This is a genomic window from Bacillus sp. C-3-6 (genome assembly GCF_054509685.1).
In genome coordinates this window covers 2,091,446-2,149,116 of record NZ_CM137247.1, presented here as the reverse complement: position 1 = coordinate 2,149,116, position 57,671 = coordinate 2,091,446, and the positions used below count along the sequence as shown (strand labels likewise).

The 57,671-nt window shown below is 33.8% G+C and carries 62 protein-coding genes and 1 pseudogene (2 of these 63 running past the window's edge); 11 read left to right on the top strand and 52 right to left on the bottom strand.

Translation table 11 applies throughout. From position 1 onward, the window contains the following. The 6 genes from ACW0JX_RS11130 to ACW0JX_RS11105 all read right to left on the bottom strand — a co-directional run. Nucleotides 1-391 carry the beginning of an acyl-CoA dehydrogenase family protein gene (locus ACW0JX_RS11130; RefSeq protein ID WP_098126134.1) on the bottom strand. The gene continues 1,319 nt to the left of window position 1, outside the view, so the window shows 391 of its 1,710 coding nt (coding positions 1-391); its start codon is at nt 389-391; its stop codon lies off the left edge, out of view. Nucleotides 392-543: 152 nt separating this feature from the next. Continuing rightward, entirely contained in the window at nt 544-1,452 is a 909-nt protein-coding gene (prpB, locus tag ACW0JX_RS11125; RefSeq protein WP_000312640.1) for a methylisocitrate lyase, read from the bottom strand. Nucleotides 1,453-1,470: 18 nt separating this feature from the next. After that, nucleotides 1,471-2,907, bottom strand: coding sequence for a 2-methylcitrate dehydratase (gene prpD / locus ACW0JX_RS11120; RefSeq protein ID WP_000598139.1), 1,437 nt, complete (start codon nt 2,905-2,907; stop codon nt 1,471-1,473). A gap of 98 nt (nt 2,908-3,005) precedes the next feature. Further along, nucleotides 3,006-4,127 (bottom strand): citrate synthase, encoded by a 1,122-nt coding sequence (gene mmgD / locus ACW0JX_RS11115; RefSeq protein ID WP_144465465.1) that lies wholly within the window; start codon nt 4,125-4,127, stop codon nt 3,006-3,008. A 396-nt stretch (nt 4,128-4,523) separates the two neighbouring features. Beyond that, on the bottom strand, nt 4,524-4,814 hold the full coding sequence (locus ACW0JX_RS11110; protein ID WP_089170939.1) for a HesB/YadR/YfhF family protein: 291 nt from the start codon (nt 4,812-4,814) through the stop codon (nt 4,524-4,526). Between the two features lie 15 nt (nt 4,815-4,829). Then, on the bottom strand, nt 4,830-5,975 hold the full coding sequence (locus ACW0JX_RS11105) for an MFS transporter (protein ID WP_144465464.1): 1,146 nt from the start codon (nt 5,973-5,975) through the stop codon (nt 4,830-4,832). A 235-nt stretch (nt 5,976-6,210) separates the two neighbouring features. Between ACW0JX_RS11105 and ACW0JX_RS11100 the strand changes: the two genes are divergently transcribed. After that, nucleotides 6,211-6,495 (top strand): hypothetical protein, encoded by a 285-nt coding sequence (locus ACW0JX_RS11100; RefSeq protein WP_063547175.1) that lies wholly within the window; start codon nt 6,211-6,213, stop codon nt 6,493-6,495. Nucleotides 6,496-6,875: 380 nt separating this feature from the next. Here the strand turns inward: ACW0JX_RS11100 and ACW0JX_RS11095 are convergent, their stop codons facing one another. After that, nucleotides 6,876-9,374 carry a transglycosylase domain-containing protein gene (locus ACW0JX_RS11095; protein ID WP_089170938.1) on the bottom strand — a complete coding sequence of 833 codons (2,499 nt, stop codon included), beginning with the start codon at nt 9,372-9,374 and terminating at the stop codon, nt 6,876-6,878. Nucleotides 9,375-9,840: 466 nt separating this feature from the next. Here ACW0JX_RS11095 and ACW0JX_RS11090 point away from each other — a divergent pair, with 466 nt between their 5' ends. Beyond that, nucleotides 9,841-10,050 carry a KTSC domain-containing protein gene (locus ACW0JX_RS11090; RefSeq protein ID WP_000977079.1) on the top strand — a complete coding sequence of 70 codons (210 nt, stop codon included), beginning with the start codon at nt 9,841-9,843 and terminating at the stop codon, nt 10,048-10,050. Nucleotides 10,051-10,114: 64 nt separating this feature from the next. Here the strand turns inward: ACW0JX_RS11090 and ACW0JX_RS11085 are convergent, their stop codons facing one another. The 5 genes from ACW0JX_RS11085 to ACW0JX_RS11065 all read right to left on the bottom strand — a co-directional run bounded on the left by ACW0JX_RS11085 (nt 10,115) and on the right by ACW0JX_RS11065 (nt 12,873). Then, entirely contained in the window at nt 10,115-10,327 is a 213-nt protein-coding gene (locus tag ACW0JX_RS11085; protein WP_000990219.1) for a YqaE/Pmp3 family membrane protein, read from the bottom strand. Between the two features lie 198 nt (nt 10,328-10,525). Beyond that, nucleotides 10,526-11,200: a DUF6944 family repetitive protein gene (locus ACW0JX_RS11080; protein WP_069355549.1), complete on the bottom strand. Its 675-nt coding sequence runs from the start codon at nt 11,198-11,200 to the stop codon at nt 10,526-10,528. Between the two features lie 243 nt (nt 11,201-11,443). Next, nucleotides 11,444-12,151, bottom strand: coding sequence for an SDR family oxidoreductase (locus ACW0JX_RS11075; RefSeq protein WP_095690964.1), 708 nt, complete (start codon nt 12,149-12,151; stop codon nt 11,444-11,446). Nucleotides 12,152-12,292: 141 nt separating this feature from the next. Then, entirely contained in the window at nt 12,293-12,493 is a 201-nt protein-coding gene (locus ACW0JX_RS11070) for a hypothetical protein (RefSeq protein ID WP_459245665.1), read from the bottom strand. Between the two features lie 44 nt (nt 12,494-12,537). Further along, nucleotides 12,538-12,873, bottom strand: coding sequence for a hypothetical protein (locus ACW0JX_RS11065; RefSeq protein ID WP_000651909.1), 336 nt, complete (start codon nt 12,871-12,873; stop codon nt 12,538-12,540). 207 nt (nt 12,874-13,080) lie between these two features. On the opposite strand from ACW0JX_RS11065, the gene gerPF reads away from it, so the two are divergent. Next, nucleotides 13,081-13,296 carry a spore germination protein GerPF gene (gene gerPF, locus ACW0JX_RS11060; RefSeq protein WP_001141569.1) on the top strand — a complete coding sequence of 72 codons (216 nt, stop codon included), beginning with the start codon at nt 13,081-13,083 and terminating at the stop codon, nt 13,294-13,296. Nucleotides 13,297-13,504: 208 nt separating this feature from the next. On the opposite strand, the gene ACW0JX_RS11055 is transcribed toward gerPF, so the two are convergent. From ACW0JX_RS11055 to ACW0JX_RS11030, 6 genes are all read right to left on the bottom strand, one after another. Next, nucleotides 13,505-13,840 (bottom strand): YolD-like family protein, encoded by a 336-nt coding sequence (locus tag ACW0JX_RS11055; protein WP_069355547.1) that lies wholly within the window; start codon nt 13,838-13,840, stop codon nt 13,505-13,507. Nucleotides 13,841-14,161: 321 nt separating this feature from the next. Continuing rightward, nucleotides 14,162-14,569: a hypothetical protein gene (locus ACW0JX_RS11050; protein ID WP_095690966.1), complete on the bottom strand. Its 408-nt coding sequence runs from the start codon at nt 14,567-14,569 to the stop codon at nt 14,162-14,164. Between the two features lie 248 nt (nt 14,570-14,817). Then, nucleotides 14,818-15,036 carry a hypothetical protein gene (locus ACW0JX_RS11045; RefSeq protein WP_098126138.1) on the bottom strand — a complete coding sequence of 73 codons (219 nt, stop codon included), beginning with the start codon at nt 15,034-15,036 and terminating at the stop codon, nt 14,818-14,820. A gap of 417 nt (nt 15,037-15,453) precedes the next feature. After that, nucleotides 15,454-16,305 (bottom strand): peptidylprolyl isomerase PrsA, encoded by an 852-nt coding sequence (locus tag ACW0JX_RS11040; protein ID WP_459245664.1) that lies wholly within the window; start codon nt 16,303-16,305, stop codon nt 15,454-15,456. Nucleotides 16,306-16,507: 202 nt separating this feature from the next. Further along, the gene (locus tag ACW0JX_RS11035) at nt 16,508-17,506 is read right to left on the bottom strand and encodes a glycoside hydrolase family 25 protein (RefSeq protein ID WP_095690968.1); all 999 of its coding nucleotides are present in this window, start codon (nt 17,504-17,506) and stop codon (nt 16,508-16,510) included. A gap of 500 nt (nt 17,507-18,006) precedes the next feature. Continuing rightward, nucleotides 18,007-18,597: a hypothetical protein gene (locus tag ACW0JX_RS11030; RefSeq protein WP_000392281.1), complete on the bottom strand. Its 591-nt coding sequence runs from the start codon at nt 18,595-18,597 to the stop codon at nt 18,007-18,009. 265 nt (nt 18,598-18,862) lie between these two features. Between ACW0JX_RS11030 and ACW0JX_RS11025 the strand changes: the two genes are divergently transcribed. Further along, nucleotides 18,863-19,057, top strand: coding sequence for a hypothetical protein (locus tag ACW0JX_RS11025; RefSeq protein WP_089170935.1), 195 nt, complete (start codon nt 18,863-18,865; stop codon nt 19,055-19,057). 692 nt (nt 19,058-19,749) lie between these two features. On the opposite strand, the gene ACW0JX_RS11020 is transcribed toward ACW0JX_RS11025, so the two are convergent. From ACW0JX_RS11020 to ACW0JX_RS11005, 4 genes are all read right to left on the bottom strand, one after another. Next, a complete protein-coding gene (locus ACW0JX_RS11020) occupies nt 19,750-20,325 on the bottom strand; it encodes a complement C1q domain-containing protein (protein WP_053564576.1) in 576 nt (191 codons plus the stop codon). A 153-nt stretch (nt 20,326-20,478) separates the two neighbouring features. Then, nucleotides 20,479-21,015, bottom strand: coding sequence for a C1q-like domain-containing protein (locus ACW0JX_RS11015; RefSeq protein ID WP_095690969.1), 537 nt, complete (start codon nt 21,013-21,015; stop codon nt 20,479-20,481). A 137-nt stretch (nt 21,016-21,152) separates the two neighbouring features. Beyond that, nucleotides 21,153-21,404 carry a DUF3947 family protein gene (locus ACW0JX_RS11010; protein WP_000500098.1) on the bottom strand — a complete coding sequence of 84 codons (252 nt, stop codon included), beginning with the start codon at nt 21,402-21,404 and terminating at the stop codon, nt 21,153-21,155. Between the two features lie 143 nt (nt 21,405-21,547). Next, on the bottom strand, nt 21,548-21,823 hold the full coding sequence (locus tag ACW0JX_RS11005; protein WP_000355695.1) for a hypothetical protein: 276 nt from the start codon (nt 21,821-21,823) through the stop codon (nt 21,548-21,550). 367 nt (nt 21,824-22,190) lie between these two features. Here ACW0JX_RS11005 and ACW0JX_RS11000 point away from each other — a divergent pair. From ACW0JX_RS11000 to ACW0JX_RS10990, 3 genes and pseudogenes are all read left to right on the top strand, one after another. Continuing rightward, nucleotides 22,191-22,403: pseudogene (locus ACW0JX_RS11000) on the top strand (GNAT family N-acetyltransferase); the annotation flags it as partial. A 265-nt stretch (nt 22,404-22,668) separates the two neighbouring features. After that, nucleotides 22,669-22,983, top strand: a complete 315-nt coding sequence (locus ACW0JX_RS10995) for a thioredoxin family protein (RefSeq protein ID WP_000658787.1) — start codon at nt 22,669-22,671, stop codon at nt 22,981-22,983. Between the two features lie 352 nt (nt 22,984-23,335). Further along, nucleotides 23,336-24,217, top strand: coding sequence for a cation diffusion facilitator family transporter (locus ACW0JX_RS10990; RefSeq protein ID WP_000380385.1), 882 nt, complete (start codon nt 23,336-23,338; stop codon nt 24,215-24,217). Here the strand turns inward: ACW0JX_RS10990 and ACW0JX_RS10985 are convergent. The 5 genes from ACW0JX_RS10985 to ACW0JX_RS10965 form a co-directional block, all read right to left on the bottom strand. After that, complete coding sequence (locus ACW0JX_RS10985; protein ID WP_000833369.1) at nt 24,207-24,842, bottom strand: phosphatase PAP2 family protein; 636 nt, start codon at nt 24,840-24,842, stop codon at nt 24,207-24,209. The two genes, ACW0JX_RS10990 and ACW0JX_RS10985, sit on opposite strands and share 11 nt — an antisense overlap. A 77-nt stretch (nt 24,843-24,919) precedes the next feature. Beyond that, a complete protein-coding gene (locus ACW0JX_RS10980; protein WP_000486630.1) occupies nt 24,920-25,675 on the bottom strand; it encodes a sporulation protein in 756 nt (251 codons plus the stop codon). Further along, nucleotides 25,657-26,478 carry a serine/threonine protein kinase gene (locus ACW0JX_RS10975; RefSeq protein ID WP_095690970.1) on the bottom strand — a complete coding sequence of 274 codons (822 nt, stop codon included), beginning with the start codon at nt 26,476-26,478 and terminating at the stop codon, nt 25,657-25,659. Before ACW0JX_RS10975 ends, ACW0JX_RS10980 begins: the two co-directional genes overlap by 19 nt. After that, complete coding sequence (locus tag ACW0JX_RS10970) at nt 26,478-26,660, bottom strand: hypothetical protein (RefSeq protein WP_000473371.1); 183 nt, start codon at nt 26,658-26,660, stop codon at nt 26,478-26,480. Before ACW0JX_RS10970 ends, ACW0JX_RS10975 begins: the two co-directional genes overlap by 1 nt. A gap of 110 nt (nt 26,661-26,770) precedes the next feature. Then, nucleotides 26,771-26,950: a YozD family protein gene (locus tag ACW0JX_RS10965; protein ID WP_000658451.1), complete on the bottom strand. Its 180-nt coding sequence runs from the start codon at nt 26,948-26,950 to the stop codon at nt 26,771-26,773. Nucleotides 26,951-27,099: 149 nt separating this feature from the next. Between ACW0JX_RS10965 and ACW0JX_RS10960 the strand changes: the two genes are divergently transcribed. Then, nucleotides 27,100-27,255, top strand: a complete 156-nt coding sequence (locus ACW0JX_RS10960; RefSeq protein WP_000431486.1) for a DUF3930 family protein — start codon at nt 27,100-27,102, stop codon at nt 27,253-27,255. Between the two features lie 4 nt (nt 27,256-27,259). Here ACW0JX_RS10960 and ACW0JX_RS10955 read toward each other — a convergent pair whose 3' ends face one another. The 10 genes from ACW0JX_RS10955 to ACW0JX_RS10910 all read right to left on the bottom strand — a co-directional run bounded on the left by ACW0JX_RS10955 (nt 27,260) and on the right by ACW0JX_RS10910 (nt 36,742). Continuing rightward, nucleotides 27,260-27,922 carry a hypothetical protein gene (locus ACW0JX_RS10955; protein ID WP_000101498.1) on the bottom strand — a complete coding sequence of 221 codons (663 nt, stop codon included), beginning with the start codon at nt 27,920-27,922 and terminating at the stop codon, nt 27,260-27,262. A gap of 249 nt (nt 27,923-28,171) precedes the next feature. Continuing rightward, nucleotides 28,172-28,387, bottom strand: a complete 216-nt coding sequence (locus ACW0JX_RS10950; protein WP_000750717.1) for a YozE family protein — start codon at nt 28,385-28,387, stop codon at nt 28,172-28,174. Nucleotides 28,388-28,459: 72 nt separating this feature from the next. Then, entirely contained in the window at nt 28,460-28,732 is a 273-nt protein-coding gene (locus tag ACW0JX_RS10945; protein WP_000995766.1) for a YokU family protein, read from the bottom strand. After that, a complete protein-coding gene (gene kamA, locus ACW0JX_RS10940; protein WP_000902145.1) occupies nt 28,729-30,150 on the bottom strand; it encodes a lysine 2,3-aminomutase in 1,422 nt (473 codons plus the stop codon). Before kamA ends, ACW0JX_RS10945 begins: the two co-directional genes overlap by 4 nt. 210 nt (nt 30,151-30,360) lie before the next feature. Then, on the bottom strand, nt 30,361-31,746 hold the full coding sequence (gene rocR, locus ACW0JX_RS10935; protein ID WP_459245663.1) for an arginine utilization transcriptional regulator RocR: 1,386 nt from the start codon (nt 31,744-31,746) through the stop codon (nt 30,361-30,363). Nucleotides 31,747-31,909: 163 nt separating this feature from the next. Next, nucleotides 31,910-32,809, bottom strand: a complete 900-nt coding sequence (gene ablB / locus ACW0JX_RS10930; protein WP_000878589.1) for a putative beta-lysine N-acetyltransferase — start codon at nt 32,807-32,809, stop codon at nt 31,910-31,912. Continuing rightward, entirely contained in the window at nt 32,806-34,074 is a 1,269-nt protein-coding gene (locus ACW0JX_RS10925) for a peptidase (protein WP_000436691.1), read from the bottom strand. The genes ablB and ACW0JX_RS10925 overlap by 4 nt, the downstream gene beginning before the upstream one ends. A 15-nt stretch (nt 34,075-34,089) precedes the next feature. Continuing rightward, on the bottom strand, nt 34,090-34,752 hold the full coding sequence (locus tag ACW0JX_RS10920) for a CoA transferase subunit B (RefSeq protein ID WP_053564592.1): 663 nt from the start codon (nt 34,750-34,752) through the stop codon (nt 34,090-34,092). Beyond that, on the bottom strand, nt 34,737-35,435 hold the full coding sequence (gene atoD / locus ACW0JX_RS10915; protein WP_144465462.1) for an acetate CoA-transferase subunit alpha: 699 nt from the start codon (nt 35,433-35,435) through the stop codon (nt 34,737-34,739). Before atoD ends, ACW0JX_RS10920 begins: the two co-directional genes overlap by 16 nt. Next, a complete protein-coding gene (locus tag ACW0JX_RS10910; protein WP_001205877.1) occupies nt 35,432-36,742 on the bottom strand; it encodes an aspartate aminotransferase family protein in 1,311 nt (436 codons plus the stop codon). Before ACW0JX_RS10910 ends, atoD begins: the two co-directional genes overlap by 4 nt. A gap of 946 nt (nt 36,743-37,688) precedes the next feature. Between ACW0JX_RS10910 and ACW0JX_RS10905 the strand changes: the two genes are divergently transcribed. Continuing rightward, complete coding sequence (locus ACW0JX_RS10905) at nt 37,689-38,438, top strand: DUF4397 domain-containing protein (protein ID WP_095690971.1); 750 nt, start codon at nt 37,689-37,691, stop codon at nt 38,436-38,438. A 33-nt stretch (nt 38,439-38,471) separates the two neighbouring features. Here the strand turns inward: ACW0JX_RS10905 and ACW0JX_RS10900 are convergent, their stop codons facing one another. After that, a complete protein-coding gene (locus tag ACW0JX_RS10900) occupies nt 38,472-39,605 on the bottom strand; it encodes a BA2291 family sporulation histidine kinase (protein WP_089170929.1) in 1,134 nt (377 codons plus the stop codon). A 236-nt stretch (nt 39,606-39,841) separates the two neighbouring features. On the opposite strand from ACW0JX_RS10900, the gene ACW0JX_RS10895 reads away from it, so the two are divergent. Further along, nucleotides 39,842-40,234, top strand: coding sequence for a YueI family protein (locus ACW0JX_RS10895; protein WP_000247562.1), 393 nt, complete (start codon nt 39,842-39,844; stop codon nt 40,232-40,234). 102 nt (nt 40,235-40,336) lie between these two features. Here the strand turns inward: ACW0JX_RS10895 and ACW0JX_RS10890 are convergent, their stop codons facing one another. Together ACW0JX_RS10890 and ACW0JX_RS10885 are read right to left on the bottom strand one after the other, a co-directional pair. Continuing rightward, entirely contained in the window at nt 40,337-41,761 is a 1,425-nt protein-coding gene (locus ACW0JX_RS10890) for an aldehyde dehydrogenase family protein (protein ID WP_095690972.1), read from the bottom strand. A 132-nt stretch (nt 41,762-41,893) separates the two neighbouring features. Then, a complete protein-coding gene (locus tag ACW0JX_RS10885; RefSeq protein ID WP_095690973.1) occupies nt 41,894-43,249 on the bottom strand; it encodes a hemolysin family protein in 1,356 nt (451 codons plus the stop codon). Between the two features lie 354 nt (nt 43,250-43,603). On the opposite strand from ACW0JX_RS10885, the gene racA reads away from it, so the two are divergent. Beyond that, on the top strand, nt 43,604-44,146 hold the full coding sequence (racA, locus tag ACW0JX_RS10880; RefSeq protein ID WP_000456013.1) for a chromosome-anchoring protein RacA: 543 nt from the start codon (nt 43,604-43,606) through the stop codon (nt 44,144-44,146). 96 nt (nt 44,147-44,242) lie between these two features. Here racA and ACW0JX_RS10875 read toward each other — a convergent pair whose 3' ends face one another. The 12 genes from ACW0JX_RS10875 to ACW0JX_RS10820 form a co-directional block, all read right to left on the bottom strand. Next, the gene (locus ACW0JX_RS10875) at nt 44,243-44,839 is read right to left on the bottom strand and encodes a hypothetical protein (protein WP_000487795.1); all 597 of its coding nucleotides are present in this window, start codon (nt 44,837-44,839) and stop codon (nt 44,243-44,245) included. A 277-nt stretch (nt 44,840-45,116) separates the two neighbouring features. Next, complete coding sequence (locus ACW0JX_RS10870) at nt 45,117-46,967, bottom strand: hypothetical protein (RefSeq protein ID WP_001178725.1); 1,851 nt, start codon at nt 46,965-46,967, stop codon at nt 45,117-45,119. Then, nucleotides 46,957-48,774, bottom strand: coding sequence for an AAA family ATPase (locus ACW0JX_RS10865; protein ID WP_000766193.1), 1,818 nt, complete (start codon nt 48,772-48,774; stop codon nt 46,957-46,959). The genes ACW0JX_RS10870 and ACW0JX_RS10865 overlap by 11 nt, the downstream gene beginning before the upstream one ends. A 105-nt stretch (nt 48,775-48,879) precedes the next feature. Continuing rightward, nucleotides 48,880-49,140 carry a hypothetical protein gene (locus ACW0JX_RS10860; RefSeq protein WP_000391447.1) on the bottom strand — a complete coding sequence of 87 codons (261 nt, stop codon included), beginning with the start codon at nt 49,138-49,140 and terminating at the stop codon, nt 48,880-48,882. 77 nt (nt 49,141-49,217) lie between these two features. Further along, nucleotides 49,218-50,645, bottom strand: a complete 1,428-nt coding sequence (locus ACW0JX_RS10855; protein ID WP_144465461.1) for a basic amino acid/polyamine antiporter — start codon at nt 50,643-50,645, stop codon at nt 49,218-49,220. Between the two features lie 213 nt (nt 50,646-50,858). Then, the gene (locus tag ACW0JX_RS10850) at nt 50,859-52,370 is read right to left on the bottom strand and encodes an ABC transporter permease/substrate-binding protein (protein ID WP_459245662.1); all 1,512 of its coding nucleotides are present in this window, start codon (nt 52,368-52,370) and stop codon (nt 50,859-50,861) included. A gap of 3 nt (nt 52,371-52,373) precedes the next feature. Beyond that, entirely contained in the window at nt 52,374-53,321 is a 948-nt protein-coding gene (locus ACW0JX_RS10845; RefSeq protein ID WP_095690976.1) for an ABC transporter ATP-binding protein, read from the bottom strand. A 100-nt stretch (nt 53,322-53,421) separates the two neighbouring features. Continuing rightward, nucleotides 53,422-53,979 (bottom strand): YdcF family protein, encoded by a 558-nt coding sequence (locus ACW0JX_RS10840; protein ID WP_001045718.1) that lies wholly within the window; start codon nt 53,977-53,979, stop codon nt 53,422-53,424. Nucleotides 53,980-54,043: 64 nt separating this feature from the next. Further along, entirely contained in the window at nt 54,044-55,273 is a 1,230-nt protein-coding gene (locus ACW0JX_RS10835) for an MFS transporter (RefSeq protein WP_053564593.1), read from the bottom strand. 1 nt (nt 55,274) lies between these two features. After that, nucleotides 55,275-55,811, bottom strand: coding sequence for an NADPH-dependent FMN reductase (locus ACW0JX_RS10830; protein ID WP_144465460.1), 537 nt, complete (start codon nt 55,809-55,811; stop codon nt 55,275-55,277). A 144-nt stretch (nt 55,812-55,955) separates the two neighbouring features. Beyond that, the gene (locus ACW0JX_RS10825) at nt 55,956-57,110 is read right to left on the bottom strand and encodes a CgeB family protein (protein WP_000422334.1); all 1,155 of its coding nucleotides are present in this window, start codon (nt 57,108-57,110) and stop codon (nt 55,956-55,958) included. 34 nt (nt 57,111-57,144) lie between these two features. Further along, nucleotides 57,145-57,671 carry the end of a tetratricopeptide repeat-containing glycosyltransferase gene (locus ACW0JX_RS10820; RefSeq protein WP_144465459.1) on the bottom strand. The gene runs 694 nt beyond the window's last position, so 527 of the gene's 1,221 nt are visible here — the last part of the coding sequence; its start codon lies off the right edge, out of view; its stop codon occupies nt 57,145-57,147.

The following is a 57,671-nucleotide window of genomic DNA, read 5'->3' as shown; positions in this document are numbered from 1 at the left end:
CTTTCTGTTCTTTCGTTCCATAATATATGTAAGGCAATGTACCGACACCAGCGTGTATATTAAAAGAAACGCTAAACGCACCAGCGTAACCCATTTTCTCTGCTACAAGACCTGAGACAGCCTTTCCTAACTCGAACCCGCCATAATCTTCTGGTACCTCAATGCCTAATAATCCAAGTTCCCCAGCTTTCTCAAATAATTGACGAGAAACTTTATAGTTATGTTGTTCAATATTCTCCATTTGTGGAACAATTTCTTGTTTAACGAATTGTTCTGTCGTTTTTGCGATTAAATCTTCATCACCTGAAAAATCTTCTGGTGTAAAGTAAGTATGATTTATATCTTTATTGAGTGAAAAAAATTCATCCCATGGTAACTTCGTTTTCTCCATATGTATCCCCCTATCATTCGGCTTTCATAGCTTTTTGCTTATGCTCGTCTACGATGAGTGGAATATCTTTTTTGAAAATAGAAGGCGATGATTTTTCACATCAAGCATTTTATTTTGCCAAAGATGTATTTTCATCGCCTTCGCTGCTTTATCTATTGATCTTCTGATAATACTGTTTTTGCAATACCAGTATCTAACTCTTCAAAGTCATGATATGAAATTGTTTCGTATAATTCACTTCTCGTTTGCATATTAGAAAGTGCATCTTTTTGAGAACCTGTTTCTTTAATTAAAGTAAACACATTTTCATACGCTTTCGCTGCAACGCGAAGTGAAGTTACAGGATAAATAACCATTTGGAAGCCCATATTTGCAAATTCCTCTGCACTATAATATGGAGTTTTTCCAAATTCAGTCATATTCGCAAGTAAAGGTGCATTTACCTTACTATTAAATAGACGGAATTCTTCCTCTGATTGAAGCGCTTCAGGGAAAATTGCATCTGCACCTGCTTTTACATATGCATTTGCTCTTTCAATTGCTTCATCTAATCCTTCAACGCCGCGAGCATCAGTACGTGCTACAATGTATAAGCTCGGTGCAACTTCTTTAATCGCTTTAATTTTTTGAACCAATTCTTCTGTAGTAACAAGTTTCTTACCATTTAAATGTCCACATTTTTTTGGTAATTGCTGATCTTCAATTTGGACAGCTGCTACTTTCGCTTCCACCATTTCTACAGCTGTTCTCGCTACATTTAGTACACCACCAAATCCTGTATCAATGTCAACAAGAACAGGTAAGTCTGTAGCTCTTACTAAATCTCTTGCTCTCTCAGCCACTTCAGTAGACGTCACGATACCTAAATCTGGTAAGCCTTTACTTGCAGTATAAGCAGCTCCTGATAAATAAAGAGCTGAAAAACCTGTATTTTTTGCAACTAAAGCCGCCATTGCATCATGAGCACCTGGAATTTGCAAAATTTCATTTGCTTCTACTAAAGCTCGGAATCGATTCGCAAGCTCCTCTTGTGTTGACTGCTTTTTCACAACCCAAGCCATTCTAAATTCCCCCTATTATTAAATTAAGAATAGATCTACAAATTCATTTACATTCATATTTTCTAGCTTTTCTTCATTTAAACAAACTTCATGAATTTGTTCTTGTTGCTTACTAGAATAATGACCTGCCATATTTGCAGTGAATTTTTGAACAACTTTTGGAATTGCTTCGTCTCTACGGAAACGGTGACCAAGTGGATATTCACATTCCACATTTTCTGTTACTGTGCCATCTTTAAAGTGAACTTGAACAGCGTTGGCGATTGAGCGCTTGTTCGGGTCAAGGTAATCTAAACTGTACTGTTTGTTTTCAACAACAACCATCTTATTACGTAATTCGTCTACACGTGGATCGTTTGCTACTGCATCTTCATAATCATCTGCAACGATATCTCCTTTTAATAAACCAATTGCCGTAATGTATTGTAAGCAATGATCACGATCAGCTGGGTTATTTAATGGACCTTCTTTATCAATAATACGAATTGCTGATTCATGAGTTGTAATTGTAATGCGGTCAATTTCATCCAATCTCTCTTTAATTTCCGGATGCAACTTCACTGCACATTCTGCAGCTGTTTGTGCATGGAATTCTGCTGGATATGACACTTTAAATAATACATTTTCCATTACATATGACTCTAGTGGTCTTGCTAATTTTAATTCTTGTTTATTGAATAATACATCTTGGAATCCCCATCCTGGCGCAGATAATGCTGTTGGATAACCCATTTCACCTTTTAGAGCAGTCATTGCAAGATGAACACCGCGGCTCGTTGCGTCACCTGCAGCCCATGATTTACGTGAGCCCGTATTTGGAGCATGACGATATGTACGAAGACTAGAATTATCAATCCACGCATGTGATAATGCATTAAAGATTTCTTCACGTGTTCCGCCAAGCATTTTCGCAACTACTGCAGTTGTTGCTACTTTTACATATAATACATGGTCAAGACCAACTCTGTTTAAGCTGTTTTCTAAAGCCAGCACGCCTTGAATTTCATGTGCTTTAATCATCATTTCTAATACTTCACGTACTTTTAAAGCTTCTTTTCCTTCTGAAATACGAACACGGCTAATATAATCTGCGACCGCTAAAATTCCGCCTAGGTTATCAGATGGATGTCCCCACTCTGCTGCAAGCCAAGTATCGTTATAGTCTAACCAACGGATCATACATCCGATATTAAATGCACCTTTTACTGGATCTAGTACATAAGACGTACCTGGTACACGTGTACCATTTGGCACGACTGTTCCTGGCACAACTGGTCCTAGTAATTTCGTACATTCTGGATATTGTAATGCTAAAATTCCACATCCAAGTGTATCAAGTAATACGTAACGAGCTGTACTGAATGCTTCTGCACTAGTAACCTCTTTATTTAATACATAATCCGTAATCTCTTCTAATAATGCATCTTTTTGCTTAATTTCATTTGTTTTAATCATGCTATCCTTCCCTTTCTGTCGAAAATTCGTTATTATTAATGATGGGTGTCGGTCAAACACCCATCTGGCGGGCGGTGCTAACAACTCCCCAGTTGTTCTTATTTACTAAGTACATGTCGCTCGCCAATATAATTTACACGCGGACGGAACAAACGATTATTTTCATGTTGCTCAATAACGTGCGCACATAATCCCACTGTTCTAGAGCTAAAGAAGATAGGTGTGTAAAGTTGAATTGGAATACCTAGCATCCAATATACTGGAGCTGCATAATAATCAAGATTTGGATAAATTCCTTTTTCTTTTTCCATAATCTTTTCTCCAGCTTCACACATTTCATATAGTGTATAATCACCTTTTACATCACATAACTGTTTTAAAGCTTCCTTCATCATAAGTGCTCTTGGATCCATCTTCTTCATATAAACACGGTGTCCAAAGCCCATAATTTTTTCTTTGTTATATAATTTCTTCTGTAATAACTCTTCAAATTTCTCAACATTACCAGCTTCTAAAAGCATGTACATAACCGCTTCATTTGCACCGCCATGTAAACTTCCTTTTAAAGATGCAACTGCACCTGTTAAAGCACCGTATAAATCTGATTGTGTTGATGCAATAACGCGAGCTGTAAATGTAGAGTTTGGCATTTCATGCTCACTATATAAAACAAGGGAACGATCAAAGATCTTTTCCTCAAGTTCAGTTGGTTTTTTACCAGTTAACATATAGAAGAAATTCGCACTATAAGATAATTCTTTAAGAGGTTCAATTGGCTCCTCATTATTTAAAATATGATAGCTATTCGCTACAATGTTTGGCACTTTACTTAACAGCTTGTACCCTCGGCTTTTATTCACTTCTAACGAGCGGTTTTCGATATCATTATCGTAACCAGCTAACGCTGACACACCTGTACGTAATCCATCCATGGGATGCGTCTCTTTAGGCAATGCCTTTAGTACGTTGAATACACCTTCTGGTACTGCATATTCTTCTTTTAATTTCTTTTCAATTGTTGCTTTTTCATCTTCATTCGGTAGGTGTTCCTCCAATAAAAGGTGCACAATGTCTAAATACTCTTTTGTTTTTGAGAGTTCGATTAAGTCATACCCTTGAATTACAATTTCACCTTTTACTGTGTCAAGAAACGAGATTTTCGTCTCCGCTGCCACTATACCATCTAATCCCGGGGAAAATTTTTCTTCAGCTTTCATCATTATTTCCTCCAATCCTAATAGATCTTCGTGCACATAACTGTAAGCCTTTACAATATTGTGAAACTACATTTCTATTTCAATGTATCAGAGTTTTTAGAAGATTTCAATTTATTTTATAATGATAAGTTTCCTACACTTTTCTTACTGTAACAATACAATTTTTTGAAAATAATTCTTATATTTTATAAAGAAAGAATAGACTTCTTTGCGTATTTTCAAAAACAAGATATAAAGATTTTTCATATAACACCGCCAAATATACAATTATTCTAATTTTATTTGAGAAATAAAAAAAAACGAGCTGTACATAAATACAGCTCGTTACTATATGATATTTATTTCACTATCTCTTAAATATAATTTTTATATAAAACTTATTCATTTTTAATAAAGTTATTATTTTACATAATTAAATTGAATTTCTTCCATTTCCTCATGATAACTTACAAATAAATCATAGTTTTGAAAATACCAAAGATCATCAGAATCTACAAAAAATATAATACCTTCCTTCTCAACTGACACTATTTCCCCATCTGGTTTCTCAGCAACAACCCCTAAAGAATATCCGGGATGAATTGAACTATCCCCTCCGTACCTTACAGTAAAACGTACAGATTCACCGTGCTTTATACGTAATTCTTCCTGGAACCATTGCAGAGCTTTACGATCAATTGAAATTCTCATCTTTATTCCTCCAGTTTACGCAAACTCTTTTTTTCCTAATCGTTGTTTTACAAAGAAGACGAAAATAATTAAAGCTATCAATGCTGAAATTGCACTCCCTGAAAATAAAATACGATAACCAAACATTTGTGAAACAACTCCAAGTAAAATAGCACCTAACCCGATTCCTAAATCAAACGCTGTAAAAAATGAAGCATTTGCAACTCCTCTTTTACTCGGGTCGACAATTGTAAGCATTGCCGCTTGCAAAGCTGGCTGCGCTGAACCAAATCCAATACCGTATAATGTTGCTGCGATAATTACACCTATCAAACCATTTGAAATAGTTAAAACAACTATAGCTAAAATAGTAATACATAATGCTGGAAGTATGATGAATACTTCTCCATACTTATCTAATAGTTTCCCTGAAATTGGTCTTACAATTGTTAATGCAATTGCATATACAAGAAAGAAAGTTCCCGGGTTTACATGAATTGATGATGCAAATAACGGTAAAAAGGTTGTTATTCCTCCATATGCAAACGATAAAAAGAATACTACAATCGTGATTGTTAATACGGATTTCTCAAATAGCTGAATTTTCCCTTTTTCTTTTTGTGGCGTAAATGGCATCTTCGTTATTAATGATAATACGACTGCCATAAAAGATAACAACGTCGCTAATAAAAATAGACCATGAAATGAATAATTTTGCACAACCCATAATCCAATCATAGGTCCGATCGCCATTGCAATTGTCATCGCCATCCCGTACCAACCCATACCTTCACCGCGGCGTGAATCTGGAATAATATCCGTTATTGCTGTTCCAACAGCTGTTGTAGAAACAGCCCATGTTACTCCGTGAATAACACGTAAAACAGCTAAAAGGACAATAGTCGATGCTATATTATAGGAATACATCGTTAATCCAAAAAAGATGAGTCCGAAAATAATAAAGGATCTTCTACCATATTGATCTAACATTCCTCCAATAATCGGTCGTATTACAACAGCAGCTATTGTAAACATTCCCATCATGAGTCCAACTTGCGATTCATTGCCACCTATCTCTTTAATAAAGAGCGGGAGCGTTGGAACAAGTAAATAAAATCCTGTAAATAAAAATAGCATTGCGAAAGTCATTTGAATAAATGATTTCGTCCATAATCGTTCCATAAAAATACCTCCATACACTCGTAAAATATTACGATTAACACCCTCATTGTACATTTTATTGATCTCTTTTCCCTCCGCAAATAGACGTATCTTTTCATATTAAATAGTCCACCATCAGCTTACATTAGTCTTAAGACTTTGTACGCATGTTTTAAACGAAAGTCCTATATATGTACCTTTATACGTGTGAAAAGAATATACTAATTTATTATCACAACTTAGGAGTGATTATTTTATGTGGGTATTATCATCAAGAGTAACTGTCGCGGTTCCTTCGATACCCGAAATACATGCCCCCGCCGTTCATACAGCAAGTTCCGATGTCGGCATTGAACTTCCAGCAATTTGGCAACAATACCAATCACCAGGTCAAGCTACCCCTTCATTTTGGCATCATGGTGCCCATCCAAGTAGCACTACCTTTTATCACCCTAGCTACGCTCCACCACCTCAGGCTCAAGTCTTTTATCATTTCCCATCAATTTATTTTCAAAATTTTTATGGCACGTTTAACATTTAATAGCCATCACTGTATTCCCCCTACATTGCAATAAAGATTAACTTCACTCCAGTTTCAACATAAAAAGTCGAATTTCCTAAATAAGAAATTCGACTTTTTAAATTATTTTCCCAACTAAAGAAAGATATTTATTAAAGATTTGAATATAATTTTTACTTATTTAATACTTTATATGATTCATCACAGTTAGTCACTTTGCGGGATAACCAACACATACCATCTTTTGCAAATAGACTTTCCTCTCTTTACGTTAATTCACTCTTTTTCTTCTATCCAGCCCTTAACATTACATTTTCTGTAGCAAAATGAAAAAAGCACTTAAGATTGTAAATTCCTACAAATCTTAAGTGCTCTTTTGAAAACTTTTCTATAAATTTTTCTTATTGTCCATTATTGGCAGGAACCTCTCCTGCATTTCCACCATTATTTGGTTGTACTGTTGCAGGTGGGGTTGGAGTTCCTTGACCTCCATTATTATTCGCTGGAGGTGTCGTTCCTTGGCCTCCTCCGTTATTTGCTGGAGGTGTCGTTCCTTGACCATTTCCGTTATTCGCTGGAGGTGTCGTTCCTTGACCTCCTCCGTTATTTGCTGGAGGTGTCGTTCCTTGGCCTCCTCCGTTATTCGCTGGAGGTGTCGTTCCTTGACCATTTCCGTTATTTTGTTCATTTTGTTTCTTTTCTTCTTCTTGTTTCTTTTGCTCTTCTAGTTTCTTTTGTTCTTCTTGCTTCTTAAGTTCCTCTTGTTTCTTTTGCTCTTCTTGTTTTTTCAGTTCTTCTTGTTTCTTTAATTCTTCTTGCTTTTTCTCTTCTTCAGTTTTTTGCTGTTGATCTTGTTTTGGTTGCTCCGTTGTATCCGGTACGCTAGTATTTGGCGATGAATCACGTTTTTCACCTTTTATACGTAGCTCACTACCTTCTTGAATAACGCTACTTGGCATTTTAAAGCGTGATTTATCTGTAGCCATTTCACTCATCATTTCTTTAAAGATCAACTGTGCAATTTTCGTATTTTTACTACTAATATACTCGTCTTTACCATCTTTCATATACCCCGTCCATACTGCCATCGTATATTGCGGTGTATATCCAGCAAACCAACTATCACGAGTTGCACTTTCTGGAATTTTATATTGAGCTAATTGTTTTGATGAGTAGTTTGTCGTACCCGTTTTACCAGCTACATCTAAAGATGCTATATTTGCAGATGTACCAGTACCCGATGTAACTACAGAACGAAGCATATCTGTAATCATATATGCGGTAGAGTCTGTCATAACTTGTTTTGGTTTTTGTCCAAAACTTTGTGACTTACCATCTGGATAAACGACTTTCTTAACAAAATGCGGTTTCGTATATTTACCATCATTACCAAATGCCGCATAAGCGCCCGCTATTTCAGTTGGTGATACTTCATTTGTACCAATCGCTGTTGATTCAGTCGGTGCCGTATTAAATGTAATGCCTAATTTCTCAGAGAAGTCTTTTGATTTATTAATTCCAACTTCTTTCGCAGTCTTAATTGCTGGGATATTTCGTGACTTTTCTAATGCTACACGCATTGTAATAGGGCCCATATGACTTCTATCTGAATTTCGTACTTCTTGTCCCGTTGAATACTTAAATGGAGAGTCATCAATTTGATGGTACGTAGCCCATTTTAAATATTCAATTGCAGGAGCGTAGTCGAAAATCGGCTTCATCGTTGAACCAGCTGCACGATCTAATTCAATTGCCATATTATGCCCTTTAAATACAGCTTTATTTTCTCCACGGCCACTACCTATAGCACGAACTTCTCCTGTTTTCGTATCCATAAATGTAAATGCACCTTGGAATTTATCGTTCGGATAATCAATGATATTATTATTTAAAATATTATCAGCAAGTTTCTGTGCTTTCGGATCTAACGTTGTATAAATTTCTAAACCATCAGAACCAATATTAGCATCTGGCAATTCTTTTTCTACTTCTTTCACAACTGCATCCATAAATGCAGGGTATGGCATTGTTTGTAGTTGAGTTGCAGGCTTGAGTCCCTTTTCTACGTCAACTTTTGATGCTTCTTCCATTTCCTGTTTTGTTATATATCCATGTCGATTCATTAAGTTTAGAACAACATTTCTTCTTTCTGTTGCTTTTTGAACATTTTCTTTTTTCGTTGGATCATAGTTATTCGGTGCTTTCGGTAAACCTGCCAGCATCGCAACTTCTGGTAATGTTAAGTCCTTCAATTCTTTACCATAGTAGTTTTGTGCTGCTGTTGCGATCCCATATGAACGGTTTCCTAAGTTAATTTTATTTAAGTACATCTCTAATATTTCATGTTTTGAATACTGTTGTTCTAGCTTATAAGCTAAATATATTTCTTGCGCCTTACGTTTTGGTGTTTTGTCCATTGATAAGAAGTAGTTTTTAATAACTTGCTGTGTTATCGTACTTCCACCTTGAGAACCGTAATCTCCCTTAAGACTTACTAGAACAGCACGCGCAGTGCCTTTAAAATCTACTCCGCTATGCTCATAAAAACGTGAATCTTCTGTTGCTAAAAATGCATTTTCTACTAATTTAGGTATTTGCTCATACGTAACATTCGTCCTTTTTTCTTTTCCATATTCATATACCAAATCCCCGTTTTTATCATAAATTTTTGAGGATAACGGATTAACAAGTTTTGCTTTCTCAAGTTTTGGTGCATCCTTAATCATTACGAAAAAGGTAGCAACCCCCGCCACTAAACCAACAATACCAAGTAATAAACAAGTAATTAAAAACTTGCGAAAGAATGATGTTTTACCTTTTGGTTTTTGTGTTTTAGAAGCTGGTTGTTTTTTCTTTTTAACTTGTCGTCGTTCCTCTCGAGAACGATAATTTTCTGACATGTTACTTTCTCCTGCCTTTCAATTCTCCCGTTGATTTACTTAAAAATATTGAGGTCACTTTCTAAAATGCATTTGATTAAGAAAGTATATTGACCTGGAGCATTCAATATTTTCCCAATTCACAGATTATAAATTTTAGAATACTTCTTATACAAACTATTTTCACTTCTATTTTTCCTAATAACGCTGCCCCTTTAAGCATAGAATGTAAAAAGTGAATTTTTAATACCTCGTATAAATAATATACCTTTTTTTCAAATGGTCAATATTTTCTTATTTATAAATCAAAGGTGAAATAAAAATAGCACAACGATATGTACTTCGTGTGAACTTCCTTATAATTACGTATAACAAACATTTAATATGTTGCATATAAGTATAATACCTCTTAAATTATAAGGATTTCAACATCACAACCTCAACATATACAAGAAATTATTAAAAATGAAAAGTGAGGAGTTGCGTAATGATGAAGCTATCTCCCGTGATTTCAAAAAATATAGTTGCTGTTGGCTATAATCCTTTTTCTATGATTTTGCGAATCCAATTAAAGAACGGTATGTACGATTTCTTTAATGTACCAGAAAGTATTTATATTGGCCTATTACATGCACAATCTAAAAGTTATTATCATAAAACTTATATTAAAAATTCTTTCCGCCACACAAAAATTTAAACTTAACACCCACTAAAAAAAGGAGGTTAATCCTCCTTTCTTTTAAAAACATTTCACAGATGAATTATCTTCGATTCCTCTTATTAATTTCATCATATGCTTGAATTTGTTTTTTCAAACGCCGATCAGCTTTTTTATCATGCACTACAAGAATTGCATGTATAACTCCTGGAACCCAAAATATTAATGTTAATATGAAATTTATTATTGCCTGAATTGGTTTTCCACAAAATAGTACAGCAACAGGTGGAAGAAAAATTGCTAATAAATACATCATCCCTTGAAAACTCCTTATTTTGTATTTTATATATCCCTTTTCAAAACATACGTAAAGAAACCTTATGATGTTGTTGTTACATAAATTTTCATTAAGTATATATAACATCTCTTACTTTATATATTCTATCTATAGGCAAAAAAACCTACTACTATTTTAATCTTAACGTACCTATAAAATTCATGTATCTCCTTCTATTTATATAAGTATTTCAACCTTTTCATTGTTTTCTAGCCTATTTTCTTCCTCTATTGCAGTTACTCCAATTGCAGAAATTAACGTTCCTATCGCTTGTATCCAAATACCAATGAGTGCAATTATTCTCTCATCCTTCTTATCAAAAATACTATCTTCATTTTCTCTCTCATCTTTCAATACATTTGAAACACCTTGATACGCTTGTAATCCAGCACCTAAACTTTGCATGGAGTTACCTAATATAATTATTTTCTGTAGCACATTTATATCCATCAAAGCTGCTTCTACTCCGAAAAAAGCACCGATCGATTGTAAACTGTTCCCTGTAATAATAAGATAATCATTTTCTTTCGATTGTTCATTTATATTAAAATATGTTCCTATTACATTTGATATATTCCCTAATGCTAATAGCTCAATTCCTATTTGATCAAGTAATTTACTTTGATTCTCTAAGCCTATATTTTGATTTTCTCTTTTTTCTTCCCCATCATCATAATTGCTCGCAATGATTTGTAATATATACCCGAGGGCTTGTAATGAGCTTCCTACAATAACAAGATCCGATTCAACTTTCTCTTCTCCAATAAATCCTCTTGTCGTTCCAATTGCAGCTGTAAGGTTCCCTCCTACTTGAAACCATGCCCCTGTAACTTTTAAACCGCTTGGATTCATTTTTATCACCTATTTAAATATTTTCTAAACCCTTCAAAATAAAGTGAAACTTTAATCAATGGGGTGTTCTTCATCCCCCGCCTAAATTCTTTACTTTCGCTGAATTTTGAGGTGGGGGTCTTACTGATTGGCAAATAGCGGAATAAATAAATTCCACCCTTAATCTTTTATTTTATTTTTCAAATGTAATTTTGTGAATGATATAATGTGCTACTAATATAAAAAGCACCTTAAAGGTGCTTTTTATATGCATGCTGGGCATGTCAATGAATCTCCATTTTCATCTATTGTTATATTCAATATATATTGAGTTGCTTTATGTGACCAAGTTTCAGGTGTAGGTGATTCATTTATATATTGTGGCGCACATGACTTCAGCATTGGAGTACTAATACTCCCTCCAGGATCTAAAGCAACTACAGCCATGCCATGAGGTAATTCCAGTGCCATAGATTTAGTGATACCTTCAATTGCAAATTTCGAGGCACAATATGGCGCAAGCTCAGCTTCACCTTCTCTCCCCCAACTAGAACTCATATTAATGATAATTCCTTCTTTCCTAGCTACCATTGCGGGAACAAACGCTCTTATTACATTCACTACACCATTCACGTTTACATTCATTACATTTTCGAATTCTTGAGCCGTAATTTTCCAAAGTTGTGCATTTTGATTTACAATCGATGCATTATTTATTATCATATCGGGAGCCGTATGTCTATTAAGTATATAATTTGCCCAGTTGTTAACTTGCTGAGAATCTGAAACATCAATTACTTGAAAATCATGTATTTTACTGTACTGTTTTTTTAGTTCCTCAATTTTATCTTTTGAACGTCCACAACCATATATGTTCCACCCTAATTCATGAAATCGATCAACCATCGCACGTCCTAACCCTTGTGTCACACCTGTAATAATTACAGATTTACCAATTTCTTTTCTCTGCATTTCTCTCATCCTCCTTCCCTATATTTTACTCTCTTCATTTTTATTCAGCCATTTACTATAGTATCAACTCAACTCATACTTTAGTAATGGTTTTGATATTGCATACATAAATAAAAAAGTAACCATCATGGTTACTTTTTGCTATATATCTAAAAATTCATTGTTTATTTCATTATCGTTTTTACATTTCAACTTCTCTTTTCCACATTTCTCACACTGGTAAATATAAACTACACATAATGTACCTTTTTTTAAATCCTCATTATCCTGCATCTTAATAAAAATATATTTATGTTTACAATGCAATTCACCCAAATAATTTTCAAACCACTTTTTCAACACAACACATTCCACCTTTATGATAGAACCTTTATTTAGCTGCCTTATTACATACTTTTATTTAAATATTCAATCTCATATTGCAATTTTTTAAATTGCTCAAAATGCATGGTAATAGATTGGCTACTACCATAATCAACATTTTGTTTCACTAATATAACACCCGTATCATGAAAAAGCGCTTCAAGTTCTTTCCTAATAGACACTTTCGCAATATGAGCTGTTTTAATTGCAGATAAAATTGCAATTTCATTAAACTTTAATTTTATTTCATTTGGACAAAATGCGTCTTCAACTAATATAACTTCATTACTATAAATTAGTGCAACAAGATTACTTGATTTGGCATCTGTTAAATCAACTTTTTTCATAATATCTTTCATTACATTTTGCCTCCTTTATTTTCGTATATATCAATTATACAAATTTTTTTAAAAAATTACTCAACTTTATTATATTAATTTTAACACACTTTTATTGAAATCCATGCTCCAAACGTTTTACTATTCCACAATTTTTATTATATGAACCATCTGGACTATAACTCCATATAGTAATGTTAACAACTTATTATAAAGCAGGTGAAAATTATGCCATCAGTTGTAGGGAATTTAGTTGTACAAAATAGTAATGGTTCATTTAACTTAGGTGATTTCTACAACGTTTCTCCAAAAGAAAATACGAAAGCTTATAATGGTTCTGGCGCATCAAACGTTGGTTTTGTTGTTAATACTTTTAGCGGTGTTAGCGCGACCAATACATTTGATTCTGATCTTGCAGATCAAAACCAAGTGGGTACAGCCTAATCTTATGTTCAACTTTTTGTATAGAAAATTTTAATTTGTCTATACTATAATCAGGCTGTTTGACAGCTCTTGTTGATTTTGGAGTACCCTATCTTTTTCTCCCTTTCCCTGGGGCTCAGCAGCTAGCACGAAGCTAGCTGCTTTTTCTTGTATTATTTGTCTCATAAATCAGAAATAAAAGAAGCTGCCATTTAATATTCAGCTTCTTTTACGTTATTTCAATAATATCCATAGCGTTAAATACGTAAGTTTTATAAAAGGCGTCTGTACAAATTACAATTTGTTTTACCGGATTGATATGTACAACAGTCATGTAGCTTGTTAGTATGTAACCATCTTCAAAATATGTTACCAATATTTCTTTCTCAGACAGTAATGACGTTAATAATTTATCAGAAATTCTCTCTTTTGCTTCGTTTGTTAAAAGCGGTTTTTGTACTTTTAATTTCTCTCCAATAATCTTTCTCATATTTAAAAGTTGTTCGGATATTACTGTAAACGGAACCCACTCTCTTTCTTCTTTTTGTATCTTTACATCGTTCATTTTTTATCTCCTTGATCATTTATACATTTATTTAGCCATACTATCCCTTAGTTATTTTTAATACGCACTAAACTCGGATTTACTTCTAAACTATAATTAGGTTAGCTCTCAAAAGAACATTCGTTCTTATTATACACGAACTTACGTTCTTTTGAGAAGAGCCATACTTATTATTTTTTAACAAAAAACATAATTTTATTTATCTCCATACTTTTTCCTTTATCAAATAAGCTTCTCATTTCTTATGTAAAATGCATATAACAACTAAAAGGCGACTTCACACAAAGTGAAATCGCCTTTTCTTAAAAAATATTTCAATGTTTATTTTTCTATCCTAACTAATGTTCTTTCTGGAATACATAATTCATCTATATTAAAATGATTTATTTTTAATTTCAATTCCCCTACTCGTTCCTTATCTTCATCACCAACCCAACAACTGAATAATTCGATATAGTCTCCATCTTCCAAATAACCTTCCATAATCTTGCATAAAGTTAAAAGTTTTTCTTTCGCTTCTTTTTTTTCCTTTACGTTTTGCCACTCGACAAGTTCAATTCCCCAACTAGTTGAAACCTCATATATGTAATTTGTTTGGAATTGATACTCTTGTACCATTTCAAGCATACTTTCATCTGCAAAACATGATCCAAAAACAATTACATCATTAGAATCGGGCTCCGTTAACGGAATTTCTACATTACAGCCTATGTAACTTGCTAAACTCATTTTATACTCCTCCAATATTCGTATAAAAAATACTTCATAGTATATTTATTTACTCAAATATAAAATCCCTGCCTAAACAAAAAAGTTTTAAATTTTTTCGTTTATTAACCATCTATAACTGAACACATATACTATGATGAACGAACTCACAAAGCATAAGAAAAGAGAGCATTTACAACACTCTCTTTTCTTACATACTCTATGAAACTTTACAAAACTGAATCAGTGATTTTTATTATTATATTTCATTACATATACTTAGGTTGTACTATTATATGTAACTCTCTCTCTGTTTCCGCTTTTTTCGGATGACGAAAATAATTAAGTTCGTACTTTAACACTTTATACTCAACAATTCCGATTTTAATCCCTTTTGTTTCTTTTAATATAGCTAATAAATCACTTACATTTTCATCATATGACTCAAAAATTTTCGCGCCGCCCTCTCCTTGAAAGATTACTTTCATATATTCTCCCCACCTTAATTTATTGATGTGATAAATGAAGCGTTTAATACGATTCATTATTTATCCTAAAATTTTCACACCAAAAAGAACATCCTTTCCATTCGAATGCTCAGCTTTTTACTAATTATCCATATTAAATATTTATTCAAAAACATTATATGTATTATTTTTTAAATTATGTTCGATATCCATTATTAAAGAATAAATATATGTAACAAACTTGCATAATGAAAACCGTATAATATCCACTTTCGTTGAAATAGTTATAGCACCTTTAATTATAATCCATTATTTCCCATTGTAATTCTTAATATTTAAATGTAATATTGTATTGTCTTACTATCTATTTATAACTCACACACTAATTAGAAAAGGGAACTCTATATGAGTTCCCTTTTCTAATTATGATTACAATCATTATTTCTTTTCTAGAAATTTAAATGTATCTTTAAATTCTTTATTATTCACTTTAATATCAGCATCTTTCAATAAATCATTGACTACTTGTTGTTTCCATTTACCTGTCGTATCTTGTAGTCTTTGTTGTTCTAAATCTTTACGAATTTTTTCCTTTACTTCATCAAATGGCTTCAATTCTTTTTTATCCGTCACTTTAATAATATGGTAACCGTAAGTTGTTTTAACTGGATCACTTACTTGGCCTGCATCTAATTTATACGCAGCTTCCTCAAATTCTTTCACTGTTTGTCCAGGAGCAAAACCAGATATTTCCCCGCCCTGTTCCTTTGAACCAGTATCTTCTGAATACTGTTTTGCTAAGGCAGCAAAATCTTCACCATTATTTACTTTCTCCTTTACTTCTTTAGCTGTCTTTTCATCTTTCACTAAAATGTGACTTACTTTCATTTCTGGTTTATAGTTATCTTTCACATCTTTTTCTGTGACTGTTGCTTTAATCGCTTTCTCAAATGCAATTTCTGGCTTCATTTTTTCTTTTAATTCATCTTCATTTTTCAATCCAAGTTGTTCTAAAGTTGATTTAAAGTTCTCACCCATTTTATCTTTTGCTTCTTCTACTTTCTTTTTTGCTTCCTCATCCGAAACTTTATATTTATCTAACAATGCCTTACTTAACATCATTTGATATAAAGTACTTTCTCCATATTGTTGTCTTAATTCTTTACTTAATTCTTTCTCTGTAACATTTCCTACTTTTGATGTTACTACGTTGTCTGAAGAAGCACATGCAGCTAATGCTAGCATCACGCATGAAATAATTGTTCCAATAAATATTTTTTTCTTTTTCAATTCAAATACCTCACTTTTATCATTATGCAAATTAACTATACACAGGCATTGTGAAAACAGTGTGTTTTCTGCATGTAATTCATTTCATATGAGTTGACTATGTATCATGCATTTCCATTTTTAAACATAAAGAGTCTTCTTACTATTATGTATAGTAAGAAGACTCTTTACATACACCTCAAAAACAATACGGCTGCTATAGTTACTTAATACCTACATGTTCTTCAGGTATCCAACTATTCTGCCCGATATCTACCGCATTTCCCACTCTACCCCACACTCGAAAAGATGTCGATCCATCTATATTTCCTTTATAATTCATACATTCAGGCTCTTCATAATAATTTACTCTGTAGCCGACAGGATATTTCGAAGTTGCATAAAACCATTTCACCTTAAAATGTTTTAAATATGCCCACTGCTTATCGTTCCCTAAACAAATCATATCTTGCTCACCGCCTCCCCAATAGCCTGTTAAGATTAAATATGGAATTTTCTGAGTGAGTGCACCTGTAAATTGAGGATTCATGGGGTTCTCATATAAATTTATTCCGTATCCATCAGGATATTTCGAAACTGCAATACCAATGCCATTCGGTTGCTGTTTATACACTATGTTAGATTGATTTGCTTTGTTCGAATCTATAAACCAAGAAAGTGACTTATTTCCTACTAATCGATTCAGATCACATTTCCCAATCCCAGGAACATTCCCTGAATCCGTATATTGCCAAATATCACATGGATATGCTGGCTTATTCCCTCCATAACGAGGGATCCATACGAAATCAGCTTCAATATTACGTGCTCCAAATGATAAATACATGTGATGCCCTACATATAATCCTACTTTTTCCGCACCTAAACGGCGTAATTCATCAATAAATGCCTGTGTCCCGCCTTGCATATCTGCCATCGTTTGAACTTCTACGTCCGCCACCCAAAACTTAGCTGATTTATCACCACGATTCCAAAAATCTTGTGCCTCTTTCTTTGCATCAGCAATAGATATAAAACGGCAAAAAGCATAATTACCGAATGGGATACTATACTTTTTCATTTCACTAACATAATTTTGATACATAAAATCCACCGTATTAGAGCCATCTTGAACTCTAGCAATCACTAAATCTAGCTGAGATGCTGCAATATCCCAATTGATAGTTCCATTCCATTTTGAAATATCTACAATATAACCCATACATTCCAGCTCCTTTTTAATGTCTTATTCATAGCTTGTTTTATTGTAAGCCTTATCTCTCTAAAACTAGCTATCTATAATATAAATAAAAAGAATCGTTACTGTTTTAAAAAATATATTCTCTTTCAGAAATATTTCTATTAACTTTAACATATATACCATATAAAACATTCTCATATTTGAAATATACCCTACTATTCATTTGTTATGTAATCTCGTCCTATCAATCCAGGTATCAATTATTTTTACGGATATTAGAAAACATCCCCCTACATTATTAAATTAAAACTTCCAATATCAATTCCCTTTCAGCTAATATAAATTATTCCTCATTTTCTATATATTCTTAAGTCAAAATTACTATCTTTCCATGAAATTTGAGATTCAGAAATTTTTTTAATTTATTGAAGATTATTCCTACTAACCTACAATTGTCCAATCTGCACACTATTGGTGCATAAAAAAGACATTTTCTATTCATGAAAATGTCTTTTTACAGTTTAATAAAACAACTTTGGTGCTAAATCTGTATTTTGTAATTGTGAGTTTTCACTGCTCATAACACAACTTGTGGAAAATAGAATTGGGATACCACAAACCTCATCATTCATTACATCACGAAATACATTGGCAGCAACACCTGTAAACGTTTGACATAAGTTAGAAATATCGTCATTGAAAAACTGAATGACTTCCGCAGCGAAAACCGGAAAGACAACATTCGGTCCGCCAGGGAACTGAGGCTGTACCACAACTTGTTCAAAATAAGGATTATTTTCTAGTGCTACTTGAAATAAATGAGCTATTTCAAATGCATCTAGTGGACAAGGAAATGGATTTACAATTTCATTCTCATTATTCGTTACAATAACTGTCACACTTACATTCCCAAATTGTACAAAAGATTTTAAAAGCGTTGCTAATGCTCTCGCTTTTTCATTACTTAACGCATGCACTAAAATAATATAATTACCACCAACAGGAATAAGCGGCCCAACTGTAACAGTTGGATCAGCACCTATTGAATTTTTTAATTCATTAAAATATGTGATCCATGGTGGCGAAAGCTGAGCTTGTACATTTTCTTCCACTATTTTATACTACCTCCTTATACAATTCTTACTAACATAATATGTAGCAAATTAAAAAATGCATTAGTTATATTAACCATTTGCGTATTTATTGATTATATTAATTAAACATTTTATTTCGTATTTTCAATTTCCCCTTTACATCTTTAAGCACTTTTACTACTATGAAATTCTTTATTATAAGCAAATCCACTGAAATTTCATATTATACTAATACGACTCTATATCCTTTAACTTATAATACTCAATATTAGGAGCTGATTTCATGGAAAAAAAACCTATCTTGTTCAAAATCCCACCAAATTCAAAGCTAAAAGTTACATTTTTCGGTCCTTGTAACGAAGTAATTACAAATGTGTCTATAATTAATCAACTATGCACCCCTAGATGTCAAACTATCACGCAATATCCAGACTTTAAGAAATATGTAACTGAAGTACGATCGCTATCCCGTTGTTAGTCCGCATAATGTACGATTTTCACAACTTTGTTACCTAAAATAACTGAGAAAGAAAATAACTGCATTCCTAAACTAAAATTACTCATTTTATGATATTCCATTGATAATTCATTGATTTTTTACACGTTTTTATTAAAAGAACATATATTATCGTATGGAGATTATCCACTCATAAAACCTATCTTTCTTTAGAGCGTACTTTTTATGTATGCTCTTTTTTTATGTAACCGTCCCCCTTCTAAATTGACCAACAATATATTAAAATTCTTTATATACACAAGGAGGTCAAATATGTTCAAGCTGCATCCAATACTACTCATCTTAGGATTGATTTTGTTTTTATATAGTGTACTCGCCTTTATGTGATTCTTTTCAGTGTATTAGCATTGCCTACACAAATCTATGTTCAATATGTAATTTCTATATAGTAAAAAAACGTAATGATACGATTTTTTATGTATTCCGTCTTTCTTGTTCTATAAGAAAACTAGTAAACTTACTAACAATGAGTTTTCAGAAGCATGTTACTTATTTACATATTATTTTGTTCATTACCTGAAGAAGGGTGAAGCCTCTAAAAATTAAACTATACTTTACCTATTTACTTATATATTTTAGAAAAACAATAATAATCCCCCACCATTTGGTAAGGGGATTAACTAAACCTACTAAAAAATATTTAATGATCTGTTTTATTTAATTGGAGAAGGAAATCTTGCTGCTTCAAAGTGAACCGTATTTAAACCATTAACATTTTGTATAATTACGCCCGCAATACTACTTTCTGCAAAAACTTCAACTAAATCTCCTGCTTCTAATTGAAGAATAGTAGTTACGGAAACATCATTATTAAAAAATACTCCTGTTCCAAAGAAATCATTATCTATCGCTATTGCTGGATTTCCATTTACACGAATTTCTACTCTAGCTCTGTAATTCACATTAAAATCATTTGGAGAAAATGTTATATTTCCTAATACATTATATACCCCTCTAGTTTTCGGAGTGAAAATGGATGTTACTGGATTATATTCATTCGCTAGATCGAATTGTTCATTTTGAAATAATACTTTAACAGGGGTATTTGCTAGAACAGGTTGATTAACTGTATTCACAGCTCTAAATGCCGATGCCCTTACAAGCTCCTCTTTCTTATCATCACAACACTTCACCTTTACATACTTCCTATCACATTTACTACTTTTCCTATAACAATCATGACTTTCCTTTTTGTAATCTTTACAATACTTACAGTAATAATAAGACATAGTTAGTCCCCCTTTACACTTATTTTTACATAGTATGCTATATAGATTAGAATAGCTTGGACGACCTGTTACTATTTTTAATAGAGTAAAAAACCCTCACCATTTCGGTGAGGGTTTACCTTTAAGCTTCTGTAAACTCATTGTTTCATGACTTTATTTAATTGGAGAAGGAAATCTTGCTGCTTCAAAATGTGCACCATCTTCTAAAGGACTTAAAACTCCATCTATACTACTTTGTGCATAAATCTCAACTTCATCCCCTGCATTCAATTGAACAATCGTCGAAACACTTACTACATTTCCAAAACTTATTGGACCAAAAAAGTCATTATCTATAGCTATCGCTGCGTTTCCATTCACACGAATTTCTACACGCGCTCTATAATTTAAAGTTGGATCGTTTGGAAAGAAACCAATCGTTCCAATAATAGAATATACTCCTTTAGTCTTCGGCATAAAAATAGATGTTGCTGGATTATACTCATTCGCTAAATCAAATTGTTCATTTTGAAATAACACTTTCACAAAAGTATTAGCAGGAACATTTTGATTTACTGTATTTCTAGCTCTAAATGCGGATGCTCTAACAAGATTGTCCTTGTTATCATGGCACTTACAAGTGTTCTTACAACAATCATGATACTTCTTTTTATACTCCTTACAATACTTACAGTAGTAATAACAAGACATACTAATTCCCCTTTCAAACTTATTACTACATATTATGTAAGATTGATTTATAAGGTTTGGACTAGCTATTTTTATTATTCATAAGGGCGCTATTAACCTGCACCCTTATTTATATACACCACTTCATTCCTTACTAGTTATAAGTTGTATACAGTCCCATATGGAATAGTCAGAAAAGAACTTCCGTACGGTGTAACTTGATGTACTGGGTAAAAATACTCTACGGATGAATAATACGGTTGTACACCTTGCTGCTGCATTTGCAATTGTTGTTGCATTTGCAATGCTTGTTGAATAGCTTGGACTGTACTTTGTGCTCCACTATACGTTATAGATGTACCATACGCTGGTCGCATACCAGTTTCAGAATTAAAATATGAATAAAACATGATTTTCAACTCACTTCCATATAAGTTATTACAAATTATATTATGATTCTTTATTTCAGTGGGTACTATAAAGCTAGTCCGCTCGCTTATATTCAAATGATAAAATAAAAAAGTAGCTGCTAGACTACTTTGACTCCTTCTTATCACCAAATGAAATGATATACATATTCTCCTGTTACACGCTCATTAATTCCCGCAACCCTAACGAACCTAAGTAAATCCGCTCCTTGAAGGAAATATACCGAAATCGTAACCGGTACTTGTGACCACATGAATTGATAAAGCTCATTCACTCTCTGATTCGTCGTAACGATTAAATCATTTACAGGTCCATGATTCCATGCAGAGGTTTGAACTGAAGTGAAAGAAAGGTCTTTCCCATTAACCACTATTCTTGATACGCTTTGAGTTATGTCCACAATAATCCCCTCCAACATTACAAAAATTGGACCTTTTTTAGTTCATATTATTATAAATATTCTTGACTGTAATAAATGTTTAAGGCAAATCCCTAATAAAGTGAAACTTTAATCAGTGGGGGCTTACTGCCCGTTAATGCGGGATAAAATTTTTTATTCATATCCCTCAATTCCCATTACAACCATATAATTTCTAACCCTATTCAATTTTGGTAATTAATATAAAAAGGCATCTTAATTAGATGCCCTTTACTTATCTTCCACTACAATTCTACTATTAAAATAGCAACGCCAAATCCGATGCAAACCAATCCTATCAATATGAATAGCAATCGGAATCCCCATAAATCACTGATTATTTCTATAATATGCACCTGAAGCAATATCCTCTTTATTAGATTATGCTTTTACACATCTAAAACTAAATCGTGTTGAAGCAAAAGTTGAACCTGCAAATGTAAATTCCATAAAAGTATTAGAAAAATTAAACTTTACTTTTGAAGGTACTCTGAGAAAGAGCGAAAAATCAGCTAGAAAGCTTATGGATTTAAATATCTATTCGAAATTAATAAGCGATTAATTTTAGTCCCTCTGCCCATACTCAATCAAAGTGTGGGCTTCTTTAATTTCTGTATAAAATTCAAAAGTTTGACACAATCCTGGAAAAAGCTTATAAAGAAAAGTGAGGTTTCGTTATTTTCACACTTAGTAGCGCAGTCATGTTACATACAATTTTATAAGTGTGAACGAACTACAAAACTAAAAAACAAATAATAAGTTTGCAACATGTTTGCAAATACGAATTTTGCATATAAATTCGTGTGATATTGAAAGGAGTTTTACTTATGAAAGAAATTAAAACAGAACAAGAATTCAAAGACATCATCGCAAGCGAGGAGCCTGTAGTTGTTAAGTTCTTTACTACATGGTGCCCAGATTGCGTACGTATGGACAACTTTATCGGAGATGTAATGGAAGAGTTCAATAAATTTGAATGGTATTCTATTAATAAAGATGAGTTTCCAAGTATCGCTGAAGAGTATCAAGTAATGGGTATTCCAAGTTTACTTGTATACCAAAATGGTGAGAAGTTAGGCCACTTACATAGTGCTAACGCAAAAACTGAAGAGCAAGTTACTGAGTTTTTAGAAGCATACTAAAATAAAAGCCCTCTGGAAAATATTTTTCAGAGGGCTTTCATCTATTTTCACACTTACCTTTTGACGTTTTTCATCGTTTAATGAATTACACCTTGTCATTATAAGAATAATACATAGTAAGAAAAGTATTCGTTTCCTCATCCATCTCCCCTCCTATCTCTTTAGTAAATAAACTCCAATTCGGTTTACACCCTGACTTTGTACTTTTCAACATATTTTTCCTTCACGAAACTTTGTTATCCCCTTCTTAAAAAGCTATAAAACGTCAACAATGTTTGTATAGACCCACACGACTTTCGTTTGATACTCTATTTATAGAAAGAATTCCTTTAAAGAAAGGTGAGTGATTAAAATGGATACTCTTTCTCATAAAGAAGCTGATAAAGGTGCTATTGTCAGCATTATGGCCTACATATTTTTATCCTCTATGAAAATCATCATCAGTTATATTACCCTCTCTAGTGCATTACGTGCTGACGGTTTAAATAACTTAACGGATATCGGTGCTTCTTTAGCGATATTAATTGGTCTAAAAATATCTCGTAAACCTCGTGACCCAGATCATCCGTATGGGCATTCGCGGGCCGAACAAATCGCATCACTTGTTGCGTCCTTCATTATGGCAACAGTTGGATTAGAAGTTGTTATTAGTGCCATTCAATCTTTCTTAAATCCGAAACAAGCAGCACCTAATGTACTCGCTGCATGGGTTGCTTTATTTTCTGCTGTCGTTATGTACTGCGTGTATTTGTATACGAAAAAAATTGCAGCACGAACAAAAAGTAAATCATTAGAAGCCGCTGCAAAGGATAATTTATCAGATGCACTCGTAAGTATTGGTACTGTAGTAGGTATTGTCGGTTCTCAGTTCCAAATGCCTATTTTAGACCCTATTGCCGCTTTAATTGTAGGTCTTATTATTTGTAAAACTGCATGGGAGATTTTCGTAGAATCTTCTCATATGCTAACAGATGGAATTGATCCTGATAAAATGGAGGAATACGCTGATGCTATTGAGCATATTGGCGGTGTGGAAAACATTGTAGATATTCGAGCTCGTATGTACGGGAATCAAACGTACGTTGATATTACAATTGAAGTAGATGCTCGTATGGATGTTGGAGAAAGTCACTGTATTACTGACAATATCGAGGCTATGCTTCGCAAAAAGTTTGGAATTTACCATGCACACATTCATGTTGAGCCAATGAAAAAAGAACCTATTATGACATAGGTTCTTTTTTTATGAACGTTTTATGAAATATAACACATAAAACGAGCCAGCTACCGCCAGCTGCCCATCCTGCTAATACGTCAGATGGATAGTGCACGCCAAGATATATTCGGCTAACTGAAATAGATAATACAACAAAGCTTGCTATAAGAATAATTAATAATTTTTTATGCAATGAAATACGATCTTCAGTAATTGTGACGTATGCAATAAATCCTAAAAAAGCAGTAGCATTCATCGTATGACCGCTCGGAAAACTATATCCAGTTGCAGTAACAAGCTGCGTGACATCAGGTCTTGCTCGTTCGTACCATAGTTTAAGCATACTGTTTAAATAACGAGATCCGTAGTAATTAATTGTTAGAAGTAACGCACTAAGCAACTTTTTTCTAACGAGAAAATACATTACAAGAATAATGAGTAATGGAAAATATATTCTTTTGGAACCGATAAAAGACACCCAAGTAAAATAGGTCGTCAAATAATCGTTTCGAAAGCTTTGAATAAAATGTGCGACTATATTGTCAAAATTCTCAATACAAGCGGTATGATACGAAAGTGATAATACGACAAAACAAATGAGTAACGTAAAACTTAGCAAGTATAAATGTCGATATCGTTTCACATACATAACCTCACTATGCAAAAAAATGGAGCGGTTGTTTTAGTTTTCCTCTCCATTTCTTTTTTATGCATAGTTTATTAAAAAATATAATTATTAATTTTTTGCTTCATCTCAGGGATATCTTCTCTTGTTACGGTAAAACGAATCACCTTCTCATCAAGATCAAGCGCCTCAGCGAATAATCCAGCTAAACCACGGGATTTTCTATCTACTTCCATAATAATTTCTAGTCGGTCGTATGCACGTGGCAAGATTAATAATTCTAATTCATCTAATTTCCCATAATGCTCTCCAGAAACCGGAATAAACTCAAATTCTTGTGCGAATGGAACTTGCTTACGTAATCGATGCGGTAATTCTTCACATTCTATATGACGTGCTTTAAACCCTAATTCATTTACACTATTTAAAACACTACTTAATAATGCATTGGGTAACACTTGAACGTAGTCGCGGTCACTTGGGTCTATACTACGTTTAATATCAAGACCTGTATGAATCCAAACCGTTTTCATACCAAGTGTAAGTGGTGCTTCAATTGGCATTGGAAAAGAAAATGGAATTTCAACTTTTTCATTCGGTTCTACAGAAAAAGGTTCTGTTAAGCGTACTCGCTCTAAATCATATGTTGCTGTTACTTTTTTATCATCCACTTCTCGTACATACGACGTCGATAATGTTAAGTAAATGCTTTCAATTTGTTGGCTAACTGAACCTCCAGTTATATGAACCTTTCCAACTATTTCTTCCCCAACAATATACTCATCTTTTTCAAGAACAGTATCTACCTTTGCACTTCCAATACCAACGCTTGCTAAAAACTTTTGAAACATGGAGTCTCCATCCTCTCTAAAGCAGAAGCTACATCTTGTTTTAAATCTTGTACATTCTCATAGTACGGCGTATTTATTTGTAACATTCGCATAAGCATTTCGCGATTATAATTTTCCAAAGTTAATTCCTCGTACCATGGTTTTTCCTTTTTTTCATTAGATTCATATCCTGCATATAATAAAAATAATAAGAAATGACCGAGCGCATAAAAGTCACTACGAAAGTGAACTTCTCGCATCAAAGCTTGTTCACCTTCGTAAGTTGTAGCTCGCTCATCATCCTCACCTTTCCATTTAGCCAATCCAAAATCAATAATACTAATTTGATTTTCTTTCATTAGTATGTTTGGAATGCGTAAATCTCGATGAATAATGCCTTCACTATGAAACACCGATACAATTTCTAATATTTCATATAAAATCTCAAAAACTTCACGTTCTGTATATACATACCCATCTATAAAAATATAATCTTCAAAATTTTTACCAGGCATGTACTCCATTACAAAGAAGCTCTTTTTCTCCCATATGAAATGATCATATAGACTAGGAATTGCATAATGATTCAATGTTTGTAAAATCATTTTCTCTTGTTCAAATGATTTTCTACCAGACTCATATCTTTGTTTACTTTGTCTTAATTGTTTTAAGACTTTATATCTATTTATTTGTAAATCATTAACGACATATGTAACCCCATAACTGCCCATTCCAATTACTGATTCAATTTTATAACGTTCTGCAACAATTGTATTTTTTCGCAGTGGTCTATCAAATAAAGCTAGTACACGACGCCATTTCATCAGCTACTTGAAAAGAAGCTACGGCTTTTACGTTTTCTTTTATAATGTTGATGTCCATAACCAGATGAACGTCGTTTATAATCGCTACTTGAATAAGAGCGCCCTCTACGACGATAATCACTACTTGAATACGAACGATATTTTTTCTTTCCTAATAAAGAATCAATAATTTTTTTGAACATTCCTTCACCTCTTGAGTAAAATTTCCTTTTCATTATACCAATAATTATTGACTATATTTGTGACAGGTTTGTAAAGAGTAAAAAACGACGAGTTATGCCCGTCGTTACTTTCATTCATCCTCTTCATCAAAAACTTCATCAATCATGCATTTCTCTAATAAATACTCAAATGTAATATCTGCGAGATCTTCAATCTCTTCTCGTTTTGGGACGTACCCTCTTTCAATTAGTTGCTCATAAAAAAACTCCGCAATCTCTTCCGTATCAATCACGACTTCAATTTCCTTCATGAGCATCACTCCTTTATTTCTGTTTTATGAAAAAATCTCAAAATTATGTATATGAGATTAGAAAAATAGATTTTATTTTTTTATAGGTCATAAGCTTTGGACGAGATGCATACGATTGTAGTACAAGCTATTCAAAGGGGGAAATAATAATGGAAAATCAATATGAAGTAGGACAAACAAAAGAAGAGTTCATGCATGAAGATCAATGGGCAGACTCTCTTATAAAGTGGCTTTTTATTTTTTTAATAGTTGTAGGCATACCTTATACTGCATATGTTGTTGTTCAATTTATTCTCTCTTTCTAGTTAACTATTTTTTCTCTGTCAATTTAACTAAATAATTATGAACAACATCCATTACAATTTTATATTCTTCATCTTTAAATGTATCGAACAATAATTGATAATCGTTATAAATATCAAGTAACCCATCAATGATTTCTTGACGATTCGTCTTAACACTCACTTTTTTCGAGTTGTTAATTGACTTTAACTTACCTAAATCTAATTTATTCATACCTGCTTTATCTTGTTTCAGTTTCTTCAAAATTGCATTTGCCGTTTGAGCATTCGCAAGTAACGTTAAATCTGACTCATCCGCTTCTAACCATTCACCATCCGTAATCCGTGACAATTCATAAATTGTATCTTCCCATGCGTCATTCTTATATCTCCATACTTCTGTACGAAAACCAACAATACGGAAAACATCTTTATCATATCCAGTTACTTGCACAAGATCACCAAACGTGAAATTATAATTTAATTCAATCCACTCCGTATCGCCCTTTTTCATATCTTGCTCTGTAACGTGCTGCAATGTTTGCTCTACGTAAAATCCATCGTGATTATTGACTTCGTATACATAAACTCCATCTAAGACCTTCATATTTGTGATTTTCCCAACGGTTCCATATAGCGTAATCACGACTATGTCCCCTACGTTGTATTTAGGTTGTTTTTTTCTTGCCATCTCTATCTCTCCTTTTTTTGACGTCGTGATTTTGATATCAGTATATGCAACCTACATAAAAACGCTTATCACAGAAGCTTATATTCATAAATTTTTTCAATAAAAATTATAATCTTATAAAATTTACGTTACACTCAAAAAAAATCTAGTAACTAGACTAGCTTTAAATCAACAAATTTCGTATAAAAAAACATACAGAATACTTCACTTTACACAAAGTAATGTATTCTGTATGTTTTCAAATAGTTTTTATCTATCTTGTATGTATAAATCCCAGGCTTCATCAAATATAGACATACTTTCTAGCATTCCGCTCAACTCTAAGTATGAACTAATTTCATCATAGTCTTCAGATTGCTTCGGAAAACTTAAATCATCATACATCGCCTCTGCTAAATCTGAAATTTCATTTCTAAATAAAGCTGCACGATGCTTCATCATATAATGGTAAAATGTCTTTTTCAAAAATATTCCCTACCTTTCTAACTTGGGTACATTATACAAGGCAAAAAAGAAAAAAACCAGCATAAAAGCTGGTTAAAAGTCGAAATAATTTCTTTTTAATAGACGCGGTCTTCCCATTAATTCTTCATACGTTAGTTGTTTTGGTAAATCTTTCGTGTAAATTAAAAATAATTGATCTTCAATTTCTTTTACTGTATGATCTGATTGATAGTCCATCCCGCACGAGGAACAAGAAATACATGGTGTCTTTTGGATTTCAATGGCTTTCGTACCATCTGGTAATTCCCAATATACAGTATTCAAGCTTTCTTTCGCTTCTGTACTGTCACACCACATACAATTCATACTGCATCACCCTCAGTTTTTTTGTCGTTTTCTTCTAATTTAGCCATTTGCGCTTGATATTTTTTATCTTTTAATTGATCACGCTTATCACGTTTATCTTTTAAAGATGCATGCGTATCATTATCTTCATAGTCTTTACGACGGTTCATACGCTGTAAGTCGTCTGGAACGAGGTTAAATTTCTTATCGCTCATAAGACCTGCGATACCAACATCTGAACGTTTTTCTTCGTAGTTCGGATAAATCTCTTTAAAGTATCCTTCCGCTCTTCCTGGAATATAGCTCTCTGGCTCTGGATACGTCGTAATAACACCTTCAAAGTTACGAAGTACAACTTTATCTGCACTTTGTGAGATTAAATAGTTTGGTTGAAGTGCAATTTTACCGCCTCCACCTGGAGCATCAACAACGAATGTCGGAACAGCATAACCAGATGTGTGTCCACGTAAACCTTCAATAATTTCAAGACCTTTAGATACTGGTGCACGGAAGTGACCGATACCTTCAGATAAATCACATTGATAAATGTAATATGGACGTACACGGATTTTTACTAAGTCATGCATAAGTTTTTTCATAATTGGAACGCTGTCGTTAATACCAGCTAAAATTACTGCTTGGTTTCCGACTGGAACACCAGCATTCGCTAACATTTCACATGCCTTTTTCGATTCTTCAGTAATTTCAATAGATGTATTGAAATGTGTATTTAACCATACTGGATGGTATTTTTTAATAATGTTACATAAATTTTCTGTAATACGTTGTGGGAATACTACTGGTGCTCTCGTTCCGATACGAATAATCTCAACATGCGGAATCTCTCGTAAATTTTTTAATACATATTCTAAAATTTTATCGTTTATTAGAAGTCCATCACCACCGGAGATTAATACATCCCGTACTTGTGGTGTTTCACTAATATAAGCAATCGCATCATCTAATTGTTTCTTCGGTACACCCATTCCAATTTGTCCACTAAAACGACGGCGTGTACAGTAACGACAATACATAGAACATTGATTTGTTACTAAGAATAGTACACGGTCCGGATAACGATGTGTTAGCCCTGGAACTGGTGAATCTTCATCTTCGTGAAGCGGATCTTCTAAATCATATTTTGTTTTATATAACTCTTCCGAAATCGGTACTGATTGCATCCGAATCGGACAGCGTGGATCATCAGGATTCATTAGCCAAGCATAGTACGGTGTAATGTTTAACGGGATCGTTTTCGTTGAAATTTTAACGCCCTCTTCTTCTTCAGGTGTTAAGTTAATTACTTTTCTTAAGTCATCTAACGTTTTGATCGTATTCGTTAATTGCCAAACCCAATCATTCCATTGCTCTTCAGTAACATCTTTCCATAACTCGATATCCTTCCAGTGACGATTTGGTTTGTATACATCATGTAACATTGCTATTCCCCCTTTTTATACGCTCATCCTTTATATAAGCAATAGTTATGCCAACTTTACATTGTTGATAAGTAAATGTGCGGAGAACCCTATTACATAAGCGAAAAAATATTTTTAAGCGTTGTATGAAATCAATACTTAACATCATATTCATTACTTTTTATATATGTAAACGCTCTTTTATTCGTGCAAACACACAAAAACCGCCGATTATTCGGCGGTTTTGTCGTACTTGCTCAGTTTATATTGAAGCGTTTGACGAGGGATACCTAACATTTTTGCGGCTTGTAATATATTCCCTTCCGTTTCAATCAACGCTTGATCTATTAATTCTTTTTCTGTTTGATGAAGTGCTTCTCTAAGTGGCATTATACCCTTCTTCTTCGAAAAATTCTCTTTCCGAAATGTACGTGGTAAACAATTGGCTGTTAATGTATTCCCTTCTGCAATAATAACAGCATGTTCAATCGTATGTTTTAACTCTCGGACATTTCCAGGCCACTGATAAGCTTGCAGTCTATCTTTCGCTTCCTCATCAATTTGAAGTACACCTTTTTTATAACTTTTATTATATTCTTTCAAAAAATAAGATGCTAATAATAGTACATCCTCAGTTCTTTCACGAAGCGGTGGGATATATAATGAAAATACGTTTAAGCGATAATATAAATCAGTGCGAATTTTATTCTCTCGTAAACATATTTCTGGAGGCTGGTTCATTGCGGTAATAACACGAACATCTACTTTTCTCGTCTTATTATCACCAATTCTTCTAATGACTCCATCTTCTAACACTCGTAACATTTTTGCCTGCAAATCAAGAGGCATTGAATTCAGTTCATCTAAAAATAATGTCCCACCATCAACAAGTTCAAATAGCCCAGCTCTTTCAATCGCTCCTGTATAGCTTCCTTTTGTCGTTCCAAACAATAAACTTTCTAATAGCGACTCTGGTAAAGCTGCACAGTTTTGTGCAATAAATGGCTTGTTTTTTCTTTTAGAAGCTTCATGAATTGCTTGTACGAACAGTTCTTTTCCTGTTCCTGTTTCACCATATATTAAAACATTTGCGTCTGTTGGTGCTACTTTTTGCGCTAACTCTTTCGTCTGTTTAAACCGCGTATCATTTGTCACTATCGTCTCAAATGCAGCATGCTTTTTCATCACTTTTTTTCTAGATGATCGCTTTATTTTCGACTGTAAGTCAACAATTGTGTCAGTAAGTTTTTGAATTGTAGAGTAATCCTTTGCAATTTCAACAGCCCCAGCAATATTCCCATCTATAAAAATAGGTAACGTCGTATTTACTGTACAAACATCTTCACCATTTAAATTTTGATAATGCTGTGCTTGATGTACGATAGGTTTTTTTGTATCTAGTACTTTCATCAATGTACTCGTTTCCCTTGATAAAGACGGGAACGCTTCTAACAGATGTTTCCCTAACACTTTTTCAATCTTCGATCCATCGTGTTTTGCAGCTACAGAATTATAAAATATTGTAATTCCATTCTCATCTACAGCGTGTATAGCCTCATCAATACTGCCCAAAATCGCTTCAATGACTTCTTGTGTCGAAACTGCTAGCAATGTCATCCCCCCTCTTGCCGAAAATCCAGCAATTACATGCCGAATTTTCGGCACACCTATGTGCGATTGTAAGCATGACGATTCCGTTCTATAATTTTGACCAATTTTATATTTTCATTAGATAACTCGAAACTCTAATTAGTACAGCTTTTCAAACACCCAGCTCCACCTAACTGTTTTGCTTTACAGCCGAATTTTGAGGCGGAAGTTTTACTGCTTTCGAATAGCTAGAAAGATCTTTCACCCATATATTCATATCTTCCAACTTATCGAAAATGTAGCAATTATTCGCCAGTCTTCCTGTATACGTATAACCTAATTGATGAAAGGCAGCATTCATTCCGAAAGAAAGCGATCGAGCAATTGTATAGGAGCAGAAAATAGATCTTTCTCGAAGCTCTTCCTCTAATTTAATTAGTAAACTTTTCATAAATCCATGTTTACGATATTCAGGTAAAGTAGCACAATTCGTTAATTCTGCATTCCCTTCTTTTATATTCATTTCTGCAGATGCTGTACTAATAATTTTCCCCTCATATTCATATACGTAGTAAATTGTATCGTCTTCTTTCATCGTCTGTAATACATAACTCGCTTCATTTAAAGGTGTCGGATACACTTCAAATACTTTTCCGAATACAGTTGCTAATTCTTCTGCATCTTCTTCAGTCGCTTTTCTCAGCAAAAATTTCTCTGGAACTACTTTTTCTTTTATTTCTTTTCCTTTTACACCGCTTAATATAGTATCTTCCTCAGTCCAATGCATACTATTTCGTCTTTCATCATTATTATATTTCACAAAAAAGTATGCATCGTGTCCTTGAAAATAATGAGGTATCGTTGCTTCCAACAAAAAACCGAAAGAGAGCCATGTTGAAACATGCTCTCCCTTTCCTTTAATAATACATTTAGTGAAAGAATGTTCCTCTGCTAGTTCGTCAATTGTCTGTATAATACTTTCAACATTTCCTGTATAGTGATCTACCCGAATACGCTTATTAAAATAATCTAAAACGCCTTCTACTGTATAACAATTCGTCTGTTCTCTAAAAGATTCATAGTATTTCATTTTTTCACCTCACACCAATCTAGTAATGTACATGCAATAATTTTTGCGGCAGCTATCATTTTATCAACTTCTATATATTCGTTTGGATAGTGTGCTACTTTCGTCTCTCCTGGACCAAATACTATTGTTGGTACGTTTGCAATTTGTGTAAATAAACCTCCATCAGTCCCCCACGGAGATGCTTCAATAATTGGTTCGTTCCCTTCGATTTCAACAAAGTTGTGATGAAGTGTTGTAATGAGTTCATGATTCTCTTCTAATTCACCAGGAACCCATCTCGCTCCAAACCACTCTACTTCTACTGGATTTTCAACAAACCAATTGTCCACATCATTTAATTCAACAATCCAATTCTCAAACTCTTCTTTTGCCGCCTCTATAGTCTCATTCGGCGCAACACCGCATCTTCCTTCTAAAATTAATTCATCTGGAACAGAACTTGGCCAACTCCCTCCTTCAATTTTCCCAATGTTAATTGGAATTGGAATCGGAATCCCTTTAAATAACGGATCTGTAATTCGACTATTTCTTTTCTCCTCTAGCTTTCTTACATGTTCTATAACAAACATACTTTTTTCAATTGCACTAACCCCTTCATAACGCGTTCCACCGTGTGCAGCTTTCCCTTTTACACGTAAACGAAACCACATGGAACCTTGTTGTTTCGGGAAAAACTTCATATTAGTAGGCTCTGGAATAATGACACCATCTGCCTTATATCCTCGTAATATAGTTGCTAATGTCCCTGCTCCGCCACTTTCCTCTTCTATTACACTTTGAAAATAGATGTCTCCTTTTAATTCAATGCTAGATTCAATAATCGCTTCCATCGCAAGCATGAGTGCGACATTTCCACCTTTCATATCCGTCGTTCCACGGCCATATATACGATTTCCTATCTTCTCACCGCTATAAGGATGATGTTCCCACTGATTCACATCCCCTTCTGGAACTACATCAATATGCCCATTTAATATCATAGATTTCCCGTCGCCACTTCCTTTTAAAGTTGCTACAATATTTGGGCTATCTGAAAAACTTGTACGGGGTGATACAAAATAAGGATGATCTTTCATTTTAGAAAAAGAAGGCTCCCATATATCGAGGTCTAAACCTAATTCACGTAATTTTTCAATCACAATCGCCTGCGCACCGCTTTCATCACCAGATACGCTCTTTTCTTGAATTAATCGTTTTAAAAATTTCACACTTTCCTCTTCATGGCTCTCAATATAATCACAAACTTGCTTTTTTAATTGCTCCATATATTACATCTCCCTTCATTCAATTACTAGTAAGTTAGAACTAATTTGAAAATCAGCTTCTGTATGTCGTTTTATATCTTCTACTGTGTATGGGCTCATTAATTCTTGTAATATAAGTCCACTCGGAGTTACCTCCATGACCGCCATATCAGTAATAATTAAATCTACACATTTCTTTGAAGTTAATGGCAATGTACACTCTGAAATAATTTTTGCATTTCCGTACTTATCAACATGATTCATCACAACAACGACCCGCTTCGCTTTTTGTGCTAAATCCATTGCTCCACCAATACCTGGAACACGTTTTCCAGGTACAATCCAGTTTGCTAAATCACCGTTTTCACTTACTTGTAATGAACCAAGAATCGTTATGTCTAGCAAACCTTTTCGAATCATACCAAACGCTGTACAACTATCGAAATAACTCGCTCCTGTTATAAGAGAAGTTGGTAAACCTGCCGCGTTACACAAATTTTCGTCTTCATTCCCTTTACTTGGCGTTGGTCCCATACCGACGATTCCATTTTCCGCATGAAACATAACATTTATATCGTTAGGCAAATGATTTGGTACAAGCGATGGTATGCCAATACCTAAATTTACAATCATGCCATTTTGTATTTCTTTCGCCGCTCGCCTAGCAATCTTATCCCTCACTTCTACGCCCATACCCATTTCCAGTTCACTCCTTCCGACGGTACAATATAATTTACGAAAACACCTGGAACGACAATTTCCTCTGGATCTAAACTTCCAAGCGGGACTATTTCTTCTGCTTCTACAATTGTTATATCCCCAGCCATCGCTACGTGAGGATTCATATTTCGTGCACTTTTGTCAAATACAAGGTTACCAAACGGATCTGCCTTTTTCGCAAATACAATTGAAACTTCAGCAGTTAATGCTGTTTCAACTAAGTAGGTCTTACCATTCATTTCAACTGTTCGTTTTCCCTCTTCCACAATCGTATCAACACCAACATCAACTAAAACACCACCAAGACCAACGCCACCAGCGCGAATGCGCTCTGCTAATGTTCCCTGCGGAGAAAACTCAATTTGTAATCTTCCCTCGTTTAGTTGCCTTCCTGCATTTGGGTTGGAGCCAATATGAGAAGTAATTAGTGATTTAACTCTTTCATTTGTAACAAGACGACCGATACCTACATCAGGGAATCCAGTGTCATTTCCAATCAAATTTAAATTTGTAACGCCTTTTTCTAAAATTGCCTGTATTAAAGATGGAGGGGATCCAATCCCTCCAAATCCCCCAAACATTAATGTCATATCATCATGGAACAAAGAAATTACTTCCTCAATTTCTTTTAATTTACCGAATGTATTTGTAATAGTTGTCATGCGATACTATGCCCTCCTTTTTGCATCATCTCTTCCACACTTTTAGAGAAAATTGAAAGTAATTCATCTAACTCGGAATATGTAGTTGTCATTGGCGGTGCTACAAGCAGTGCACTATCTTCTTTTCCTGCTTGCCCTGAAACTGCTTGGTATAAAAGTAGGCCATTTTTAGCTGCAACTGAAATAAGCTCCGACGCTTTTGTAAACGGTTGCAATTCTACTCCGATTAGCAACCCTTTTCCGCGCACATCAGCAATGATTGTCGATTGTTGCTGAACTTTCTGTAAGCCTTTTATTAAATACTCTCCCTTTTCTGCTGTTTTTTCAGGGAGATTATGTTTCTCCATATATTCAATAACAGCTAAAGCCGTTGCTGCAGACAATGGATTGGCACTTAACGTATGACCGCTCATTACTGAACGTGACCCACGTAATATTGGTTCCATAACACGATCACTTACAACTGTCGCTGCCATCGGTGTATATCCCGCTCCTAACCCTTTACCAAGTGTCATGATATCCGGTTCTACACCCCAATGCTCCATTGCAAACCATGCTCCAGTACGACCAAGCCCAGTCATCACTTCATCCGCAATAAATAAAATATCGTAATGGTCGCAAATATCTTTAATGACTTTATAATAGTCTTTCGGCGGAACAACCGCGCCTCCAGCTGCTCCGATAATCGGCTCAGCAATAAAAGCAGCAATATGCTCTGCACCAATTCTTTCAATTGATCTTTCTAGTTCAGTCGCACATGCCAGCTGACAAGTTGGATATACCTTTTGAACAGGGCATCTGAAACAATATGGAGCTGGTATAGTCGGATAATCTTCCAAAATAGATACGAAACGTTGTCTACGTAGTGGGTGACCAGACATCGATAACGCACCCATCGTAATACCGTGATAACTCATCCATCTTGATAATATTTTATGTTTCCCTTGAATACCTCGCTCTTGAAAATGCTGAATTGCAATTTTCATAGCTGTTTCATTTGCTTCCGTACCACTATTTACAAAGAAACTCCAGTTCAAATCTCCTACACTTAAATCACTTAACTTCTTTGCTAATTTTTCAGCCGGTTCACTCGTAAACTGTGATCTATAAACAAAAGCAATCTCCTCAGCTTGTTTTTTAATAACGTCTGCAATCTCCTTTACGCCATGCCCAATACCTGCCGTAATTGCTCCTGACGAACCATCAAAATATTTATTACCATTTTGATCATACAAATAAACACCTTTTCCATGTGAAATCATTGGATACGGCTGACCAACAAGTGGTTTAATTAAGTAATCGCGCATAGCGCTCCCCCATTTCTCCAATTTGTATATATATGAAGAAAATTGACGTTTCTTTCATAAAAAAGAATCCTCTGCAAAAGCAGTGAATTTATCAAAAAACTATTATAAAATATACAAATGAGTGCTTAAAAATATTTATAAAACAGAAAATTCAGAACTAAAAGTGAAGACCAATCCTTTTCTATACGCCCAAATAACCCTCCCTTTTATATGAAATGACTACATCACCAAATGTTTTTATAGCATAATGCCAGCTGCCCTTAAATGCCGACATTCTGTACACTTCGACGGAACTCCCGTTAAACTCCTTCCTAATATCCTACTTTAAATTGCATATTTTAAAACAAATTTCGACACCCCACCTTACTAACCAATTCAGATTCATATTTAATATGTAAACTTTTCATTTTTAAACTATAAAAAAAGAACCGATTAACCACACTAATCAGTTCGTCATGACGCTCTCTTATGGGTTAATACTGTCAATTGCTAAAATAAATAGAAAAATCATGTTTACAAATTCATCCTACAGCCTATAAAACAAAACCTTTTCATAACTTCATTCACAATTACTATCGGGATATCCCTATCCCGAAGTGGCACCCCTTTCCTCAGATTCAAACTACCTTTCCTTTATAATTTATGTAGGACAATTATCACTTTGTATGTGTATTTGCCTATAATTAAAAAAAACTCTAGTTTTCTAGCGATTGCTGGACATGTATTCAATATGTTAATTGAAATGCAGTTTCAATTTGGCATTTATTTTACTTTCGTGCAGTCATATGTACTGCTTTACTCTGCCAAATACTCGTAAGCACCAGCAGCTCTTTATGACGACATATTAGTTGTCAATTTTTAATATTCCCTTTATAAAATTATTTTTTTCGCATAACCGCTTTCTTGCTTCGCATATAGTTTTAATGATGACAAAGGAGGAATGTTCATGTCTCAATCTGAAATTGAAAAATATGGACAAGAAGTTACGCAATACGAACAGCTCGCACGTTACTATCAGTTTCGTAATCCTAAAAAATATATAGAATTATATATGAAATATTGCGATGCACTTTCAAAACTTGTACAGGCGCATGAGAAAAGGGATTCACAAGAAGCTGCTTTACCGTCACATATAAGAATTTTTCATGCCGATCCAAATATATCAGCGGTTGATATTTTAGTAAACGGACAAAAGGTTATTAAAAGTATTTCATTTAAGCAATTCAGCCCTTATTTATCATTAGTGCAAGGTAAATACCGTATAGATATTGTCCCTGTCGGAAATGAAACTCCAATCTTTTCAGCATTGGTACCAATAATGGGAAATCATACTTATACTCTTGCTGCAATAAATAGTGATAATCACCTACAATTACAACCTATACTTGATAATACACATTTACCAGCTGGTCAAGCTAAAATTCGCTTTGCACATTTCTCTCCAGATACCCCTGTTGTAAATGTAGATTTAAAAGATGGAGATCATTTATTTGAAAATGTACTCTTTAAACAAATAACAGATTTTTTACAAGTTAGCCCTGGTACAGCAGATATTGAAATTTCACTCGCAGATAATAAAAACGTTTTATTGACTATTCCAAAATTCAATGTTGAACCAAATGTTATTTATACAATTTCAATAGTAGGTTATTCAAATAAAGACCCTAAATTAGAAGCTGTTATACTTACAAATTAAAACAGTCTACACCATTCATTTGGTGTAGACTGTTTATTTTTGAAATGCAATTTGAAATTCCGTCCAATCGTTATCTGATCGACACATAATGGACCCATTATGTTTTTCCACAATTTGTTTACATACAAATAATCCAATACCAGTTCCTAACTTTTTAGTAGTTACAAATGGTTCAAAAATCGTTTCTACATTTTCAGCTGGAATCATTGGCCCATTATTTTTTATCACAATTCGAATAGCTTGATCTTCTTCAAATACATCAATGATAATTTTCCGTTCTTCTTTCATCGATTCAAGAGCATCAATTGAATTCATTAATATGTTTAAAAATACTTGTCTCACTTCACTTCGATAGCCAACAAGCGGAATTGGATACGGTAAGTTCTTTTCAATCGAAACATTCGCATTGACCAAACTCGGATATAAGAATTGTATAATGTCTTGAAACAAGTCATTAAGCCAAAAACGTTCCGATTCATTCCACATTTCTTTTTTCGATACGAGTAAAAATTGTGAAATACGAAAATTTAATTGATCTAATTCATGCGAAATAATATCTAAATACGATAAACTCGGATGATCTGCCTTTAATAATTTGACAAACCCCATAATGGAAGTAAGCGGATTACGAAATTCATGTACAAAACTAGCTGACATTTGTCCTAAAATCGTCAGCCTTTCTTTATGTGTTTCGTTAATATATTGCTGTTTTTCCTCTAAATTCTTCGATATAATTTCCGAGTATTTTAAAACAGTATAATAAATTAATTTGTCAAAACAAGTATGTATTTTTGCCATAATTGGTTTCAATTCACGAGCGCTAACATCTAATTCACACATCGCTTCGAAAAGTTCATTTCTTCCCACGTTTGCGTTATAAACAAAATCTCCAATATTCGCATCTGCTCCAGCACGTTCAATAGCAATTTTCTCGCATAACGGTTGAAGATAATTTATATCTTTCTCTTCCATAGTAAGTTCGATAATTAACTCTAGTAAATCCTCTCCATTTTGAACTACTTCTAGTTTAAATGGATCTTTTTCGGAAATTATCATTTTGTTTTTCCAGTTCTCTACGAATTGGTGCCTATTGTTTTTCAAGTGTGAACAAAATATTTCTTTAATATCCTTATCGATTGGAAAAACCTCCATTCCCTCCATTTCCATACGACGAATACCCTTTATATTTTGAATATTAACACAAAAAATACGATTCGTTAATAGATTTTTGTCACATTTTGTTAATTTCTGTTGATAAAATTATTTTTTCTTTCTTATTTAACTAATTGTATGCAAATTCCCTTTTTCCTTCACATATTTTCATTATTTCCGTAGTCAAAACGACTTTTTTTTGCATCATTTTTAATTCTTGCGTACAATAGAAAATGAAAGGTGTGAAAAATATGGTAAATAAAAATGTGGAAGATTATCTCCAAGAAGGCATTTACGGCCAAAAGCAAAACAAACCAGAAGAACGTAATATGTATTTAACTACATTACGTGAGCGTGTAGAAATCGCTTTAACGATCGGTCAAGTAATGCAAAGTAATGTATACTCTGAAGTGGCAGGTAGCATGCGCTCTTCTCAATCATTACAACTCCTCCTAAATGGTAGCATTGCTTACCCACATTTATCAAAATACATTAAATTAGCAAACGAAAAAAATGTTCCTTTTACAATTGTTCAAAATAAAGATACAGAAACACCAATCGGTTTAGTATTAACTCATGCTACTGCTGTAGATAAAGAACAAATTTATGTAGAAGATACTATTTTCAAACAAGAAATGAAGTAAAAGTTACACTTAATTAAATAGTTACTAAAAGCGTAAAAAAACGAGTATGGAATCGTAAACATTCCCTACTCGTTTTTTAGCGCAAATTTTAAGTTTTCTATTTTATTTTTTAATACATACTAATTTCATTTCTGTCATTTCTTCTATTGCATATTTAATTCCTTCGCGCCCCGTGCCACTTTCTTTTACACCACCATAAGGCATATGATCTACTCTGAACGTTGGAATATCATTAATCATGACACCACCAACCTCTAGCTCATCAATTGCACGCATTGCTTTAAATAAATTATTTGTAAATACTCCTGCCTGTAAGCCGTAACGCGAATTATTTACTTGCTCAATCGCTTCATCAAATTCTTTAAATGTATTTACTGTCATGAGTGGACCAAATACTTCTTGGCACTGCACAGATACATGATCTGGAACATTTGTTAATACAGTCGGTTCAAAAATTCTTGCATCCCGCTTCTTACCACCGCATAAAACAGTTGCTCCTTCCTTGATTGCTTCTTGAACCCACATATCAATTCGCTCTACATCTTTTTTTGAAATTAAAGCTGATACATCCGTTTCCTCAAGCAGTGGATCACCAACAACAACTGATTCCATCGCTTTCTTTAGCTTCGAGAGAAATTCATGCATTTTCGTTTCATGTACAAAAACACGTTGTACGGAAATACAAACTTGCCCATTATTAACAAATGCTCCCCATTTTACACGTTCAATTATTTCATCTGTTAACTCTACATCTTCATCAATAATAACAGCAGCATTTGAGCCTAGTTCTAACGTAACTCGTTTTAGCCCAGCCTTTTGTTTTATTCCGATTCCAACTTTTGGACTTCCGGTAAAAGTAATAGAAGCAACGTAATCATTTTTGACGATTTCCTCACCAACCGTGGCGCCAGGGCCAGAAATGATATTTAAAGCTCCATTTGGCAATCCTGCCTCTTCAAATAACTCAACTAATGCATAAGATGATAATGGCGTTTGATCAGCTGGCTTTAATACAACTGTATTTCCAGCAGCAATTGCTGGTCCAACTTTATGCGCTACTAAATTTAACGGGAAATTAAATGGTGTAATAGCCCCTATAACCCCAATCGGCTTTCGGATTGTATATGCAATACGCCCATCCGCACCAGGTGCGGCGTCTAATGGCAATGTCTCACCATATATACGCTTCGCTTCTTCAGCTGCAAATTTGTACGTTTGAACAGTACGATCTACTTCTCCCCTTGCAGCACGTATTGGTTTTGCAGCTTCTTTTGCAATAATCTCTGCAAATTCTTCTCTTCTTTCATCCATTTTTTGTGCAACTTTCTCTAAAATAGTCGCACGATCATATGCAGATAATTTATTCATTTTTATCATTGCATTTTTTGCAGCAGTAACAGCCTCTTTTACATCTTCTTCCGTTCCTTGTGCAATTTCCGCTAATGTTTCTTCAGAATATGGTGCGTATAATGGTTTATACGTGTTTACAGATTTCCAATTTCCGTTTATATATAAATGCTTTTTCATACTTCTTCTCCTTCCAAATATATGTATACAACAATACTTCACCTAGTGAAAGGTTCAACTTATGTCATTGTATCATAGCCCTTATCCCTCAAAAAACATTATGCTCAAAAAAACTCTGCTATATAGCAGAGTTTACGAGCTAATTTGCTCTTGTAACGAAATTTGTTTTTCATCTTCTAAAATAACAATCGATTCTACTATCTTTGTAACTTCTAATCTTTTTATATAATGTCCATCTAATTCTTTCACACAAAACTTATAATTTTCAATTTCAATGGAATCCTCTTCAGCAATCTCTATATTCTTTGTTAAAATCCAACCACCGATTGTATCAACACCATCATCATCAATCCCTAAACCAAATAACGTATTCACTTCACTAACAAGTACTTTTCCCTCTAGTATCGTCTTCGTTTCACTAACCTTTTGAATTTCTGGCTGCTCATCCGTATCAAACTCATCCTGAATATCTCCAACAATTTCTTCCAAAATATCTTCAACAGTAACAAGTCCAGATGTCCCACCATATTCATCTATCAATATAGCAATATGTGTTCTTTCTTTTTGCATTTTTAAAAACAAATCATGAATTGGAATAGAATCGATAACTAAAATAATTGGTCTCATATATTGCTCTACTGTCTTCTTATTAACAGCTTTATGTTGTACAAACTCAGTAAAAATATCTTTAAAATTCACAAAACCTATTACGTGGTCTTTGTCGCCATCAACAACTGGATACCTTGTATATTTTTCGCGAGACATTTTTTGCAAAGCTTCTTCAGCGGGCATTTCTTTACTTATAATATTCATTTCAGTTCGAGGTACCATTATTTCTTTTGCAATCCGATCATCAAATTCAAAAATTTTATTTACATATTTATATTCAGATTGATTAATCTCACCATTTTTATAACTTTCTGAAACTAACAACCGTAATTCTTCTTCTGAATGAACCTCATCATGCCCCTTCGGCGGTTTCAGCCCTAGCAGCTTCGTAATGATTCGAGCTGAACCATTTAATAGCCAAATGAATGGGAATGCAATACGATAAAAGAAAATTAACGGCTTAGAAACAAGCAAACTCACTTGTTCAGATTTTTGAATTGCAAATGTTTTTGGGGCCAATTCCCCTATTACAACATGTAAAAAAGTAATTAACAAAAATACTAAAGTTACAGCAAAAATGTCTGCTAGTTGAGTAGAGATATTCCAATTTGCAAAAAGCTTATCAAACATTTGCTTTAACGCAGGTTTACCAAACCACCCAATTCCTAAAGCTGTAACAGTAATTCCTAACTGACAAGCAGATAAATATTCGTCTAAGTTTGTAATGACTGTTTTGACCGATGTTGCACGATTATTTCCTTCTGCAATTAAATAGTCAATTCGTGAACTTCTCACTTTAACAATTGCAAATTCTGCTGCAACGAAAAATGCCGTTAAGGCAATTAAAACAATCACTATACTTATACTATATATGTCCAAATACTTTTCCTTACTTACATTGTAAGCAAGGAAGCCACCTCCTACTTAATTTTATTCAAGTGAAGTAAGCATTCTAATACTCTAACAAAATTCTACATTAGCAACCACCTTTTTATATATTATATGCATACATAAAAAAGATATTTATCATTATGATAATCTAATTCATTTACACTCGTCAAATTATTCTAAATGTTACGATAAAACATTTTTATTTAAACGAACTATTCTTCTCAACTCAATTTCGTGAAAAAACACTTTCTTTGCCGATTCCACACTTCTTTTGTCGCACTAGAAGGGAACTTACTTCATAGCTCGAAATCATTCAACAGGATATATATAGGAGGGATTATTTTGGAATATAAAACACCATTTATCGCAAAAAAATTAGGTGTTAGCCCAAAGGCTGTTGTCCGGATCGCGCAACAATTAAATCTTACGATAGAAAAAAACAAATATGGCCACTTTATTTTTACACAAGATGATGTCGATCAAATGTTAGAACACCATCTATTTCAAATAGAGCAGTCTCAAAATCCTCAACCTACTCAAAAGACTTCCTCAAATGAGGTTGAAGAATTAAAAACTCAAGTCAATACAATTGTTCAAAACATATCATCGAATGATTTTGAACAATTAGCTGATCAATTAAACACTATTACGAGAAGACTCGATCGAATGGAAGAACAAATGCAAGATAAGGCAAATGATGTCGTCACGTACCAACTTTTACAACACCGTCGTGAAATGGAGGAAATGTTAGAACGAATTCAAAAGTTAGAAGCTGCCCTAACGAAAGAAGAACCCATTTATATTACTCCTGATTCAAAACCAACATACGAACGAGAAAAGAAACCGAAGCGCCGCAAAATGATTTTTAGTATATTTGGATTATAATTTTTAGACCCTTATTAAAATAATAAGGGTCTTTTTTAATGAAGAGTTATATCTTATAAAAATATTATTCTCTTTATTATACATATTCACTTCGTTTTATTTCGTTAACATAATATTTTTACTGTATTCTGCAATTAATGCCTGTGCATGAGCATTCCCTTGAATCACATCACGAAATTCTTTTAAAGAATACAAATGCGTAACCCCTTTTCGAGCATGAATTCTTACTGGTACACCTTGTAAAGTATCATGAAACTGAAATGGATTATCTATCGGTTCAATTGGAAAACCGAGTGTAAGTAAATACATATACATTCTTTTTGTTACTGCTGCAATGTACCATTCAGCTTTTGTTTCTAACGCATGTATAAATAAAATAGCTGTTAACCTTTTAAAATGTCCTCTCCCACGAGACGTTTTCGAAATACTTAACTTGCCTATTTCATACACATTCTTCAAATCTTTTACTAAATCATTTTTAGAAAACGGATAGAAAAACTCAGAATTTGATTGTTCAGGTACCGTATACTTAATACATTCTACTGTACCAATAGGATGTTCATCTTCTATTAATAAAAATCGTGATGGATTTAAATTACGTTCTACGAACATTAAGTTTCTTTCTTCACAAAAATCTCCCCATAGTTGCTCGAACCCAAAATGTTCTTCCTTTGTTTGAACACGCTGGAACATATTTAACCGCCTTTCCCATCGTCGCTCTGTTTTTTGATAACGCTTTCACTATCTATCATATAAGAACAAATCTTCGTATGCAACTAAAAATATTTATTACTTATTATATTCTGCAAAATGAATTAGATTCCAATTTAATCGACTTTTATCCCGCGCTCACATTCCTTTTAATAACATATTTATATCATTTTTCAAATCTAACTTACAATATGTTTCTTTCCATACAGCATATAATTCTTCTTAATCTAAAAAAATCCTTTATGAAAAAGGATTTCTTTTACTTCTCAATGCTTTTTAACCACTTTTCAAAAATTTGTACCATCCCGTGTTTTCCAGCTAATTTCTCTTCCCCTTGTTTCGTCTTATATGGATATAACTGCAAGAAAACACCACATCCAGACTCAATTTTTTTACTATGCATATGGCTTCCTGGATATACACAAATGACTTCATAAATTGACCTTCGATAATAGACTCGCTTTCCATCCTGTTCTTCTACATACTTTATAGACCAATACTTATACATTTGCTCAGTTGCTTTCGTATTTCCGACGTGCTGAAAAATATTGTACATTGGACTATACTTCACTTCAATAATAATAGAAGATTTATATACGTATTTCCCATCTTCTTTTACATAACAGTCTAAGCGAATATCTGGCTTCTTCGTATCCTCACCATTGTAAAAATTACTCCCTTTACTTAATGCAATAAGAGGATGTGTTTCAATTAAGTCATTAAATGCGACATGCACCTTTAAATCATCTCGTTGTAAAACTACTGTCGTTCCATCTTGTAATCCATCTACATAAAAATGTTCTTGTATTTGTTCACGAATGGAATTTCTAGCCTCAAAACCAATTTGCTCTAAAATTGAAATAACGATAAAAAAAGCGTAATATTCATACACTAAAAACGTTGGCTTATAAACAAATAATAACGATGGAGATTGATCCGTATATTGCGGGAGTACTTCTAAATGATGTAGTAATTGTTGATGTGGTATCGGTAAATCATGTAAGTTCATATTACTTGTTTCAGTAACTTCCCTCCAAAACGAGGAGTGCATTAACATTTGAAAATATTGTACATTTTCATGCACAATGTGCGCCAATATTTTATATTCTTGTATTTTCATTGAGCTCTTTCGTAAATCGGCTTCTTTTAGTAAATGTATATTTTTATATTTTTGCTTCTCTCTATCGGTTACTGATCCATTACGCTCAATTGTTTGTATAATTGTTTTTACGGCTTGAAACTCTTCTGATTTTTTCTTTTTTTCTCTTTCTAATATTTCAATTGTTTGACGTAAAAAACTTTTAGCTTCAATTAAATAATGATAAAATTGCATCGATTTATATTTAAGAAATGCATTTTCCTTACTATTTTTTTGTTCCATAAACTTACGATTATAATGTTTTGCATAAGGTTTTCTTTCTGCCACTATGGTTCCTTTTCTTGTTGGCTTTCTCTCTTTTCCTTCCCATTTATATGCATTTATAAATTTTGAGCTTGATTCTATTTTCTTAAAGATTTGCTTTATCATCTTCATTTTTTGGGGTAACTTTCTAAGCAACACTAAATAAGAAGAATCCTCAATATCGCTAAGTGCAGAGAAAGTCTTTTTATAATAACCTCTATCCAAAATCAACTCATTTAAAATTGACTTCACATAGTCTTGAATCATTTCAAATTGATCATCAAAAAAGTTTTTCGGTACGATTTGAAAAGCACCATAATACGTTGTATCTTCTATACGAACTTCAAAATGGTATAAACCACAGCGCCATGGATAAAAGAATTCTGTTTTCCCATGTTCATATATTAATACTCTTTGTTTTTTTTCATTTATTTCATATTGAGCCTCTTTTATATTTTTCTGTCCCTCATATACTTTATTCCATATAAAAGTAATATTCATTGGGATTTCATAATTGTACTGCAATCTAATCGGTTTTAATTCTTGTACTTTATAAATGCATTGAACTAATGCTGTAGTAGATGTACAAAGACGATTTAATAAAATATAATCTCCTTTCCCCTCATTTCCAATGATTAACTTTAATACAAAAGGGAGCGTTTCATTCGTATCAACGATTTTTGTTTCGTAACGCCCTTCATTTTGCATATCCATACAGCTCCAGTTCCCTACGTTTTTCTCGTATATATGCTAAAGAGTGTTCAAATGTAGATACTCTGTTTGCAAGTGCAGATTGCAAAAGAGGTACTAAGGTCGCTCCCCTTTTTGCTTCTTCAGAAAGTAAAGAACCAACCATCATTTCGGTCCCTCTGATTTTCGTCAATACACGCTGCTTTATTTGTAAATCAAACCCTTCTTCTCTACTGATCATATAGGTATGGTTATTTTGGAACGGTATATTTTGCAAATAAGTCGCAATTGCGTTTGCACATCGGAAAGAAATTCCCTTAGACGCATCATGTGATGACAATACGACATGCAACTTATCTAATAGCTCTAATTCTTCTTCAGAAAACACTTCAATCATCGCTTTATTTCTCATCCAATTTATCCGAAATTCTCCCGCTGTTACTTTCAAAGGTGGGTGTAATACGACTTTCCCCAGTTCCATGCCCATCTCACAAAACGGAATTTTTTGTAACGTTATTAAGTTCGTTCGGTCTAATAATCGATCGGAGAGCTCTTTCGTTGTTTCATCAAAATTCACAGTACCTACAAATATAATATTTTCTCCAATTTCAATTGTTGATGGAATTGAATTCTCAATGTCCTGAACACCCTCATACAAGTTTAAAATACGATTTTTTGTTTCAAGTTGAAGAACAGATAAAAATGGAGTAAACCAATGCTCAATATGTGACATGTTCATTTCATCAAAAACGATAATATACAGTTGATTGGGATTTTCTTTCGCCTTCATTAACGTCCTAACTAACTTCGTTTCACTTTCAATAAAAGTACCATTTGGATGAAGGTAACCAAGTAAATCATGTGGTTCTTGATACGATGGTGAAATTGGAATCCAAACCAATTCTTCCCCATACTGTAATCCTAATGCTTCTGCATAAGTTTGCACAAAACGTGATTTCCCAACGCCCGGTATACCACCAAGAATCGTTAACATATTTGTTTTTACACTTATATGGAAATTATAAATATCCGTTGCATCCAAATATAGCCCTTTATTATGCACCATACTTTGTACATACTGTAAAAAGGACGATTCACGCTCATCCCATTCCCATTCATCTTTTTGCACTTTTATATCCTCTACTTCAACTAGCTTACCTTCTTCATGCATTCGTTTTTTTAATTGCTCATACACATGATCACTTACAAAATATAATTGATCTTCTACCGCTATTTCTACATACTTCGTCCAGTCACTGCAGTTTATATATTTACATTCACGTTTCTGTTCAAAATATGCGATTGAGCTAATTGATGACTTTAAGGATATGTTTCCATACAGTCTTCCATCGTGCCACAATAATTCGGGAGGCTCAAAGTCCTTCGGAAATTTAGGCATAAGAAATGATAAATAACCGTTGCTAAGTTTTCGTTCTAAAGATTCTCTTTTTTTATTATTTGTAACTTTAGGTGCCGGAATCATTTTATAGCTGCTTGCTATTTCTTTCGGTTCTTCTGTACATATTAACTCCACGTATACATTTCCTCTTTCATAATAAAGACGAAACATCACTAATTGCTTTTCTAATTTCCTCTTCTTTAATTCCAAAAAGATTTTTTCATTCTTTTTATTACTACATAATCCTTCAAATACATAGGGTTCATTTGCAAATTGTTCCTGTAAAGTGAATGGTATTGGCGATAAGCATTGTACAAAGAAATTCTCTCCACTCTTCTCTTTTTCAGCTTTTGTAAATTTCCCTAAAAATCTCATATAGTACATTCGTTTTATAAAACTTGGCTGAAGAGCTTTATGTAATTTCACCTTAGTCACCTTCTTTTTTCATACTATTCTTAGTGTATGAAAGAAACGAAAAACTAGAAATAAAAAACCTGACGTTATCCGCCAGGTTCAAAATTAAAACGTATATTAATGAGAAGGAAATGCTTTTTTCTCTTGTAAAATTGCATTATGAGCAATTTTCATTTTAGCAAGTACGTAACGTAATCGATCTTCAGCATTTTCATCTTTACTTTTTTGCAATTCCGCCAAATTTTCAACAGAACTTGCTAAATTCTCAATGACTCCTCTCAGCTCAGGATGATGATTAAAAAAAGATTCTTGCACTAATACTTTCCTTAACTCACTAGCTAAATCAATTATTCTAGACAACTGTTCTTTTTCTTCCATTCTCATCCCTCCTGAATATCTTATGTAGTAAATATTCTCTAAACAAAGAAAAAAGCCCTTTAAATGAAAAGGACTTTTTACATTTTTATATTTCCAGTTAATAACATATACAGTGATGTGATAGCCGCAATAATAATTGCCCACATCACATATTTCTCTGCACCTGCAAAGCAACGGTTCCCTTGTTCTTTTCTTGCAAACGTGTAAACAATAATTCCAATTCCATACACAATTGAAACTAGTAGTAAATTCTTTAAACCAGCTGCATAAAGAAGCCATACAGAGTAAATAGAAGCAATTAAAGCTAACGCTCCATTTTTTAATTTAGCGTCTTTTAGCTCGTTTGTAATGACTAATTTAAATTGGAATAACGCTGATAATAAATATGGTAATAAAATTGATGTTGATGCAATGAAATACATAATTTGATATGTTGATTCTGAAAACAGAACGATGATAAATATAATTTGGGCAACACCATTTGAAATCCATAATGCCATGTGCGGTGTTTGCTTTTTATTTGTTTTCGTAAAGACTTTCGGAAATACGCCATCTTTTCCGGCTACATGAGAAATTTCAGAAACAAGTAAAAACCAGCCAATTAATGTACCGACAAGTGAAGCAACTAACCCAATGTTAATCGCAACTGCACCCCATGGACCAACAACATGCTCTAATACATGTCCCATTGACGGAGTTTCTAGCACAGAAAGTTCGCTTCTTGTCATCGCTCCCATTGACAGAACAGAAATTAAAATATATATGGACATTACTAAAATAAGTCCCATTACTGTTGCCTTACCAACATCTCGGCTATTCTTCGCTCTTCCGGATAATACAACCGCTCCTTCAACTCCAATGAAAACCCAAAGTGTTACAAGCATTGTATTTTTCACTTGACCAAGTATAGCGGAAATTGAGAAGGTTCCTTCTCCCCAAAAATCATGTGTAAATGTGTCCCAGCGAAAGACTGTTACCATTACAACAATAAATAAAACGATTGGAACTAACTTCCCTATTGTTGCGATAACATTCATAATAGAAGCTTCACGGATTCCAAATAAAATTAGAAAATGAAGTGTCCATAATAAAAGTGATGCCCCAACGATAGATGCAACATTATTTCCTCCTTTGAAAATTGGAAAGAAATAACCTAATGTACTAAACAGTAACATAATTGTTGCGACATTACCTAAGATTCCTGCTAGCCAATATCCCCAAGCACTATTAAATCCAATATATTCACCGAAACCAGCACGTGCATAACTATAAATTCCACCTTCAAGTTCCGGTTTTTGTCTTGCTAACGTTTGATATACGAGCGCAAGTGGAATCATTCCCATCGCTGTAATACACCAGCCAATTATTATTGCACCACTGTTTGCTCCTACTGCTAAATCATGCGGTAAACTAAAAACACCGCCACCAACCATTGTTCCAACTACTAATGCGATTAACGGAAAAAACCCTAACTTCTTTTCTATTTGTACCACCCCATCTGTCATTCTAGGTGTTATGTTCGTTCAACTATTAAAGTCACCTTTTTCTCTAATAGACGTTTCTCTTATATTTTTTCAGGAAAACATTACTTATTCTAAAAGAAAATGAACAAAAATGGAATACTTTTTTGAAAAAATGTATAAGTATGCACAAAAAAACCGCTCATTTTGTAATGAACGGTCATTTCAAACATATAAATTTGTATATTTCTTGTAAATTTAACGAAGTAAATTCTCTTTTTCTAAAAATTGTTTTGCGACTTCTTCACTACTTTTACCATTTACGTTAACTTCATAATTCATTTTTCGCATTTCTTCATCTGTAATCTTTCCAGATAATTTATTTAATACCTTTTCAAGTTCAGGATATTTCTGTAACGTTTCTTTTCTTAATAATGGCGCTCCTTGATAAGGTGGGAATAACCCTTTATCATCTTTTAGCACTTTCAGTCCATATTGCTCCAATTCACTATCTGTTGAATATGCATCAATTACGTTAACATCTCCAGATTGAATTGCGCTATAACGCAGCTTCGGCTCCATCGTTTTAACATTCGAGAACTTATAGTTATATAATTTTTGCATTCCTTTATAACCATCTTCACGATCAGCAAATTCCAATGTAAACCCTACTTTGGCTTCCTGCGCAACATTCCCTAAATCAGAAATTGTATTTATATTCTTTTGATCTGCTATTTTTTTCGGCATGGCTAGTGCATATGTATTGTTATACTCCATTGACTTCAACATAACCATATTATATTTCTTTTCCATCCCAATGCGAGCCTGATCATATACTTCATCACGATTTGTGCTCTTTGGTTCTTCTTTCACGAAAGTAGATAAAGCTGTTCCTGAAAATTCTGGGTATATATCTACTTCCCCGGATTTCAACGCTTCAAATACAAATGCTGTTTTTCCAAGACCTGGTTTTAATTGTACGTGTAAATCGGTATCTTGTTCAATAAGTTGCTTATACATTTGAATTAAAATTTCAGGTTCTGATCCAAGTTTGCCCGCAATAACAATATCTTTCTTTTCTGTACTCCAAAGAAATGGAGAAGCAATCATTACTACAACTATACATATCGTCAATATAACACGCTTAGAAGAGCGTTTCGGTCGTTCAAGTATGCGAAGTACTATATCAAAGAATAAAGCGAGTAACGCGGCTGGTACGGCCCCTAAAATGATAAGTGCATGATCATTTCGATCTATGCCTAATAATATAAGCTTACCAAGCCCACCAGCACCAATGAGAGCTGCTAATGTAGCCGTTCCAACAATTAATACCATCGCTGTACGAATACCGGCCATAATGATAGGCAATGCAAGAGGAAGCTCTACCTTCCACAGCCTTCTCCAACTATTCATCCCCATAGCTCTCGCGGCTTCTATTAGTGATTCATCTAATTCCCTTATTCCTGTATATGTATTTCGTAAAATAGGTAATAGTGCATACACAACTAATGCAATAATCGCTGGAAGTTTTCCGATTCCTACTAACGGAATTAATAGTCCGAGTAATGCAAGTGATGGCACTGTCTGCATTACTGCAGAAGTTCCTATTATAAATTCAGCCATTCGTTCTTTTCTTGTTAATAAAATGCCAAGTGGCACCGCTATAATTACTGCAAAAAATAATGAAATAAGCGATATTTGTAAATGCTCACTTAATGCAGTTAGTAATTCTATTTTTCGTTCTTGGAACGTTTGTATAAAATTAGTCACTGTTTAGCCTCTTTCCTTCATTTGTTCAACAATGTAATTGACGATATGACGACTTGTTAACGCTCCAATATATTGACCGTTTTCTTCAACTGGAACGATTTCCTCATCACGCACACGAACTAACGCTTCTTGTAAAGAAGAATGTAATGATAGTGCCTGCCCTTCTAATTGCACACTTTGATCAAGCGGCAATACATCTGCTACACTTTTCTCCTCATACCAAGTTCGTCCACGATTTCCAATGAACTCCTCTACAAATTCATTTTTCGGATTATGTATAATTCCTTCTGGTGTATCTAGTTGAACAACTTTTCCTTCTTTCATAATACAAATTCGATCTCCAAGTGATAATGCTTCTTGCATATCATGTGTTACGAACACGATTGTTTTTTGAATCTTTTTTTGCAACTGTACAATATCCTTCTGAAGCTGTTCCCTACTTAATGGATCTAACGCACTAAATGGTTCATCCATAAGAACGATTTTCGGGTTTGCGGCTAATGCTCGCACGACACCGACACGTTGTTTTTGTCCTCCTGACAATTCATCAGGCATACGATCTCGATATATATCCGGATTTAATCCAACCATATGTAACAAGTCATCGACGCGTGCTTTTATTTCCTTTTTGCTCCATTGCCTCATTTCTGGAACAACTGCAATATTTTCAGCGATTGTCATATGAGGAAACAAAGCGATTTGCTGCAACACGTATCCTATATCCCAACGTAATTCGTTTATATTATATTGTTGAATATCTTTTCCATCGATTAAAATCGATCCTTCAGTCGTTTCGATTAAACGATTAATCATCTTCATTGTCGTTGTTTTCCCGCAACCACTCGGACCGATGAGAACGAAAAATTCTCCCTTTTTAATTTCTAAATGCAATGAATCCACTGCTTTCGTGCCATCTTCATACGATTTTGACACATGATTAAATTGAATCACAAACACAACTCCTTTACTGTTGTTTCCTTTATTTTGATGGAAGATGGCATTCATTTCAAATGATACGCTTTTAAATTAAAAAAGAGCTCGCATTTGAGCTCTAACGGTCGAACAATATTGTTTTCATAATAGCAGCATATTCGCGAACATACATTTTTCTCTTAGAACGAATTGGTGTTTCAGCAGCTAGCGCCTCCATCTTCATACCTAAACGCTTTGCAATTATTTTCGTTCGATATAAATGATATGTATTACTTACAACTACCGCATGTTTCACATTATATAAATCCATACTAAATTTTAAGTTTTCATACGTATTTGTAGATTGATCTTCTATTAAAATACGACTCTCATCTATACCGTGTACCATTAAATAATTTCTCATGCTATGAGCTTCCGGTATATCTTCATCTTCTCCTTGACCACCTGAAACAATTACTTTCGCTTCAGGATGGGAAAATAAATACTCCAACGCTACATCCAAACGATTTTGAAGAGATAAAGACGGTCTATCCCCAAATAACTTTGCACCCAGTATAAGAACGTACGGAGAGTGATAGCTCAACTTTTCACGAGCAACTTTGTTCATTCGAAACGTCATATAAATGATGTATAGTGGCGGTAATAATAAAATCATAAGAAAGATCCATTTGTTCATAAATAAGTATTCACTCCCTTTCTTGTTATTATATAGAAAAAGAAAGGGAGGCAGAAGTGTTTTTTCAAACGATTGATTTATTAGAAACATGCGCCGCTACTTTACGTTGTGATAGTACATAATAAATAGCGATTCCTAATGAGAAGATCAATATGCAGCTTAATACGTAAAACGGCAGCATGACTCCGACTTTAGATACACCCGCTGTAAACAACATTAATAATAAAATTCGTATTCCAGTACCAATTAGGCGAAATAAGCTGTCTACACGTCCCATTACTTCATTTGGAATTTCCTCCATCATCAATACATTTCTCGCCACTCTTGTACCCGCATTTCCAACTGCATGAAAAATTGCAAGTCCATATAAGAAAATTACGGAAGGTTCAATACTCATTGCGGTAATTGAAATTACATAAATGAACATCGTCATAACGATTGAAACTTCTGTTTTGACATATTTCATTATGAGTGGAATACAGATTCCTGCAACAACCGCTCCGACACCGTACATCGTGCCCTCTATTGCGTATACAGAGGCATTGGCTTTGAGTATATCCGAAATATACACGGGTATTAAATAATTTGCCATCATGACACCTATAAACGGCATATAAGTAGCCAGTAAGAACCAAAAGAGCTTAGGACGTTTTTTCATAAAGTGAATTCCTTCAAACAATTGCTTCTTAAATGTTATTTTTCTTTTCACTTCTTTTTTCTTTACGTACGGTATACATAAGAAAAGAAAAAATGCTCCAGCAAAAGTTAACATGTCTACTAACAAAATCCACTTCAAAGATACAATTTCAATTAAGAAGCTCGCGGCCGCTCCAGAAATAACTTGTGTTAACTGTCCTTGTATTTCCATCGTTCCACTTAAACTTTTATAATGTTCCGCTTGAAATATCTCTTGGTTGAACGCAAATATTGTAGGATAAAATAATAAATAGTAGAATGATCCGGCTATATAAATAAGAATATAGTGAATAGAATGATAAGGTTGCCCCGCAAATCCCCATATAACCATTATTCCAATTACGGCAATTCCGATTCCTTCGTTACATAGCAATAAAGATTTTCTTGAAAAACGATCAATACTTTGCCCAATGAATGGTGTTAATAAAAACATAATGAGGGTTGCAATGATAGAAACATAACCAAACGTTGTCTCTCCTCCACTCTCTTTAATTAACAGCCACGGAATCGTTATCATAACAATTCCGGAACCAATAGCAGATAGACTATTGGCCCCTAGAATGTAATACAAGCGAGAATCATGATAAAGTGAGGACATATCACTCCACTCCTAGTTGCTTTTTCACCTCTTTATATACGCTCATATATGCTTTTAATTCTTTAACTACATCATGAATTAATGGTTTGGCATCTTCCCCAAGTTCACCATCTTGCACATGTAATCCATCAAGCACAACTTGTTTTGGAATGGCATTTGCATAAACACCTCTAGCGACCGTTCGCATGCTGTTTAATGCATTTATTCCACCTTTACCTCCACCAGCAACCGCTAACAACGCAACTGGTTTATGAATAAATTCACTACTACTTAAGTAATCTAAAGAGTTTTTCAGCGCACCGCTCATCGCATTATGATATTCTGGTGTACATAATACAAGCCCATCCGCAGCTTTCACTAACGTTTTCAATTTTTTTACTGCCTCTAAATCACGTTGTGACTCTTCTCCATTGTATAAAGGTAACTCCTCAATTGCTAAATCATATAATTCCCCTTCAAATTGATCCGCAATATATTTTGCCACCACGCGAGTTCTACCAAATTTTCTTGGTGTACCGTTAATAACGACTAGTTTCATGATTATTTCTCCCCTTTGTTTTCAAGTTCTACTTATATATTATCAGAAATTTCTATACAAAACACAATATAAAGAGTTAACTTGTTTCATAAAATAGTATGATAAACAAAAAAGAACTCATACTTTCGTATGAGTTTCGCACAATTACTTCGTTTCATCTCTCAGACTCAATGTACCTAAACTTTCATTTGCTTCAAAATGATTATATGCTTTTCCCGCTAATTTTTTCCGTTCTTCTGGTAATTCTATATATTTCATTACGTTTTCAATTATTTTTTCGTACGGAGTAAATACAATTCCCGGCCACTCTACCTCATCTTCTGGATTACTATTTTCGGAAATAATAAATTTCTTATTTGCGACTGCATAAGACACGCGAGGTGTTTCAAGAATTCCTGATAAGTAAAAATGAATATTTAATATAATTTTAGCTCTAGCAATCAATTCATTTCTAACAATTCCCCACGCATTATTTTTAAAAACTATATTTAAATTTGGGGCAATCGCTTTTAGATGATCAAAAATAGCTTGCCGCCTCGGATTAAGAGCACCTATAAACAGAATATCAATATCTTCAGTAATGTCATCTTCAAATGCATCTTTTTTTATTTCCAAAGTTGGAGCATAGTTCATTTTTACATGTTTTATTTCTTTTCCTACCCCTTTTTGTTTTAGCCATTCTATATTTTGTTTACTATAATCCCAAATCACTCTATCTTTTAATAATATTAAATAAAGGGGGTGCGCATATGGACTTCCTTCGTATAGCTGTTCTAAATTATAAATAATTGCATCTTTCGGAAGAAGATTCGGGTTATATGCGTATGTATGTGCTCCAAAAACAACTGTATTCTTTACATTTTCCAGTATTGTTTCTGATATAATTACTGTATTTCCCTCCTGCTCCAACCGCCACTTTAACGCTCGCGCAACATCTATGAAACTACCGTATGTCTTTGGGCATATAAAAAGACAATAATCATATTCTTTATTCAAATAAGCTTCCATTAATTTTAAATTATTTTTATATAAATCTACATCCGGATGTTTAAGTACTAACTCATTTGCATGTTTTCTTGCTACTTTATATAATCCAGCATAATAAGCAGCGATGCATCTTCTTAATTCGATTCTTTCACGATGTTCATCTAATACATCCATGTTTAAAAGAAGATTTGCGATACAATACGCTTTTAAATGATCACGATCATAATAATAGTCTAGTAGTGGCATCAATTCTTCATACGTATTTCCATGCACCGATTCTCCTAGTTCAATCGCCCATCGCATTAATTCCATGATTACTCCACTACTCCTTTAACCGAAAATGTATTTAATAAAATTTCGCATTATTCTCTACTACATTTGCTATATGAAATGGAATCTCTTCTTTAATCGATTCCAAATACTTTTGCGACACGGCCCCTAAATGTTTTTTATGAGGTATATAGAAAGCACTAATAGAAATTTCATAGTCAAATAAGTAATCATACACATGATAATCTACAAATAAAAGATCATCCTTTGGAAAAGGAATTTCCTTCCCTTGCAGAGCATACATCAAAGCAATATTGTTTTGAGATCGTAATCGATACAACCTTGCAAGTTGGTATAATGGTTCAGCCCGAGTTGGTCTATATTCCCACGCTTTTTGAAAATAAAAAACAGCTAATGCTAAATATTTCTCTTCTTGCCCTTTAACAGTTTCTTTTTCATCAGCATCTGTCACTTCATTTTGTTTATTTGCTGAACGATTTGCTAACTGCTCATAACAAAACCCTATTCGCAATAACGAATAGAATACCTCTTCAACCCAACCCCCTGCTTCCACTCGTTTTTTATACCATTTAATCGAATCTT

What these genes read in the sequence shown, in the direction of transcription:
- prpB (WP_000312640.1), bottom strand. Translation starts at nt 1,452, where the DNA reads ATGGCTTGGGTTGTGAAAAAGCAGTCAACACAAGAGGAGCTTGCGAAT.
- prpD (WP_000598139.1), bottom strand. Translation starts at nt 2,907, where the DNA reads ATGATTAAAACAAATGAAATTAAGCAAAAAGATGCATTATTAGAAGAG.
- mmgD (WP_144465465.1), bottom strand. Translation starts at nt 4,127, where the DNA reads ATGATGAAAGCTGAAGAAAAATTTTCCCCGGGATTAGATGGTATAGTG.
- ACW0JX_RS11110 (WP_089170939.1), bottom strand. Translation starts at nt 4,814, where the DNA reads ATGAGAATTTCAATTGATCGTAAAGCTCTGCAATGGTTCCAGGAAGAA.
- ACW0JX_RS11105 (WP_144465464.1), bottom strand. Translation starts at nt 5,975, where the DNA reads ATGGAACGATTATGGACGAAATCATTTATTCAAATGACTTTCGCAATG.
- ACW0JX_RS11100 (WP_063547175.1), top strand. Translation starts at nt 6,211, where the DNA reads ATGTGGGTATTATCATCAAGAGTAACTGTCGCGGTTCCTTCGATACCC.
- ACW0JX_RS11095 (WP_089170938.1), bottom strand. Translation starts at nt 9,374, where the DNA reads ATGTCAGAAAATTATCGTTCTCGAGAGGAACGACGACAAGTTAAAAAG.
- ACW0JX_RS11090 (WP_000977079.1), top strand. Translation starts at nt 9,841, where the DNA reads ATGATGAAGCTATCTCCCGTGATTTCAAAAAATATAGTTGCTGTTGGC.
- ACW0JX_RS11085 (WP_000990219.1), bottom strand. Translation starts at nt 10,327, where the DNA reads ATGATGTATTTATTAGCAATTTTTCTTCCACCTGTTGCTGTACTATTT.
- ACW0JX_RS11080 (WP_069355549.1), bottom strand. Translation starts at nt 11,200, where the DNA reads ATGAATCCAAGCGGTTTAAAAGTTACAGGGGCATGGTTTCAAGTAGGA.
- ACW0JX_RS11075 (WP_095690964.1), bottom strand. Translation starts at nt 12,151, where the DNA reads ATGCAGAGAAAAGAAATTGGTAAATCTGTAATTATTACAGGTGTGACA.
- ACW0JX_RS11065 (WP_000651909.1), bottom strand. Translation starts at nt 12,873, where the DNA reads ATGAAAGATATTATGAAAAAAGTTGATTTAACAGATGCCAAATCAAGT.
- gerPF (WP_001141569.1), top strand. Translation starts at nt 13,081, where the DNA reads ATGCCATCAGTTGTAGGGAATTTAGTTGTACAAAATAGTAATGGTTCA.
- ACW0JX_RS11055 (WP_069355547.1), bottom strand. Translation starts at nt 13,840, where the DNA reads ATGAACGATGTAAAGATACAAAAAGAAGAAAGAGAGTGGGTTCCGTTT.
- ACW0JX_RS11050 (WP_095690966.1), bottom strand. Translation starts at nt 14,569, where the DNA reads ATGAGTTTAGCAAGTTACATAGGCTGTAATGTAGAAATTCCGTTAACG.
- ACW0JX_RS11045 (WP_098126138.1), bottom strand. Translation starts at nt 15,036, where the DNA reads ATGAAAGTAATCTTTCAAGGAGAGGGCGGCGCGAAAATTTTTGAGTCA.
- ACW0JX_RS11035 (WP_095690968.1), bottom strand. Translation starts at nt 17,506, where the DNA reads ATGGGTTATATTGTAGATATTTCAAAATGGAATGGAACTATCAATTGG.
- ACW0JX_RS11025 (WP_089170935.1), top strand. Translation starts at nt 18,863, where the DNA reads ATGGAAAAAAAACCTATCTTGTTCAAAATCCCACCAAATTCAAAGCTA.
- ACW0JX_RS11020 (WP_053564576.1), bottom strand. Translation starts at nt 20,325, where the DNA reads ATGTCTTATTATTACTGTAAGTATTGTAAAGATTACAAAAAGGAAAGT.
- ACW0JX_RS11015 (WP_095690969.1), bottom strand. Translation starts at nt 21,015, where the DNA reads ATGTCTTGTTATTACTACTGTAAGTATTGTAAGGAGTATAAAAAGAAG.
- ACW0JX_RS11010 (WP_000500098.1), bottom strand. Translation starts at nt 21,404, where the DNA reads ATGTTTTATTCATATTTTAATTCTGAAACTGGTATGCGACCAGCGTAT.
- ACW0JX_RS10995 (WP_000658787.1), top strand. Translation starts at nt 22,669, where the DNA reads ATGAAAGAAATTAAAACAGAACAAGAATTCAAAGACATCATCGCAAGC.
- ACW0JX_RS10990 (WP_000380385.1), top strand. Translation starts at nt 23,336, where the DNA reads ATGGATACTCTTTCTCATAAAGAAGCTGATAAAGGTGCTATTGTCAGC.
- ACW0JX_RS10980 (WP_000486630.1), bottom strand. Translation starts at nt 25,675, where the DNA reads ATGTTTCAAAAGTTTTTAGCAAGCGTTGGTATTGGAAGTGCAAAGGTA.
- ACW0JX_RS10975 (WP_095690970.1), bottom strand. Translation starts at nt 26,478, where the DNA reads ATGAAATGGCGTCGTGTACTAGCTTTATTTGATAGACCACTGCGAAAA.
- ACW0JX_RS10970 (WP_000473371.1), bottom strand. Translation starts at nt 26,660, where the DNA reads ATGTTCAAAAAAATTATTGATTCTTTATTAGGAAAGAAAAAATATCGT.
- ACW0JX_RS10965 (WP_000658451.1), bottom strand. Translation starts at nt 26,950, where the DNA reads ATGAAGGAAATTGAAGTCGTGATTGATACGGAAGAGATTGCGGAGTTT.
- ACW0JX_RS10960 (WP_000431486.1), top strand. Translation starts at nt 27,100, where the DNA reads ATGGAAAATCAATATGAAGTAGGACAAACAAAAGAAGAGTTCATGCAT.
- ACW0JX_RS10955 (WP_000101498.1), bottom strand. Translation starts at nt 27,922, where the DNA reads ATGGCAAGAAAAAAACAACCTAAATACAACGTAGGGGACATAGTCGTG.
- ACW0JX_RS10945 (WP_000995766.1), bottom strand. Translation starts at nt 28,732, where the DNA reads ATGAATTGTATGTGGTGTGACAGTACAGAAGCGAAAGAAAGCTTGAAT.
- kamA (WP_000902145.1), bottom strand. Translation starts at nt 30,150, where the DNA reads ATGTTACATGATGTATACAAACCAAATCGTCACTGGAAGGATATCGAG.
- rocR (WP_459245663.1), bottom strand. Translation starts at nt 31,746, where the DNA reads ATGACATTGCTAGCAGTTTCGACACAAGAAGTCATTGAAGCGATTTTG.
- ablB (WP_000878589.1), bottom strand. Translation starts at nt 32,809, where the DNA reads ATGAAATACTATGAATCTTTTAGAGAACAGACGAATTGTTATACAGTA.
- ACW0JX_RS10925 (WP_000436691.1), bottom strand. Translation starts at nt 34,074, where the DNA reads ATGGAGCAATTAAAAAAGCAAGTTTGTGATTATATTGAGAGCCATGAA.
- ACW0JX_RS10920 (WP_053564592.1), bottom strand. Translation starts at nt 34,752, where the DNA reads ATGGGTATGGGCGTAGAAGTGAGGGATAAGATTGCTAGGCGAGCGGCG.
- atoD (WP_144465462.1), bottom strand. Translation starts at nt 35,435, where the DNA reads ATGACAACTATTACAAATACATTCGGTAAATTAAAAGAAATTGAGGAA.
- ACW0JX_RS10910 (WP_001205877.1), bottom strand. Translation starts at nt 36,742, where the DNA reads ATGCGCGATTACTTAATTAAACCACTTGTTGGTCAGCCGTATCCAATG.
- ACW0JX_RS10905 (WP_095690971.1), top strand. Translation starts at nt 37,689, where the DNA reads ATGTCTCAATCTGAAATTGAAAAATATGGACAAGAAGTTACGCAATAC.
- ACW0JX_RS10900 (WP_089170929.1), bottom strand. Translation starts at nt 39,605, where the DNA reads ATGGAAATGGAGGGAATGGAGGTTTTTCCAATCGATAAGGATATTAAA.
- ACW0JX_RS10895 (WP_000247562.1), top strand. Translation starts at nt 39,842, where the DNA reads ATGGTAAATAAAAATGTGGAAGATTATCTCCAAGAAGGCATTTACGGC.
- ACW0JX_RS10890 (WP_095690972.1), bottom strand. Translation starts at nt 41,761, where the DNA reads ATGAAAAAGCATTTATATATAAACGGAAATTGGAAATCTGTAAACACG.
- ACW0JX_RS10875 (WP_000487795.1), bottom strand. Translation starts at nt 44,839, where the DNA reads ATGTTCCAGCGTGTTCAAACAAAGGAAGAACATTTTGGGTTCGAGCAA.
- ACW0JX_RS10870 (WP_001178725.1), bottom strand. Translation starts at nt 46,967, where the DNA reads ATGCAAAATGAAGGGCGTTACGAAACAAAAATCGTTGATACGAATGAA.
- ACW0JX_RS10860 (WP_000391447.1), bottom strand. Translation starts at nt 49,140, where the DNA reads ATGGAAGAAAAAGAACAGTTGTCTAGAATAATTGATTTAGCTAGTGAG.
- ACW0JX_RS10855 (WP_144465461.1), bottom strand. Translation starts at nt 50,645, where the DNA reads ATGACAGATGGGGTGGTACAAATAGAAAAGAAGTTAGGGTTTTTTCCG.
- ACW0JX_RS10840 (WP_001045718.1), bottom strand. Translation starts at nt 53,979, where the DNA reads ATGAACAAATGGATCTTTCTTATGATTTTATTATTACCGCCACTATAC.
- ACW0JX_RS10835 (WP_053564593.1), bottom strand. Translation starts at nt 55,273, where the DNA reads ATGTCCTCACTTTATCATGATTCTCGCTTGTATTACATTCTAGGGGCC.
- ACW0JX_RS10830 (WP_144465460.1), bottom strand. Translation starts at nt 55,811, where the DNA reads ATGAAACTAGTCGTTATTAACGGTACACCAAGAAAATTTGGTAGAACT.
- ACW0JX_RS10825 (WP_000422334.1), bottom strand. Translation starts at nt 57,110, where the DNA reads ATGGAATTAATGCGATGGGCGATTGAACTAGGAGAATCGGTGCATGGA.